The organism is Streptomyces ficellus (genome assembly GCF_030406405.1).
GTDB lineage: Bacteria > Actinomycetota > Actinomycetes > Streptomycetales > Streptomycetaceae > Streptomyces > Streptomyces ficellus_B.
The window spans coordinates 173,015-223,011 of record NZ_JAUEPL010000006.1; the positions used below are offsets into that span (position 1 = coordinate 173,015).

Consider the following 49,997-nt stretch of genomic DNA (forward strand, 5'->3'; position numbering starts at 1 on the left):
GCATCGACTTCTACCGCTCGCCGCAGGTGGACTGGCGTACGGAGTAGGAGGGAGCCGACGCCCGGAGGACCGTACTCCGGGCGTCGGCCGGTCTTACGCGAACCGTGCGATCGGGTTCTTCAGCGTGCCGACGAACTGCAGCGCGGCCGACGGGTCCGCCAGGTCCACCATCTGCTTGTTGTTGCGCAGCTGGAGCCGGTTGAGGCAGGACAGCGTGAACTCGTCGGCGAACATGTCGTACTGCGCGAACTTGTCCGCCAGCTCCGGCTTGGACTCCTGGTACGCGCGCACGCACTCGGCGACCGTCCGCCAGAAGTCGTCCTCGCCGAGCACGCCCTCGGCGGCGAGCGTCGCGCCCAGGAAGCGGAAGAAGCAGTCGAAGACGTCCGTGAAGACCGACAGCAGCTTGGTGTCCTCGGGCACGTCGACCCTGATCCGCTCGACGGCCGGCGGCAGAACCGCGTCCGGGTCCATCACCACGATCTCCTCGGCGATGTCCTTGAAGATCGCGCGCTGGACCGTGCCGCCCTCGATCACCAGGATGACGTTCTCGCCGTGCGGCATCCACGCCAGGTCGTACGCGTAGAAGGTGTGCAGGATCGGCAGCAGGTACGCGTCCAGGTAGCGGCGCAGCCACGCGGTGGGCGCGAGGCCCGACTCGGCGATCAGGGCGCCCGCGAACGACGCGCCCTCGTGGTCGGTGTGCAGCAGGGACGCCATGGTGGCGAGCCGCTGCCCGGACCGGATCGTCGGCACCGGGCTCTCGCGCCACAGGGCGGCGAGCATCTTGCGGTACGGGGAGTAGCGGTCGGTCGCGGCCTCGTACTCCAGGTGCCGGTAGCCGACCGCCGCGCGCTCGCGGATGATCGAAAAGCGGGCCGCCCGCAGAACGTCGTCGCCGTCGATCAGGTTGGCCAGCCAGTCGTTGATGGCCGGGGTGGCCTCCATGTACGCGGCGGACAGGCCGCGCATGAACCCCATGTTGAGGACGGAGATCGCCGTCTTCACATAGTGCTTGGCCGGGTCGGTGGTGTTGAAGAAGGTGCGGATCGACTGCTGTGCCAGGTAGCGGTCCTCGCCCTCGCCGAGGAAGACCAGGCGCCGCTGGGCGATCTCGGCGGCGAAGGTGACGGACAGCTTGTTCCACCACTGCCAGGGGTGGACCGGCACCAGCAGGTAGTCGGCGAGGTCCAGGCCCAGGTCGGCCAGGGTCTTGGCGAAGCCGTCCACGGTCGCGTCGCCCAGCTCCGCGCGGATGAACGTCTCGTAGTCGATGCCCGCGCCCGCCGTGAAGGTGGTGCGGTCGCGGCGCGCGGCCAGCCAGATCAGCTGGAGCGGGGTCGCCGCCTCGGGCGCGTACGCGTGGTATTCGTCGATGCCGAAACCGAGCCGCCCGTTGTTGGCGACGAAACAGGGGTGGCCCTCGGTCATGCCCGTCTCGACGGCCTGGAAGTCCGCCTTCGCGAGCTCGACGGCCGAGATTCGCGGCTTGGCCGACTTGTACGCCGTACCGGAGAGCGTGGAGGAGATCTCCTCCAGGTAGACCGGGAGGATCTCGTCGCTCAGGCCCAGTGAGCCGCGCAGCTCGATGATGAACCGCAGCGCGTCCAGCGGCAGTTCCTCGCCGCCCTGGTGGCGGCTGATCGAGTCGGCGTACACCTGCCAGTGGTCGAGGGCGAACCGGTCGGCGGTGAAGCGGTACTCGGTGGCGCCGTCGTCGCTCACCACGCGGTAGCGGCCCTCGCCCAGGGGCTCGGGCGCGAGCAGGCGCTCGTGGGCGAACTCGGCCAGGCCCTTGCGGATCAGCAGCCGGTTGGCGTGCGCCCAGCGGTCGGGGGTGAGGTGTGCGACGGGGTTCACCGGGCGGCCCCGATCGCCGCGAGGAACTGTTCCCGGGTGCAGAAGCTCAGGTAGGCGTCCTTCTCCGGCTTGGCTATCTTCTCGGCTATCTCGAAGCCGACGGCCGCGTTGAGCGCGTGGACGGCCTTGTTGCGTACGTCGGGCTCGACGACCACCCGCTCGGTCGCCGGATCACGGAACAGCTCCTCCATGACGGCCGTGATGACCGCGCGGGTGAAGCCGTGGACGGGGGTGTCGGCCGGGGCGACCAGGAAGTGCATGCCGACGTCACCGGGCCGGGCCTCGTACAGCCCCACCAGCTCGACCTTCGACGGGTCGTACCGCTCCATCAGGAAGCACGGCGTGCCGTCGAGCATGCCGATGAAGGCGTCGTGGTGCTCGTTGGCGGCGATGGCCATGTACTCGCGCTCGACGTCCTGGAGCCGGTGGTCCCCCATCAGCCAGAAGGCGGCCTTGGGGTGGGTGACCCAGGAGTGGACCAGCTCGCTGTCGGCGAGGGGGTCCAGAGGCCGGAAGGTGAAGGTCCCGAGGGACAGGGTGGTGCTCATACGGCGAACTCCTGGAACGCGATGGACTTCTCGACCGGGTAGTGCTCGTAGCCCAGCAGCTCGCCGATGATGTACGCGTTGCGGTAGGCGCCCATGCCCAGGTCGGGGCTGGTGATCGAGTGGGTGTGCACGCCGGCGTTCTGGAGGAAGACGCCGCGTCCGGTGGTGTCGATGGAGTAGTTGCGGGCCACGTCGAAGCGGCCCTGCCCGTCCCAGCGGATGCGGTCCTCCACGGGCTTGAGGAACTCCGGCGTGACGTACTTGTAGCCGGTGGCGAGGATCAGGCCCTCGGTCTCGATCTCGAAGTCCTTGCCCTGCTCCTCCTGGCGCAGGCCCAGGGTGTACGTCCCGTTCTCGTACGCCGCGGTGTTGAGCGACGTATTGGTGATCAGGCGGGTGGGGACCGGGCCGCGCAGGTTCTTCTGGTACAGCAGGTCGAAGATCGCGTCGATCAGATCGCCGTCGATGCCCTTGAACAGGCCCTTCTGCTGCGACTCCAGCCGGTAGCGGGTCGCCTCGGGCAGGGCGTGGAAGTAGTCGATGTACTCCGGGGACGTCATCTCAAGCGTGAGTTTGGTGTACTCCAGCGGGAAGAAGCGCGGGGAGCGGGTGACCCAGTTCAGCCGGTAGCCGTGGACGTCGATCTCGCTCAGCAGGTCGTAGTAGATCTCGGCGGCGCTCTGCCCGCTGCCGACGAGCGTGAGGGACTTCTTCTTCTGGAGCGCTTCCTTGTGGGGGAGGTAGCGCGAGTTGTGGATGGCGTCGCCCTCCAGGCCCTGGCAGGCCTCCGGGACGTACGGCGGGGTGCCGGTGCCCAGGACGAGGCGGCGGGCGCGGAACGTTTCGCCACCGGCCGTGCGGACCGCGTACAGCTCGTCCTCGGCGTCGTACTCGACCGTCGTGACCGTCGTGTTGAAGCGGATGCTGCTCAGCTTGGCTGCGGCCCAGCGGCAGTAGTCGTTGTACTCGGTCCGCAGCGGATAGAAGTTCTCGCGGATGTAGAACGAGTACAGCCGGCCGGACTCCTTCAGGTACTGGAGGAAGGAGTACGGAGAGGTGGGGTCGGCGAGCGTGACCAGGTCGGACAGGAACGGCGTCTGGAGGTGGGCGCCTTCGAGGAACATCCCCGAGTGCCACTCGAAGTCGGGCTTCGCCTCCAGGAAGACGCCGTTCAGCTCGTCGATCGGCTCGGTCAGGCAGGCCAGGCCGAGGTTGAACGGACCCAGTCCGATACCGATGAAATCGTGAAGGTCACGAGGCGTGGACAAGGTTCTCTCCAAGGTACTGCTCGGCGTGGCCGGCGATCAGGTCGAGGACGGCGGTGATGTCGTGCACGGTCGTCTCGGGGTTGAGCAGGGTGAACTTGAGGTACTGGCGGCCGTCGACCTTCGTACCGGCGACGACGGCCTCGCCCGACGCGAACAGCGCCTTGCGGGCGTGGAGGTTGGCGCGGTCGATCTCCGTGGGGGAGGTGACGGCGGCCGGGATGTAGCGGAAGACGAGGGTGGACAGGGAGGGCTGGACGACGACGTCGTAGCGCGGGTCGGCGGCGAGCAGGTCCCAGCCGGCGGCGGCCAGGTCGCACACCTCGTCGAAGAGCTGCCCGATCCCCTCGGCGCCCATGACGCGCAGTGTCATCCACAGCTTGAGCGCGTCGAAGCGGCGGGTGGTCTGGAGGGACTTGTCGACCTGGTTGGGAATGCGCTCCTCCACCGTACGGCGGGGGTTGAGGTAGTCCGCGTGGTACGTGGCGTGGCGCAGCGTCGCCCCGTCGCGGACCAGTACGGCGGAGGAGCTGACCGGCTGGAAGAACGACTTGTGGTAGTCGACCGTGACGGAGTCGGCGCGCTCGATGCCGTCGAGGAGGTGGCGGCGGGTGGGGGAGGCGAGCAGGCCACAGCCGTAGGCGGCGTCGACGTGCATCCAGGAGCCGTACTGGGCGGCCAGTTCGGCGATTTCCGGGAGCGGGTCGATGGAGCCGAAGTCGGTGGTGCCGGCGGTGGCGACGATCGCCATGGGGACCAGGCCCTGGGCGGCGCACAGTTCCAGCTCGGCGGCGAGGGCGACGGACTGCATGCGCTTGTCGCGGTCGGTGGGGATCGCGATGACGGCCTGGGGGGACAGGCCGAGGAGCTTGGCCGACTTCTGGACGCTGAAGTGGCTGCACTCGGAGGAGAAGACGCGCAGTTTCGCCAGGTCGTCCGTCTTGGCCTCCTCGCGGGCGAGCAGCAGGGCCTGGAGGTTGGACTGCGTACCGCCGCTGGTGAACACCCCGTCGGCGGCCGGGCCGAGGCCGATGCGGCCGGCCGTCCAGTCGATCAGGCGGCGCTCGATGAGGGTGCCGCCGGCGCTCTGGTCCCAGGTGTCGAGGGAGGAGTTGACGGCTGAGAGCACGGCCTCGCCGAGGACGGCGGGGATGACGACCGGGCAGTTGAGGTGGCCCAGGTAGCGGGGGTGGTGGAAGTAGACGGCGTCGCGCAGGTACACCTGCTCCAGCTCGTCGAGGGCGGCGGAGGTGTCGCCGAGCGGCCGGTCGAGGTCCACCGAGGAGATGAGCGGGGCCAGTTCGTCGGGGGTGACGCCGGTGAACGGCTGTCGGGTGGAGGCGAGCCGGTTCGCCACCCGCTCGACTCCTTCGGTGACGGCACGGCGGTACTGCTCGGCCGTCGCGTCATTGAGCAGGTGCGAGCGCATGCGCGATGTCCTTCCGGGGACGGGAGACGTGGTCGGCCCTCAAGGAGAGGGGGAGGGCGACGCGAAGTAAGGTTAGCCTAACCTAATTTGGAGGCGCAACGGCCCCTGGGGTCCCAGGGGGCACGGGCGTTACGGTGCCGTGCCGTGGCTCGGCCGGGATGGGTGCCGGCTCGGGCTCGCGCCCGTGGGTGTGCGGCGCCGCCCCGGGTACACCCGGTGCGGCGCCGCACACGGCAGTGGTGGGCGGACCGGCGTTACGCCGCGTCCTCGGCCGCCTCCGGGGCCTCCCGGAGGGCGTCCTCGCTCAGGCCCTTGCGCCAGTACCCGACGAACGTCACACGCCGCCGGTCGAGCTGACGCTCATTGACCAGGTGACGGCGGAGCGCCTTGACCGACCCCGACTCGCCCGCGATCCAGGCGTACGGGGCCGAGCCGGTCAGCTCGGCGGCGCGCACGGCCTCGACGGCACAGGGCGCGCCCTCCTCGCGGACCAGCCAGGTGACGGTCGCGTCCGCCTCCGTCCGCAGCTCCAGCCGGTCGGCGGCGTACGGCACTTCCAGCCACACCCGCGCCCTGGTCCCGGCGGGCAGCCACTCCAGGATCGACGCGGCGGCGGGCAGCGCCGTCTCGTCCCCCCAGATCAGCACCTCGTCCGCGTCCTCGGGCAGATGGAAGCGCACACCGGTGTTGTCGGCCACCGCCGGGCCGAGCACCACGACCCGGTCGCCCTCGGACGCCTGTTGTGCCCAGCGGCACGCGGGCCCGCCATCCTCATGGAGCGCGAAGTCGATGTCGACCTCGTCGGGATCGTGCCGCTGCTCGCGCACGGTGTACGAACGCATCACCGCCCGTACGTCCTCCGGCATGGCCCGCCACGCGCCGAGCGCCGCGTACAGGTCGCCACCGTCGAGCGGCGGCATGACCGGCTCGCTCTGCCCCGGGTGCGGCAGGAACAGCGACAGGCTCTGGTCACGGCCACCGGAGGCGAACCCCTTCAGCTCCTCACCGGTCGCCCCCGCGAACGTGACACGGACCATCGACGGCCCCAGCCGCCGCGTCCGTACCACCCGCAGGGAGAAGAAACCGAACGCAGCGGTCTCGGCTGTCGTCATCCGGCTCAGGCCACCTTCTTGGCGTTCTCGATCGCCTCGGCGAGGTTCTCCAGCAGCGGGGCACACTTGTCGTACGAGTAGACCGGCTCGGTGAAACGCGGGACGACCTGGCCGGCCTTCACGGCGGGCAGCTGGGCCCAGGTCGGCTTGGACTTCAGGTCGGCGGGCTGAATGGCCTGGCTGCGGTTGTCCATCATGATGATGTCGGCCGGGTACGTGTCGAGGTTCTCCCAGCTGAGCTCCTCGAAGTAGCCCTGCGCGTTCACCTTCGGCTTGACGAACTTCACGCCCAGTTCCTCGAAGTACAGCGTGTCCGCCGACATCTTGGCGAGCGAGACGTAGAACAGCTCCGCGCTGGCCGAGCCGATCATGACGCGGATCTCGGGCCGCGCCTTGGCGGCGGCGCGCAGCCGGGCGGCGGCCTTCTCGAAGCGGGCCTTGGCCTCGACCGTCTTCTTGTCCTTCAGGTCGGCGCCCAGGGACTCGGCGAGCTGGGCGTGGCGCTCCAGGGCCTTGGGCATGGTGGTGTTGGCGGCCCACAGGGCGACGCTCGGCGCCAGCTTGAGGATCTTGTCGTGGGACTGCGGCGGCAGGTACCACAGGACGTCCTTGTCCCACATCGCCGAGACCAGCAGCTCGGGTTCGAGCTTCAGGTACTCCTCGATGTTGAACTGGCCCCACACGTTGCCGATGTTCTTCACCTTGGTGACGTCGAGGTCACCGGCCTGGATGTCCGCCGTCTCCTTGCCCGTCTTCGGGTCCTTGACGGTGGTGGGGCCGAAGACGCCCTTGACCTCGATGCCGTAGTCGTGCAGCGCGGCGGCGGTGCCGATGAAGGCGACGATGTTCTTCGGGACGGACTTCAGCTCGACGGCCTTGCCGCGGTCGTCCGTGAACTTCCACGGGCCGGACTTCTCGCCGGCCGGGGCGGAGTCCTTGGCGTCCTTGCCGCCACAGGCCACGAGCGCGGCGCCGAGCCCGAGGGCGCCGCCCGCGGCGAGCAGGCCGCGACGGGTGAGATGGGAGGCTCGGGCGTTGCTGGGCATGGCGGAGTCGCTTTCGTACGGCCGGTTTCGGCCACTGGGCAAAGTCGAAGGTAGGTTAGCCTAACCTCACGACTTGTCCAGAGGGTGCCCCCGTGTGGGATGGAGCACTCGCCACCCGCGGCCCATGGCCCCCGGCGGTCCGGGGGCCGGCCGTGCGTCAGGCCGACAGCCCCAACTCGCGGGCGATCAGCATGCGCTGGACCTCACTGGTGCCCTCGCCGATCTCCAGGATCTTGGAGTCCCGCCACATCCGGGCCACCGGATACTCGTTCATGAAGCCGTACCCGCCGTGGATCTGGGTGGCCTCGCGGGCGTTGTCGACGGCGACCGTCGACGAGTACAGCTTCGCCAGCGCCGCCTCCTTCTTGAACGGCTCGCCGCGCACCAGCCGGGACGCCGCGTCGCGCCAGCCGATCCGGGCCATGTGCGCCCGCATCTCCATGTCGGCGAGCTTGAACTGAATGGCCTGGTTGTCGCCGATGGGCCGGCCGAACGCGTGCCGCTCCTTGGCGTACTTCAGCGACTCGTCCACACATCCCTGCGCCAGCCCCGTCGCGAGGGCCGAGATGGCGATACGGCCCTCGTCGAGGATGCGCAGGAACTGGGCGTACCCGCGGCCCTCCTCGCCGAGCAGGTTCGCGGCCGGGACGCGGACGTCGTCGAAGGACAGCTCACGGGTGTCCGAGGCGTTCCAGCCGACCTTGGAGTACGGGGCGGCGACCGTGAAGCCGGGCGTGCCGGACGGCACGATGATCGAGGAGATCAGCGGCTTCCCCTCGGGGGTGCGGCCGGTGACGGCGGTGACCGTGACCAGGCCCGTGATGTCCGTACCCGAGTTGGTGATGAAGCACTTGGTGCCGTTGATGACCCACTCGTCGCCGTCCCGGCGGGCCGTCGTCTTCGTACCGCCCGCGTCCGAACCGCACTCGGGCTCCGTCAGCCCGAACGCGCCGAGGATCTCACCGCCGCACATCCGGGGCAGCCACTGCCGCTTCTGCTCCTCGGTGCCGAAGCGGTAGACCGGCATCGCGCCGAGCGAGACGCCCGCCTCCAGCGTGATGGCCACCGACGAGTCGACACGCGCGAGCTCTTCGAGCGCGATGCCGAGCGCGAGGTAGTCGCCGCCCATGCCGCCGTACTCCTCCGGGAACGGCAGGCCGAACAGGCCCATGCGGCCCATCTCGCGGACGATCTCGTACGGGAACTCGTGCCGCTCGTAGAAGTCCCCGATCTTCGGGGCGACGACCTCGTGCGCGAACTCCTCGACGGTACGGCGCAGTTCCTCGTGCTCCGGTGAGAGCCGGTGGTCCAGGGACATGACTCAGGACTCCTTGTGGGAGGCCGCGCCGCCAAGGGCGCGGACGGTGCGGGACGGGCTGGGACGGCCCAGGCGTCCGGCCAGCCACTCGCTGGTGGCGGTGAGCCGGCCGAGGTCGACCCCGGTCTCGATGCCGAGGCCGTGGAGCATCCACACGAGGTCTTCGGTGGCGAGGTTGCCGGTGGCGGACTTGGCGTACGGGCAGCCGCCGAGCCCGCCGGCGGAGGCGTCGACGGTGGTCACGCCGTGCTGGAGGGCCGCCAGGGTGTTGGCCAGCGCCTGGCCGTATGTGTCGTGGAAGTGCACGGCGAGGGCGTCCGTCGGGATGCCGGCGTCGTTCAGCGCGGTCAGCAGGGCCTGGACGTGGCCGGGGGTGGCCACGCCGATCGTGTCGCCGAGGCTCAGCTCGTCACAGCCCATGTCCCGCAGCCGGCGCGAGACGCGGACCACCTGCTCGACGGGGACGGGGCCTTCCCAGGGGTCGCCGAAGCACATGGACAGATAGCCGCGCACCGACAGGCCCGCCTCTATGGCGCGGGTGACGACCGGGGCGAACATGGCGAGCGCCTCATCCACCGTGCGGTTGAGGTTGGCCTTGGCGAACGACTCGGTGGCGCTGGCGAACACGGCGACCTCGCGCGCGCCGAGCGTGAGCGCCCGGTCGAGGCCGCGGTCGTTCGGCACGAGGACCGGCAGCCTGGCCGGCACGTCGCGCACCATCGGGAACAGCTGCTCGGCGTCGGCCAGTTGGGGCACCCACCTGGGGTGGACGAAGCTGGTCGCCTCGATGGTGGTCAGCCCGGCGTCGGCCAGGCGCCGGATGAACTCGGCCTTCACCTCGGTCGGAACGGTGCCCTGCTCGTTCTGCAGGCCGTCGCGCGCGCCCACCTCGTGGATCCGCACGCGCGCGGGGAGCCCCGGCGCGGGCACGGTCATGGGCAGTGCGGTGGTCATTCCTCCTCCTTCGGCACGACCACGGCCAGCACCTGGTCCATGGCGACGGTGGAGCCGGGCGAGACGTCCAGCTCGGCGACGGTGCCGTCGTGCGGGGCGGAGATGACGTGCTCCATCTTCATCGCCTCGACCACGACCAGGCCCTGCCCGGCCGTCACCTCGTCCCCGACGGCCACCTTCACGACGGTGACGGTCCCGGGCATGGGCGCGGTCAGCGCATCGGCGCCCGAGTGCGCGGCGCGGTTCAAGGACGCCTCGACGGGGTCGTGGTCCAGGACGTTCCAGCTGTCCCCGTCCCGGCCGAGCCACGTGCCGGCACGGTGGAAGGTGTGGGTGACGCCGTCCACGGTGACCGTGACCCGGTCGTCCGTGACGTGTGCCTGCCCCCGGGTCCGGTGAGCGACGGGTTCCGAGCCCGCTACGCGCAGCCAGTGCGTGAGCGGTACGGGCTCCCCGCCGAGCCGCCAGCCGCTGGGCACCGCGAAGGGGTCCACCCAGCCGTTGGCCTGCGGCTGCGGGCGCAGCCGGGCCTCCCGTACCGCCGCCGCCGCTTCGTACACCTCCTCGGGGACACCTGCCGGAACCAGGGCGTCCACGTCCCGCTCCACCAGACCCGTGTCGATGTCGCCCGTGACGACGTCCGGGTGGGCCAGCAGGCGGCGCAGGAAACCGGCGTTCGTCGGCACGCCCAGGGTCACCGTCCCGGCGAGGGCGGCGCGCAGTTTGCGCAGCGCGGTGGGGCGGTCCTCGGCGTGGACGATGACCTTCGCGAGCATCGGGTCGTACAGGCTGGAGACCTCCGTGCCCTCGCTCAGGCCCGAGTCGGTGCGCACCCCCTCGCCCTGGGGCTCGTTCAGCGCGAGCACCGTGCCGCCGGAGGGCAGGAAGCCGCGCGCGGGGTCCTCGGCGCAGAGGCGGGCCTCGACGGAGTGCCCGGTGAGGATGATGGCGTCCTGGGTGAAGGCCAGCGGCTCCCCGGCGGCGATCCGCAGCTGCCACTCCACCAGGTCCAGCCCGGTGATCAGCTCGGTGACCGGGTGCTCGACCTGGAGGCGGGTGTTCATCTCCATGAAGTAGTACGAGGAAGGGTCGCTGCCCGGGACGATGAACTCCACCGTGCCCGCGCCCCGGTAGCCGCAGGAGCGGGCGGCCTGCACCGCCGCCTCACCCATGGCCGCCCGGGTCCTGTCGTCCAGCAGGACGCTCGGCGCCTCCTCGATGATCTTCTGGTGGCGGCGCTGGAGCGAGCACTCGCGCTCGCCGAGGTGCACCACGTTCCCGTGCGCGTCCGCCAGCACCTGGATCTCGATGTGCCGGGGCCGGTCGATCCACCGCTCGACCAGGAGCGTGTCATCGCCGAAGGACGCCCGCGCCTCGCGCCGCGCCGCCGCGATCTCCTCCCGCAGGGCCGACTCGACGCGGGTGAGCCGCATGCCCTTGCCGCCGCCGCCCGCCGAGGGCTTGAGCAGCACCGGCATACCGATCTCGCGGGCGGCCGCCGCCAGTTCCTCGTCGCTCAGCCCGCTCCCGGACGAGCCGGGCACCACGGGGACGCCGGCGGCCTTCACGGTCTCCTTGGCGCGGATCTTGTCGCCCATCAGGGCGATGGCGGAGGCGGGCGGCCCGATGAAGACCAGCCCCGCGTCCTCGCAGGCCCGCGCGAACGCCGCGTTCTCCGCCAGGAAGCCGTACCCCGGGTGGACCGCCTGCGCGCCCGTCCGCGCCGCCGCCTCCAGCAGCCGGTCCACGCGCAGGTAGCTCTCGGCGGCGGGCGGCGGCCCGATCCGTACCGCCGTGTCCGCCTCCCGTACGTGCCGGGCGCCGGCGTCCGCGTCGCTGAAGACGGCGACCGACCGGATGCCGAGGGCCCGCAGCGTACGGATGACGCGGACCGCGATCTCGCCTCGGTTGGCCACCAGGACGGTGTCGAACATCGTCATCTCGTAAGGTCCCCTCACATCCGGAAGACGCCGAAGCCGCGGTCGCCCAGCGGGGCGTTGGCACAGGCGGTCAGGGCCAGACCCAGCACCTGCCGGGTCTCCAGCGGGTCGATCACGCCGTCGTCCCACAGCCGGGCCGTGGCGTAGTAGGCGTTCCCCTGCTGCTCGTACTGCGCGCGGATCGGGTCCTTGAACGCTTCCTCGTCCTCGGCGGACCAGGACTCCCCGCGCGCCTCCAGCTGGTCGCGCTTGACCGTGGCGAGGACGGAGGCGGCCTGCTCGCCGCCCATGACCGAGATCTTGGCGTTGGGCCACATCCACAGGAAGCGCGGCGAGTACGCCCGCCCGCACATGGAGTAGTTCCCCGCTCCGTACGACCCGCCGATGACGACCGTCAGCTTCGGCACGCGCGTGCAGGCGACGGCGGTGACCATCTTGGCGCCGTGCTTGGCGATGCCGCCCGCCTCGTAGTCACGGCCGACCATGAAGCCGGAGATGTTCTGGAGGAACAGCAGCGGGATACCGCGCTGGTCGCACAGCTCGATGAAGTGCGCGCCCTTCTGGGCGGATTCGGAGAACAGGATGCCGTTGTTCGCGACGATCCCGACCGGATGGCCGTGGATGCGGGCGAAGCCGGTGACCAGGGTCTGGCCGAATTCCGCCTTGAACTCCGCGAACCGGGAGGCGTCGACGATCCGCGCGATCACTTCCCGTACGTCGTACGGCGTACGGGAGTCGACCGGCACCGCGCCGTACAGCCCCGCCGGGTCGACCTTCGGCTCCTCGGCGGGCTCCACGGACCAGGGCAGCGGGCCGCGCGGGGGGAGGGTGGAGACGATATTGCGGACGATCCGCAGCGCGTGCGCGTCGTCCTCGGCGAGGTGGTCGGTCACCCCGGACGTACGGGAGTGGACCTCGCCGCCGCCCAGCTCCTCCGCGGTGACGACCTCCCCGGTCGCGGCCTTCACCAGCGGCGGGCCACCCAGGAAGATCGTGCCCTGGTTCCGTACGATCACGGCCTCGTCGCTCATCGCCGGGACGTACGCCCCACCGGCCGTGCACGAGCCGAGGACGGCGGCGATCTGCGGAATCCCGGCGCCGGACATACGGGCCTGGTTGTAGAAGATCCGCCCGAAGTGCTCCCGGTCGGGGAAGACCTCGTCCTGCTTGGGCAGGAACGCGCCACCCGAGTCGACGAGGTAGACGCACGGCAGCCGGTTCTCCAGAGCCACCTCCTGTGCGCGCAGGTGCTTCTTCACGGTCATCGGGTAGTACGTGCCGCCCTTGACCGTGGCGTCGTTGGCGACGACCACGACCTCACGGCCGCTGACGCGCCCGATCCCGGCGATGACGCCGGCGGCCGGGGCCTGGTCGTCGTACATCCCGTTCGCCGCCAGGGGCGCCAGCTCCAGGAACGGCGAACCGGGGTCGAGGAGTGTGTCGACCCGGTCGCGCGGCAGCAGCTTCCCCCGGGCGGTGTGCCGGGCGCGGGCCGTCTCGCCGCCCCCCAGCCGCACGGCGGCCAGCCGGGCGCGCAGCCCGTCGGCCAGCTCCTGGTGCGCCGCCTCGTTGGCCTGCCAGGCCGCGGACGCGGGATCCGCCGCGCTCACCAGCACAGGTGCCTGCTGCATCGTGTCGAGCCCCCTTGCCCGTACGCCTGCTCATAGGATCTACGTTAATGAGCGTTAACGCATGTCCTCAGGTTAACGACCGCTAACCGCCTTGTCTAGAATCAATCCATGAGCACCAGGACCGACGCCCCGACGCGCCGTGAGCAGATCCTCAAGGAGGCCGCCCGCCTCTTCGCCGAGCGCGGCTTCCATGGCGTCGGCGTCGACGAGATAGGAGCCGCGGTCGGCATCAGCGGCCCCGGCCTCTACCGCCACTTCCCCGGCAAGGACGCGATGCTCGCCGAGCTGCTGGTCGGCATCAGCGAACGCCTCCTCGCCGGCGGCCGCCGCCGCGTGGAGGAGGCCCACGGCGACGCGAAGGCGCTGCTCGCCGCCCTGATCGACGGCCACATCGACTTCGCGCTCGACGACCGCCCCCTGATCACCCTGCACGACCGGGAGCTGGACCGCCTGCGGGACGAGGACCGCAAGCGGGTGCGGCAGCTCCAGCGGCAGTACGTCGAGCTGTGGGTCTCCGTGGTGCGCGAGCTGTACCCGGCGCCCCCGGAGGCGGAGGCGCGGGCCACCGTCCACGCCGTGTTCGGCCTGCTCAACTCCACCCCGCACATCGGCCTGCTCGGCCGCACGGCCATGGAATCCCTGCTGCGCCGCCTGGCCCACGGAGCCTTCGGCTCCCTGGCGGCGTGAGCGTTCCGGTTCTCGGCGCCCGTCTTCCTACGGGGCCGGGTGGTCGTGTCGGCCGGTGGCGAGGAGGTCCAGGGCGCCTGGCGGCCTCGGGATGTGCGGGGCGCAGTCCGTGCAGGCGTAGACGTTGAACCCGGGACCCGATCCGGCGTGGACCTCGGCGACCAGCACGGGCGTCTCGGTGAGCCTGTCGCACCGGACGCACATCCGCACCGGACGGCGCGCCGGGGCGGTCACCCGGTCAGCCCGAGCAGGTAGGGGCGCACCAGGGCCGTCTCGGTGCCGTCCAGGGGCTCGTCGAGCCCGTACGGCGAGCGCAGCGGCGGAAGGCTGGGCGGCGGGGGCTGGACGGTCGGGCGGGTGGGGGGTGCCTCGGGGGCGCGCGGGGGTACGAACAAGGCCCTCGCCCATCGGGGGAGGACACGGATAAGGTTGGTCATGTCGGTCTGCTTTCTCCAGATCGGCCACGCCCCGGGACGGTTGCAGCCGTCGCCGGGGCTCTCTGCGTCACCAGGATAGGGGAGGTGTACTACCCCCGTCTACCCTCTGGGGTGGCTATGGCAGGTCCATGCTGGGCGCCTAGGGTCCGACTCCATGAGCATTGACCGGGAAGGGCCCGTTCCGCCGTACCGCCAGATCGCGACGATCCTGCGCGCACGCATTGAGGACGGAAGCATCCCGCCCGGACGTCGCATCCCCAGCCTGGTGGCGCTGGAGGGAGAGTTCGGCGTGGCGCGGGACACTCTGCGTAAGGCCGTGCAGGTTCTGAAGAACGAAGGCTTGGTGCATACGGTCCCGGGCATGGGCGTCTACGTCATCGACGGCCCCGCGGAAGGCGACACGGGCGCCCGGTAACCGTCCACCCCCCGAAACAGCCCAACCACTCCGCGTGGCGGGGCGGCACAATGGGGCCATGCCGATACCCAGCCGTGCCGCCCTCGTCGAGCACCTCGTCCGTACCCGGATCGCCGGAGACGTCGCCACGCCCCGCGACAACAACCTCTCCCACTACCGCAAGCTGGCGAACGGTGACCGTCACTACTGGCTCGGTCTGGAGCTGGGTGACCGGTGGACGGACGAGCAGGACGTGCTCGCCGTGATGGCCGAGCGGTGCGGAGTGAACGACGACCCGGCGCACCGGGCCGGGCAGGACACCATCGACCCGGAGCTCACCGTCGACGCCCTGGACCGGGCCGCCGCGCGCCTGCGCAAGGCCGCGGCCGGCAAGCAGCGGGTGCTGTTCGCGACCGGACACCCCGGCGCGCTGCTCGACGTGCACAGCAGAACCGCCGCCGCGCTGCGCGGCGCCGGGTGCGACATCGTGCGCATCCCCGGCGGGCTCACCGCCGACGAGGGGTACGTCGTGCAGTTCGCGGACGTGGCCGTCTTCGAGCGCGGAGCCACCCTGTGGCACACCCATTCGCCGGAGCCGATGAACGCCATCCTGGACCGGCTGGACGTACAGCCCGATCTAGTGGTCGCCGACCACGGCTGGGCGGGCCGGGCGGGCCAGCGCGGGATCGACTCCATCGGGTACGCCGACTGCAACGACCCCGCCCTGTTCATCGGCGAGGCCGAGGGGACCATGCAGGTCACGATCCCGCTCGACGACCACGTCCTGGACCCGCGCTTCTACGAGCCGATGACGGAGTACCTGCTGGACGCGGCCGGGCTGCTCTGACGGGCGGGCCCTCAGCGGGCTCCTCAGCGGGCGCCCCCGCTGCCCAGCTCGCCCCGTGCGGCCTCCATGAACGCGTGCCGCCGTTCACGTTTGGCGGGCGGCGCCGCGCCCGTCGTGCCCTTGCGCACGCGCGCGTGCAGCGCTTCGGCGTAATCCTGGGCGGCCTGCGCCGTCTCGCGCGCGCAGAGCAGTTCCACGGCCTTCGTCGCCAGCCACAGCTCGTGCAGCGCCTCCTCGTCGGTGCCGCACGGATCCGACAGGCCGAGGTTCCTGCTGTCGAGCACCAGCTCGATCCGTTGCGCGGAGCCGAGGAACTCCATGATGGCTGCCTTCCGCTCCGCGCGTTCCGTGGCGGACCGCTCCCATTGATGGCGCCGGTTGTCGACCCGGGTCGCGAGGTGCTGGCCTATGAGCGTGCCCAGCGTTCCCAGCACAACTCCCGCGAGGGCCAGGGCAGTTCCACCCGTCAACGTGTCCATGGCGCCAAGGAAATCATCCTCGCGGGACGCGGACCACGCCCTCCTGGATGACGGAGATCGCGAGGCGGCCGTCCTGGGTGTAGATGCGGGCCTGGCCCAGGCCCCGGCCGCCCGAGGACGACGGTGACTCCTGGTCGTACAGGAGCCACTCGTCGGCGCGGAAGGGGCGGTGGAACCACATCGCGTGGTCCAGTGACGCGCCCACCACGTCCCCGACCGCCCAGCCGCCGCGCCCGTGGGCGAGCAGCACCGAGTCGAGGAGCGTCATGTCGGAGACGTACGTCGCCAGGCACACGTGCAGCAGGGGATCGTCCGCCAGCTTGCCGTTCGTGCGGAACCAGACCTGGGAGCGGGGTGCACGGGGTTGTCCGGCGCCGGCCCAGGGCGGGGCGTCGGCGTAGCGCAGGTCGACCGCCGCCCGGGCTTCGATCAGTCGCTCGGCGACCGGGGCCGGGAGGTGGCGCGGCAGGATCTCGCCGGCCGTGGGGAGCGTCTCGGGCGCCGGGGCGGGCGGCATGGCCGCCTGGTGCTCCAAGCCCTCCTCGTACGTCTGGAACGACGCCGACAGGTGGAAGATCGGCTGGCCGTGCTGGACGGCGACGACCCGGCGCGTGGTGAACGAGCGGCCGTCGCGGATGCGGTCCACGGTGTAGACGATCGGCGCGCCCGGGTCCCCGGGGCGCAGGAAGTACGCGTGGAGGGAGTGGGCGTGGCGGTCATCGAGGACGGTGCGTCCGGCGGCGACCAGGGCCTGGGCGGCGACCTGGCCGCCGAAGACGCGGGGGACCAGGGCCGAACGCGACTGTCCCCGGAAGATGTCCTGCTCGATCCGCTCCAGGTCGAGCAGATCGAGCAGGTCGTCAAGCGCCTCGGTCACCTGGCTTACAGGCCCATCGACTTGGCGATGATGGACTTCATGACCTCGCTGGTGCCGCCGTAGATGCGGTTGACGCGGTTGTCCGCGTACAGGCGGGCGATCGGGTACTCGTTCATGTAGCCGTAGCCGCCGTGCAGCTGGAGGCAGCGGTCGATGACGCGGTGGGCGACCTCGGTGCAGAACAGCTTCGCGGAGGCGGCCTCGGCGGGCGTCAGCTCGCCGGCGTCCAGGGCCTCCAGGGCGCGGTCGGCGACGGCCTCGGCGGCGTCCACCTCGGCCTGGCAGGCGGCCAGTTCGAACTTGGTGTTCTGGAAGTGGGCGACCGGCTTGCCGAAGACGGTGCGCTCCTGCACGTACTGCTGCGCGAACCGCACCGCGGCCTTGGCCTGCGCGTACGCGCCGAAGGCGATGCCCCAGCGCTCGGAGGGCAGGTTCTGGCCGAGGTAGTGGAAGCCCTTGTTCTCCTCGCCGAGCAGGTCCTCGACCGGGACCTTGACGTCGACGAAGGCCAGCTCGGCCGTGTCGGAGGTCCGCAGGCCCAGCTTGTCCAGCTTGCGGCCGATGGAGTAGCCCTCGGACGTGGTGTCCACCGCGAAGAGCGAGATGCCGAAGCGGCGGTCCTCGGCGGTGGGGGCCGAGGTGCGGGCGCAGACGATGACGCGGTCGGCGTGCACACCGCCGGTGATGAAGGTCTTGGCGCCGTTGAGGACGTAGTGCGTGCCGTCCTCGGAGAGCTTGGCGGTGGTCTTCATGCCCGCGACGTCGGAGCCGGTGCCCGGCTCGGTCATCGCCAGCGCCCACATCTCCTCGCCGGAGACGAACTTCGGCAGGTAGCGCTTCTTCTGCTCGTCGGTGGCGAGCATCTTGATGTACGGCAGGGCCAGCAGGACGTGCACGCCGGAGCCGCCGAACTGGACGCCCGCGCGCGCGGTCTCCTCGTAGAGCACGGCCTCGAACTTGTGCGTGTCCAGGCCGGCCCCGCCGAACTCCTCGGGGACGTTGATGCCGAAGATGCCCAGCTCGCCGAGCTTGTAGTAGAAGTCGCGAGGCGCCTGGCCGGCCGCGAACCACTCGTCGTAGACGGGGACGACCTCCGCCTCGATGAAGGCGCGGATGGTCTCCCGGAACGCCTCGTGGTCCTCGTTGAATACGGTACGGCGCACGACAACGCCTCCTCTGGGGCCTTGGGGTACGTGATACGGGGCTGGCTAAGCGCTTGCTCAGAGTAAGTTACCCGGGGGTCACCGGGGCTGTCCAGGGTCGTTCACATCACAACCACCGCAGCGCGAACCACAGCTCCATCCGGACCTCCGGGTCGTCCGGATCCACCGACAGCAGCGCCGCGCACCGGGCGATGCGCTGGCGGACCGTGTTGCGGTGGACCCCGAGCGCCGTGGCCGTCCGGTCCCAGCTGCCGTGCAGGGACAGCCAGGTGCGCAGCGTCTCCCGCAAGGGCTCGGTGAGCGGCCCGAGCAGGGTGCGGGCGTACGCGGCGGCCTCCTCCGGGTCGACCAGCCCGCCGAAGCCGGCGGGGCGGTGCCGGACCAGGGGCGCGCCGGTCGCCCAGGCGCGGCGCAGCGCGCGGGCCGCCTGGAGATCGGCGGCGCCCCACTGCGAAGGGTCCGCCGGGGCACTGACCCCGAGGGTCCAGCCGGGGTGCGGGGACGGCTCGCGGCCGGCGGGCAGCAGCGCCCGTACGGCGCCCTCGTGGGCGTCCACCAGAGGTGTGCCCAGCGGTGGCGGGGGGCCCTCACCGCGCGCGTGGACCACGGTCCACGGGGCCTCGCCCAGCAGCGGGGCCACCTCGGCGGGGGCGGCGCCCAGCAGGAGGCGGACCAGGGCGGCGGAACGCGCGGCCTCGTCCGCGCCCTGGTGCGGGGCGGTGAGCAGCGACAGGAGGACCACGGCGACGCCCGCGATCGTGTGGTCGCCCGGCTCGCGGCGCCCCGAGGCGAGGCCCAGGGTGAGGCCCCGGGCGCCCCCGAGGGCGTACGCGGCGAGGTGGGTGCCGGCCACGGTGTCGGCCGCCGAGGCGGGGCGCGAGCCCGAGTGCGGCACCTGGGCCAGGCGCGCCAGGGCCGCCGCGACGTCGGGCTCCACGTCTCGGCCCGCCGCCGCGTACTCCGTGCCGTCCGGCGCGTACAGCGCGGCCCGCCCCGCCAGCCGGGACGCCAGCGCGCGCAGCACGGCCGGCACCGGATCGGGGCGCGCCGCCGCGGTGGCCAGTGACTGCTGCGCCTGCGTCACCCGGCGCAGCTCATGGTGGCGCGCCTCCGCCATGAGCCGCCACACCGCGCGCCCCACCGCCGTGAACGGCGTCCTCGGCGGCACCTCCAGCAGCGGCAGCCCGTGCCGGGCGCAGGCCGCGACCAGCTCGTCCGGCACCGTGTCGTGCACCGGCGCCACCCCGAAGCCCAGCGCCGCCGCGCCCGCCTCGACCACCCGTGAGACGTACCGCTCGGGGTCGGTGAGCTGGACGCCCGCCGTCATCAGCAGCTCGCCGCCCAGCAGGTACGGATAGGGGTCGGCCATCTCGGAGGTGTGCACCCAGTGGATGACCACATCCGAAGGCTCGGACGGCCCCGCGATCAGCCGCAGCCCCAGGTCCTCGCGGGCGAGGAGGGCGGTGAGCGGGATGGCGGGCCCGGGAGGGGTGGGCGTCGCCTCGGACGGGACCGGCATGGACGCTTCCTCCACCTGGCGCGTGAACAGTGGATGAAACGTACACTTCTGCCGTGCCTTCGGGCCACCTACTGTCGTCCCGACCGGCGGCCGCGCGCCGGCCATGCACACTCGAAGCAGTGCGCATCACCGCACAGCAGTACGAAGCGACCGAAAGAAGGCACCCGAACATGAGCAGCAGCACCCCCGGCACGCCGCGCGGCCCCATCGACTCGTCCCGCGTCCCGCGGTACGCCGGTCCGGCGACGTTCGCGCGGCTGCCGCGCCTCGACGAGGTCGGCACCGCCGATGTCGCCGTCATCGGCGTGCCCTTCGACTCCGGGGTCTCCTACCGCCCCGGCGCCCGCTTCGGCGGCAACGCGATCCGTGAGGCGTCGCGGCTGCTGCGCCCGTACAACCCGGCGCAGGACGCCTCCCCCTTCGCGCTCGCGCAGGTCGCGGACGGCGGCGACATCGCCGTGAACCCGTTCAACATCAACGAGGCCGTGGAGACCGTCGAGGCCGCCGCCGACGACCTGCTGGGCACCGGCGCCCGCCTGATGACCCTCGGCGGCGACCACACCATCGCGCTGCCGCTGCTGCGCTCGGTCGCCAAGAAGCACGGCCCGGTCGCCCTGCTCCACTTCGACGCCCACCTCGACACCTGGGACACCTACTTCGGCGCCGAGTACACGCACGGCACCCCGTTCCGCCGGGCCGTCGAGGAAGGCATCCTCGACACCGAGGCGCTCTCCCACGTCGGTACGCGCGGCCCGCTGTACGGCAAGCAGGACCTGACCGACGACGAGAAGATGGGCTTCGGCATCGTGACGTCGGCCGACGTCTACCGGCGCGGCGCCGACGAGATCGCCGACCAGCTGCGCCAGCGCATCGGCGACCGCCCGCTGTACATCTCCATCGACATCGACTGCCTCGACCCGGCCCACGCCCCCGGCACCGGCACCCCCGAGGCGGGCGGCATGACCTCCCGCGAGCTGCTGGAGATCCTGCGCGGCCTGGCCTCCTGCAACCTGGTGTCGGCGGACGTGGTCGAGGTCGCCCCCGCGTACGACCACGCCGAGATCACCTCGGTCGCCGCCTCCCACACGGCGTACGAGCTGACGACGATCATGTCCCGCCAGATCGCCGCGGGCCGCGCCTCGGGCGCCGAGTAAGCCCGCCGGGCCGGCCCCGGAATCCGGCCGCCGGGGCCCGCGGGTACGGTTCCCGTGGGCCCAGCGGCTGCGGCACGGAGCACCGAGGGCCCACCCCGCAGGACCGAACGGCGAGTGAGCCGAAGGGGCGCGCGGGTGTCGAAAGGGAGAACGCGCGGAGGTTCCGAGGAACGAGGAACCGAGCACGATCGACCGTCGACACACGCTCAAGCGCCCCGGAGGCGAACCGAGCCCTCCCAAAAAAGGTGAGAAGCGTGACCCACGACCACGACCTGGTGCTGCGGCCCACCGCGGCTCAGACCGAGGCCGCGCTCAACCCCCCGCCCGGCCGCAACGGCGGCGACCTCGTCGTCGAGACGCTGGCCGGGCTCGGGGCCACCACGGTCTTCGGCCTGCCCGGGCAGCACGCGCTCGGGATGTTCGACGCGCTGCGCCGCTCCGGTCTGACCTACGTCGGGCTGCGGGCGGAGAACAACGCGGGCTTCGCCGCCGACGCGTACGGCCGGATCACCGGCGAGGCCGCCCCGCTCCTGCTGTCCACCGGGCCCGGCGCGCTGATGTCGCTCGCCGCGCTCCAGGAGGCCGCCGCCGCGAGCGCGCCCGTCCTCGCCATCGGCAGCCAGGTCCCGGCGGCCGGGCTCGGCGGCGGGCGCCACGGCTACCTGCACGAACTGCGCGACCAGCAGGCCTCGTTCCGCGACATCGTCAAGTCCGTGCACACCGTGCGTACGCCGTCGCAGATCCCGTCCGCGATCGCCGCCGCCTGGGAGTCCGCGCTGACGGCGCCGCACGGGCCGGTCTGGGTGGAGATCCCGCAGGACGTGCTGCTGGCCGGGACCACCCTGCCGGTGGTCACCGCCATGGACGCCGCCCCGCACGACCTGCCGCCCCGCCCCGAGCTGACGGCCCTGGCCGCGCATCTGCTGGCGAACGCCGAGCGCCCCGCGATCATCGCGGGCGGCGGCGTCGTACGCTCCGACGCGTCCGGCAAGCTGAAGGCGCTCGCCGAGCGGATCGAGGCCCCGGTGGTCACCACCTTCGGCGGCAAGGGCGCGTTCCCGTGGGAGCATCCGCTGTCGCTCCAGTCGTGGCTGGAGGACCGGCACACGACGGACTTCCTCCAGGACGCGGACGTCCTGCTGGTCGTGGGCTCCGGGCTCGGCGAACTGTCCTCGAACTACCACACGTTCGCCCCGCGCGGCCGGGTGATCCAGATCGAGGCCGACCTCGGCAAGCTGGAGTCCAACCACCCGGCCCTCGGCATCCACGCCGACGCGCGGCTCGCCCTGACGGCCCTGCTGGAGACGGTCGGCGAACGCCGGGACCCGGGCGCCGCCGAGCGCGTCCGCACGGTGCTGGCGAAGGTGCGCGAGCGGATCGTCGCCCAGGGCCTCACCCTGGAGCAGCACGTCCTGGCCTCCGTACGCGACGCCCTGCCGGACGAGGCCCCCAGCTTCTGGGACATGACGATCCTCGCCTACTGGGCCTGGTCCGCCTTCGACGCCCGGCGCCCCAACACCATGCACTCCGCGCAGGGGGCGGGCGGCCTCGGCTACGGCTTCCCGGCGGCGCTCGGCGCGGCGGTCGCCGATCCCACGACGCCTGTGCTGGCCGTCTCCGGCGACGGCGGCGCCATGTACTCGATCGCGGAGCTCGCCACGGCGAAGCAGTACGGGCTGAACGTCACCTGGCTGATCGTCGACGACGGCGGCTACGGCATCCTTCGCGAGTACATGACGGACGCCTTCGGCCAGGCCACCGGCACCGAGCTGGCCCGCCCGGACTTCGTCGCGCTCGCCGAGTCCTTCGGCGTCCCGGCCCTGCGTACGACCCCGGAGGCCCTGCGCGCGGACCTCGCCAAGTCCCTTGCCGAGCAGGGGCCTTCGGTCGTCGTCCTGCCCGCCGTGCTGAAGATGTTCGCGCCCACGCATCGGTGAGCGGGCCGTGAGCGGGTGACGCGTGGGGTGTGTCGAACCGGTGTGCCCTGCGCGTACAACTTTTCGGCCGCGTGTGAGTCATCTGATGCGTGAACCCACTCTCCATATCCCGCCACCCGCGCAGCTCGCGCGGAGCGCTGTGCGCCGCGGTCGCCCTCGGAGTGCTCCTGCCGACCGCCGCCACCGCCACCCCGGCCGCCGCCGTGACCCCGGCCGTGGCGTGCACGTCCCAGAAGGCGGGCCTCGCCGCCAAGCTGGTCACGGACATCAACGCCGCCCTCAAGGGCCGCAAGTCCACCACCGCGATCCTCGTCAACGACCGCGTCACCAAAACCAGCTGCGTCCTCCGCCCCGACCAGCAGTTCGACTCCGCCAGCGTGGTCAAGGTCACCGTGCTCGCCACGCTGCTGTGGGACGCGCAGAAGACCGGCCGCCAGCTGACCGCGACCGAGAAGTCCCGCGCCACCGCCATGATCACCAAGTCGGACAACGACGCGACCAGCGCGCTGTGGAAGCAGCTGGGCGTCACCAAGGTCAAGGGCTTCCTCACCGCGGCCGGCATGACCAGGACCGTCCCGGGCTCCGGCGGTTACTGGGGACTCACCCAGATCACCGCCCGGGACCAGCAGCGGCTGCTGGGCCTGCTCACCGCCAGGAACACGGTCCTGACCGACGCCTCGCGCGGCTACGTCCTCCAGCTGATGAACAGCGTCGTCACCTCGCAGCGCTGGGGCACACCGGCCGGAGCCCCCTCCACCGCCAAGATCCATGTGAAGAACGGCTGGCTGCCGCGCGCCACGCACGGCTGGCGGGTGCACTCCATCGGCGCCTTCACCGGCACGGCGCACAACTACCAGATCACCGTGCTCACCCACGACAACGCGGCGATGAACGACGGCGTCGACACCATCCAGGCCGTCGCCCGCGTCATCCACGCCGACCTCAACCCCACCGCCTCCTCGCGCCTGGGCTACGTACCGCCCGCCGCCCCGCAGGAAGCCCTCCCCGCCGTGCCCGGACGCGCCGCCCAGGACACGGTGACCGCGAACCCGCGCTGACCCGGGCCAGGGGTGACCGGGCCCAAGACCGGCCCGGCCCAAGACCGGCCCGGCCCAAGACCGGCCCGGCCCAAGACCGGCCCGGCCCAAGACCGGCCCGGCCCGAGGCCGGCCCGGCCCAAGACCGGCGCGGCCCGAGGCCGGCCCGGCCCGAGGCCGGCGCGGCCCAAGACCGGCCCGGCCCGAAGCCGGCCGGGACCACGGTCCTAGGACCAAAGCCCGTCGTGGCGGAGGGATGAAATCCGTTCGCGCCCGCGTTGGTGCCTTCCGGTAGATCAGAGGTTCGACGGGGAGGCACCAGTGGCGGACGCGGAGCAAGGGTGGGCACGACGGCTGTCCGGGTACGCCTGGCGGTACCGGCGCAATGTGGTGCTCGCGCTCGGCTCGTCCCTCGCGGGCATGGCCGTCATGGCGCTCGTCCCACTGATCACCAAGGTCGTCATCGATGACGTCATCGGCGAGGGCACGAGATCGCTCGCCGTCTGGACCGGGCTGCTCATCGCCGCCGCGGTCGCCGTCTACGTACTGACGTACATCCGCCGCTACTACGGCGGGCGGCTCGCGCTCGACGTCCAGCACGACCTGCGCACCGAGATGTACGGCACGATCACGCGGCTCGACGGGCGGCGGCAGGACGAGCTGTCCACCGGGCAGGTCGTCGGGCGTGCCACCAGCGACCTCCAGCTGATCCAGGGCCTGCTGTTCATGCTCCCGATGACCATCGGGAACATCCTGCTCTTCCTCATCTCCCTGGTCGTCATGGCCTGGCTGTCGCTGCCGCTCACCCTGGTCGCGCTCGCCGTCGCCCCCGCCCTGTGGTTCATCGCCAGGCGCAGCCGCACCCGCCTGCACCCCGCCACCTGGTACGCCCAGGCCCAGGCCGGGCACGTCGCGGGCGTCGTGGACGGCGCCGTGTCCGGCGTACGCGTGGTCAAGGGCTTCGGGCAGGAGGACCAGGAGACGCGCAAGCTGCGCGACGCCGGCCGTGAGCTGTTCGCCGGCCGGCTCCGCACGATCCGGATGAACGCCCGCTACACCCCCGCCCTCCAGTCCGTGCCCGCGCTCGGACAGGTCGCCATGCTGGCGCTCGGCGGCTGGCTGGCCACCCGCGGCCAGATCACCCTGGGCACGTTCGTCGCCTTCTCCACCTACCTCGCCCAGCTCGTCGGACCGGTCCGGATGCTGGCCATGGTCCTGACCGTGGGCCAGCAGGCCCGCGCGGGCGTGGAGCGGGTCCTGGAGCTCATCGACACCGAACCGGTCGTCAAGGACGGCACCAAGGAGCTGCCCGCCGACGCCCCGGCGAGCGTCGAGTTCGAGGAGGTGAGCTTCGCGTACGAGGACGGGCCGCCCGTCCTGGACGGCTTCTCGCTGGAGATCCGGCCCGGCGAGACCGTCGCCGTCGTCGGCGCCTCCGGCAGCGGCAAGTCCACCGTCTCGCTGCTCCTGCCGCGCTTCTACGACGTCACGCACGGCGCGGTCCTGGTCGGCGGGTACGACGTGCGCGAGCTGACCCTCGCGTCCCTGCGGGACGCCATCGGCCTCGTACCGGAGGACAGCTTCCTGTTCTCCGACACCGTCCGCGCCAACATCGCGTACGGCAAGCCCGACGCGACGGACGAGGAGATCCGCGCGGCGGCGCGGGCGGCGCAGGCCGACGGCTTCATCACCGCCCTGCCCGAGGGGTACGACACCACGGTCGGCGAGCACGGCCTGTCCCTGTCCGGCGGCCAGCGCCAGCGCGTCGCGCTCGCCCGCGCGATCCTCACCGACCCGCGGCTGCTGCTCCTGGACGACGCCACCTCGGCGGTCGACGCGCGCGTGGAGCACGAGATCCACGAGGCGCTGCGCTCGGTGATGGCCGGGCGCACCACGCTGCTGATCGCCCACCGCCGCTCCACGCTGAACCTCGCCGACCGGATCGCCGTCCTCGACGGCGGGCGGCTGTCCGACATCGGCACCCACGAGGAGCTCCAGGAGCGCTCCGCGCTCTACCGGCGGCTGCTGACCGACCCCGACGAGCTGGGCGGTGTCTCGCCCGGCCACGCCCTGCCCGTGGAGGTGCCCGAGGACCACACGGTACGGGAGGAGCTGGACGCCGAGTTCGACGCGGAGCGCGGCATCACGCCGGCCCTGTGGGAGCGGGACGCCGACGCGGCCGGCCGGTCGGTGGCGCCCGGCGCGACGCCCGAGCTGCTGGCCCAGGTCGAGGCGCTGCCGCCGGCGACCGACACCCCTCAGGTGGACGAGGCGCGGGCGGTGGCGCCCGAGGAGTCGTACGGGCTGCGCCGGCTGCTGCGCGGCTTCGGCGCGGCCCTGCTGGTCAGCCTGGGGCTCGTCGCGGTCGACGCGGGCATGGGCCTGCTGCTGCCGGTGCTGATCCGGCACGGCATCGACGAGGGCGTCGAGCAGGCGTCGCTGGGCGCGGTGTGGGCGGCGTCCGCTCTGGCGCTGGTGACCGTGCTGGTGCAGTGGGTGGCGCAGACCGGCGAGATCCGGATGACCGGCCGGACCGGCGAGCGGGTGCTGTACGCGCTGCGCCTGAAGATCTTCGCGCAGCTCCAGCGGCTCGGGCTCGACTACTACGAGCGGGAGCTGACCGGCCGGATCATGACCCGGATGACGACGGACGTGGACGCCCTGTCGACGTTCCTCCAGACCGGCGTCGTGACGGCCTTCGTATCCCTGGTGACGTTCTTCGGCATCATGGTCGCGCTCGTCGTGATCGACGCGCAGCTCGCGCTGGTGGTCTTCGCGACGCTGCCGGTCCTGATCATCGGTACGTACTTCTTCCGCCGCTCCAGCGTCAAGGCGTACGAGCTGGCGCGTGAGCGGATCAGCGTCGTCAACGGCGACCTCCAGGAGTCGGTGTCCGGGCTGCGGATCGTGCAGGCGTTCCGGCGGGAGCGGTCGGGCGAGCAGCGGTTCGCCGAGCTCAGCGACGCCTACCGCCGGGCGCGGGTGCGCGGGCAGTGGCTGATCTCGATCTACTTCCCGTTCGTCCAGTTCCTGTCGTCGGTCGCCGCGGCGGCGGTGCTGATCGTGGGCGCGGGCCGGGTGCAGGCCGGGACGCTGACGACCGGTGCGCTCGTCGCGTACCTGCTCTACATCGACCTGTTCTTCGCGCCCGTACAGCAGCTGTCGCAGGTCTTCGACGGCTACCAGCAGGCGTCGGTCTCGCTGGGCCGCATCCAGGAGCTGCTGCGCGAGCGGACGTCCACGGCCCCGCCGGACAAGCCGGTGGAGGTCCCCTCCCTGCGGGGCGAGATCGCCTTCGAGGACGTCTCCTTCTCGTACGGGAATGACGTCGGCGACGGGGAAGGCGCGGCCCTGAGCGGGGTGTCCTTGCGCATCCCGGCCGGGCAGACCGTCGCGTTCGTCGGCGAGACGGGCGCCGGCAAGTCGACGCTGGTCAAACTGGTCGCCCGGTTCTACGACCCGACGTCCGGGCGCGTCACCGTCGACGGCACCGACCTGCGCGACCTGGACCTCACCGCGTACCGGCACCGGCTCGGGGTCGTCCCCCAGGAGGCGTACCTCTTCGCGGGCACGGTCCGGGACGCGATCGCGTACGGGCGGCCCGAGGCGAGTGACGCGGAGGTGGAGGCGGCGGCGCGCGCGGTGGGCGCCCACGACATGATCGCCACGCTGGAGGGCGGGTACCTCCACGAGGTCGCCGAGCGCGGCCGCAACCTGTCGGCGGGCCAGCGGCAGCTGATCGCCCTGGCGCGGGCGGAGCTGGTCGACCCCGACGTCCTGCTGCTCGACGAGGCGACCGCCGCGCTGGACCTGGCCACGGAGGCGCAGGTCAACGCCGCCACCGACCGCCTGGCCGGCCGCCGTACGACCCTGGTGGTCGCCCACCGCCTGACCACGGCGGCTCGGGCGGACCGGGTCGTCGTCATGGACCACGGCCGCGTCGCCGAGGACGGCACCCACGACGAACTCCTGGCCCGCGGCGGGCGGTACGCCCAGCTGTGGCGCACGTTCATCGGCGAGGAGGAACCGGCGGCGGCCTGAGGCACCGCGCCCCGGCGACCGCGTAAGGCACTGGCCCCACAGCGCCCACCGCACGGTGCCCACCGTGCCCGACCGGCGGAAGGCAACCGTCCGGCTCCGCCCCGCGTCGTACGCACGTACGTTCATCAGACACAAGGGGAGCAAGCGTGCTCGATGGGGTGGCTGTGGCCAGGACAGGACGACCGCTCGTGCGCACACTCGCGGTGCTCGTCGCCGTGGGCGCCTTCGTCATCGGCGGGCCCGGCGTCCCACGTGCCGACGCCGCGGGCACCGCCTGCTCCGGACGCCTGGTCAAGACGGTGAAGTTCGCGACCGGCGAGCTGCGGGTCTACAAGAACCGCCAGTACGCCTGCGCCGTCACCCTCGCCACGGCCCCCGGCCCCCGCCGCGCCATGTCCGTCTCCGTCCAGGCGCGCGGCGGACGCGCCGCCGTCGACAGGGGCGCGTTCACCCGGCAGGCCGGGCCCGTGACCGTACACGCCCTCCACCGCTACGTCCGCGCCTCCGGAGCGGTCGCGGGCCGCGGCGTCTCCACGGGCTGGTTCCTCTGCTGAGCCCAACCGGGTCTGGCGGCGCGGGGGTTGAGCCCGTTAGGTTCACGGCGACCATCGTGAACCAAGTGGAGGGTGAATGCGCAAGGCGCTCAGATGGCTGCTGTCGCTCGTGGTGCTCATAGGCACCGTGAGCGCGGCCGGCACGGCCACCGCCGCCGGTACCGCCGACAGCACCACGGAAAGCACCACCCGGAACGACACCACCCCGTCCGACACCACGCAGGACATCAAGGACCGCGTCCTGGCGATCCCCGGGATGAGCCTGATCGAGGAGAAGCCCTACCCCGGTTACCGCTTCTTCGTCCTGAACTACACCCAGCCGGTCGACCACCGGGACCGCTCCAAGGGCACCTTCCAGCAGCGCCTGACCCTGCTGCACAAGGACACCGGCCGCCCCACCGTCTTCCACACCAGCGGATACTCGGTCAGCACCAACCCCGGGCGCGCCGAGCCGACGCGGATCGTCGACGGCAACCAGGTCTCCATGGAGTACCGCTTCTTCACCCCGTCCCGCCCCCAGCCCGCCGACTGGTCGAAGCTGGACATCTGGCAGGCGGCCTCCGACCAGCACCGGATCTTCACCGCGCTGAAGAAGATCTACGACCGCAAGTGGCTCGCCACCGGCGCCTCCAAGGGCGGCATGACCGCCACGTATTACGAGCGCTTCTACCCCCGCGACATGGACGGCGTCGTGGCGTACGTCGCCCCCAACGACGTGGTGGAGAAGGAGGACGCGGCCTACGACCGGTTCTTCGCGACCGTCTCCACCCAGGAGTGCCGTGACCGGCTCAACGCCATGCAGCGCGAGGCGCTGCTCCGCCGCGAGCCGCTCCAGGAGAAGTACCGGGCGTGGGCGCGGGCCGAGGGCGCCACCTTCACCACCGTCGGCTCGCTCGACAAGGCGTACGAAGCGGTCGTCCTGGACTTCGTCTGGGCGTTCTGGCAGTACCACACCGAGGCCCAGTGCGCCGACATCCCCGACGCCGCCTCCGCCACCGACCAGGTCATCTACGACACCATCGACACGTACTCCGGCTGGTCCTTCTACACCGACCAGGGCCTGGAGCCGTACACCCCGTACTACTACCAGGCCGCCACCGAACTGGGCGCGCCCAGCATGAGGATGGAGCACCTGAAGGACCTGAGCCGGTACGGCTACCAGCCCGCGCGCGCCTTCGTGCCGGGTGACATCCCGGTGCGGTTCAAGCCGTGGGTGATGCGTGACGTCGACACCTGGGTGCGCACCCAGGCGCGCGGGATGCTGTTCGTGTACGGCGGGAACGACCCGTGGGGCGCCGAGCGCTTCCGCGTCGACAAGGGCGCCCGCGACGCGTACGTGTACGCCGCGCCGGGCGCCAACCACGGCGCGAACGTCTCCCGGCTCGTCGAGGCCGAGCGCACCAAGGCCACGGCCCGCATCCTGTCCTGGGCGGGCGTCGCACCGGCCGACCCGCGGCGCGCGGCGCCGCTGGCGACGTACGACCCGCGCCTGGACAAGCGGACGATCGAGCGCTCGCAGACGCTGCGCCCGTAAGGCGTCGCGCCGGTAAGGCACCGCAGGACAGGGCTGCGCGCGCCGCGTTCACTCGTACGATTCGTATGATTCATACGAATCGGTACGACTCATACGCGGCGCGCGCAGTGCTACGGCCTGTCGTCTACGCGTACGACAGGCCGTAGCCCATCGGGTACAGCACCTGCGCCGGGTCGTCCGCCCGCTGTACGGGCACCGGGAGCCGGCCCTCCGGCCGCGCCCGCCCGGCGATGACCCGGGCGGCGGCGCGCACTTCGACGTCGGTCCAGGAGTACGTGGCCAGCGTGGCGCGCTGGCCGCTGAGCCGGGCGATGTCGTACGGGTTGCGCAGGGAGACCGTGACGACCGGGACGCCGGTCGCCGCCAGCCGGGACACCAGGGTGCGCTGGCTGCTGGTCGCCGTCACGTTGTACGTGCCGACGATCACGGCGTCCTTGCCGGCCGCCGCCGCCACCGCCTCGTCGATCTTCGCCGCGGACGGTGCCGTTCCGGTCGGCAACAGCCTGGTGGTGAAGCCGAGTTCGGTGAGGGCGGCGGCGAGGGTGGCGGTGGGCGGGCCGGTCGTTCCCGAGGGGGACGCCACGTCGGCGCCCACGACGAGGAGGTTCGGCCGCTCCTGGGGGCTGAGCGGCAGCAGGCCGCCCGAGTTGAGCAGCAGCGTGGTCGTCCGCTCGGCGATGCGGTCGGCGGTGGCGAGGTGCGGATCGGTGCCGACCGTGCGGTCCACACCCCGGTCGGTGACGTACGGCTCGTGCAGCAGGCCCCGTTTCGCCTTGAGCCGCAGGATGCGGAGAATCGATTCCTCGATACGGGATTCGGCGATCTCACCGCTCCGTACGGCCTTGAGCACGGCGTTCCACGCCACGGCCAGGTTCGGCGGGTTGAGCAGTTGGTCGCAGCCGGCCTTCAGCGCGAGGACGGGCACGCGGTCGTCGCCGTACTTGGTGCGTACGCCCTGCATGCCGAGCGAGTCGGTCACCACGACCCCGTCGTAGCCCAGTTGCTCACGGAGGATGCCGGTGAGGATGGGGCGGGAGAGGGTGGCGGGGTCCTCGGCGGGGTCGAGGGCCGGTACGACGATGTGCGCCGTCATGATCGAGTCGATGCCGGCGGCGATGGCGGCCCGGAACGGCGGCGCGTCGAGCGTCTGCCACTGCTCGCGCGTGTGGAGGATCGTGGGCAGCCCGTAGTGGCTGTCGGTCTCGGTGTCGCCGTGGCCGGGGAAGTGCTTGGCCGTGGCCGCCACGCCCGCCCGCTGATAGCCGTTGACCTGGGCGGCTACCAGGGCGGCGACGGCCTGCGGGTCGGCGCCGAAGGACCGTACGCCGATGACGGGGTTGGCCGGGTTGACGTTCACGTCGGCGACGGGCGCGTAGTTCTGGCGGATGCCCATCGCGGCCAGCTCGCGGCCGGCGATCTGGGCGGCGCGGCGGGCGTCGGAGCGCGAGCCGCCCGCGCCGAGTGCCATCGCGCCCGGCATCAGGGTGGCCGGTTCCCCTATCCGGGCGACGATGCCGTGCTCCTGGTCGATGGAGATCAGGACCGGGACGGGAGCCGGCTGCGCCAGCGCGGCGCGCTGGATGCCGTTGGACAGGTCCGCGATCTGGTGCGGGTCGCGGGTGTTGTGGGCCCAGGAGAAGTAGATGATGCCGCCGACGTGGTACGTGGCGATCAGCTCGGCGGCGGTGCGGACGCCGATCTCCTTGAGGTTGGCGTCGATGTCGGCCTGGTCGGGGGCGGTGGCGGAGTGCCCGAACACCCGCATGACGAAGAGCTGGCCGACCTTCTCTTCGAGGCTCATACGGGAGATGAGCCGCTTGAGGCGGCGGTCGTCGCCCGCCGCCACGGCGGGGGTGGTGACCCCGGTGACGGCGGCGGCCGCCGCGGCGGCGGTGACGGCGAGAACGGTACGTCTGGAGGGGGTGTGGGGTGTGGCTCGGTGGTGCATGGTGCTCCTTCCGGCCATCCGGATGAAGGAAACTTCCAAGGAGTCACGCATAGCCGGAAAGTAACTGCCAGGTCAAGGACCTGAGCGCACCACGCCGGGCAAGGCGCCCATCCTCGCCGCCTCGTCGATGAGCGCCCGCGCCTTGGCCTCGGCCTGGTCGTACCGCTCGGGAAACGCCGAACGCTGCACGCCCTGCGCGACCTGGCCGGCGGTCCACTCGGGGTGGGCGCGCTCGGTCTCGACGGCCCGGACGAAGAACGCGTTGGACGCGTACGCCACGTCCATGCACTGTTCGCGCGTGCCCCAGCCCTGGCTGGGGCGCTGCTGGAAGACGCCGACGGAGTCGAGGTGACCGCAGGGCAGGTTGTTCATGTGCGACTCGACCCACCCGGCCTCGAAGCCGGCGAGCATGACCTTGTCGTTGACGCCCAGTTCGCCGCCGACCCGGTAGACGATCCTGATCACCTCCGGATCGTGGTCGGGAGGCACCGTACAAGCCGCCGTGTCCCCCAGTTCGGTGGCCGGAATATGGTCCCCGACAGGAGGGGGTTCGCTCGCCCCCGCCCAGGCGACCCGCTGCGGGCCGCCCAGTACCCACGCGGCGGCGGTCAGACCGCCGGCTTGTACCAGGCTGCGTCTGGACACCATAGGGGGAACTCCCTTTTCGGCTGTCGGGCTGTCGGGCTGTCGGGCTGTCGGGCTTGTGGGCTTGCGGACTTCCGGGCTCGTCGGCGCGGTCCGTCGAAGCACAGGTTCACACCGGCTCGCCGATTCCCGGGCCAGGGTGACGACGTGTCGCCCGGAGCCCGCCCGAAAAGCACACTTACGCCGGACCGGGCGCGGCCCCGGAGCCTCACGCGGCCCGCAGCCTCACGCGGCCCCCGGAGCTCCATACGCGGGGGTCCCGGCCCTCACGCGGGCCCCGGAGCTCCATGCGCGGGTCCCGGCCCTCACGCGTGGGCCACGGATGGCCACAGCTCCCGGAGCGTGCGTACCGTCTCGTCCCCGGGCTCCTCGCATCGCGCCGCGCCGGGCCGGGCCCGGCCGGAGGGCGGGGGAGGGGTCAGGCCAGGCCCCGCAGGTGCTCAAGGCCCGATGCCAGCAGCGGCGGCAGGTCGGCCGCCTGCGGATACCACCGCTTCTCGTACTCCCAGCAGGCCCAGCCCTGACCGCGCAGCAGGGACAGGCACTCGGCGAGCGGCAGCACCCCGGCGCCGAGCGCGACCGGCGTGGTGTCCTGCGTCGAGGCGATGTCCTTGACCTGGACGTACCCCAGGTACGGCGCCAGCACGGCGTGGGTCGCCACCGGGTCCTCGCCGGCCAGCCACGGGTGCATCACGTCCCACAGCGCGCCCACGTTCTTGTGGCCGACCGCGCCCACGATCCGGGCCACGTCCGCGCCCGTGCGGTGCGAGTCGTGCGTCTCCACCAGGATGCGTACGTCCAGATCCGCCGCGATCTCGGCCGCCACGCCGAGGCGCCGGGCCGCCGTCGCGTCCGTCTCCGCCGGGTCCTGTTCGCCGCCGCCCGGGAAGACGCGGACGTACGACGCGCCCAGGTCCGCCGCGAGGTACAGCAGCCCGTGCAGCTCCTCGTACACGCCCTCGTCGTCACCGGCCTCGGCGACCCGCGCGTACCCGGCGACGGTCAGGATCTCGACCCCCGCCCGGGCGAACTCCTCGACCACCGCCCGCCGTTCATGGGCCACGAGCCCGGGGTGCACCGGCTCCTCGGGGTGGGCGCGCAGTTCCACGCCGTGGTAGCCGGTCTCGGCGGCGAGGCGGACGACGTCGGGGATCGGCATCCCGGGGACACCGAGAGTGGAGAAGGCGTACTTCACGGTCGGGAGCTCCTTCAGGCCTGGCCTTCGGATCGTACGGATCGTGCGGAACCTACCCCGAGGACCCGGCCTACACGTGCCCACGTGTCCGTGCCCACGTGTCCGTGCTCACGCGTCCGTGCTCACGCGTCCCTGCCCGCGTGCCCGTGCTGACGTGTCCGTGCCCTGCCCGCGTGCCCGTGCCCGGTGGCGCGTCACCGCTGCCGCGGCCGCCCCGTGGACGAGCGGACCATCAGCTCGCCCCCGATCGTCGCGATCCCGCGCGGCGGCGGCACCTCCGTGCCCATCGCCAGCCGCCCGGCCCGCGCCCCCGCCTCGTACAGCGGCAGCCTTACGGTGGTGAGCGCGGGCACCACGTCCACCGAGAACGGCAGGTCGTCGAAGCCCGCCACCGAGATGTCCTGCGGGATGCGCAGGCCCCGCTCCCGCAGCGCGGCGCAGGCGCCCAGCGCGACCGTGTCGTTGGCTGCGACGATCGCGGTCAGGTCCGGCTCGCGGCGCAGCAGTTCCAGCGTCGCGTCGTAGCCGGAGCGCCGGTCGTAGGTGCCGTGCGCGGTGAGCCGCTCCACGTCGCCGCCCAGCCCGGCCGCGGTCATGGCCGCGCGGTGGCCCTCCAGTCGGTGGCGGGTGGTGGTGCGCTCGGCCGGACCGGCCACGTACCCGATCCGCCGGTGGCCGAGCGTCAGCAGGTGCTCGGTCAGTCTCCGTCCGCCGCCCCGGTTGTCGAAGGTCAGCGCGGCCGTGATCGCGTCGCCCGGCACGGGGGGCCGCCCGCACAGCACGATGCGGGTGCCGGCGTTCGCGAGCTTGGCCAGCTTGGCGGCCATCGCCGCGGTGTGTCCGGGGTCCTCCACCGCGCCGCCGGTCAGGACGACCGCCGCGGCGCGCTGGCGCTGGAGGAGGGTCAGGTAGGTCAGCTCGCGCTCGGGGGAGCCGCCGGTGTTGCAGACGACGGCCAGCTTCTCTCCGCCCGCGCGCCCGGCCGCGCCCTCACCGATCGCGTGCTGCGCGGCACCGGCCATGATCCCGAAGAAGGGGTCGGCGATGTCGTTGACGAGGATGCCGACCAGGTCGGAGGTGGCGGCGGCGAGCGCGCTCGCGGGGCCGTTCAGTACGTAGTCCAGCTCGTCGACCGCGCGCAGCACCCGCTCCCGGGTCGAGGCCGCGACCGGGTAGTTGCCGTTGAGGACGCGGGAGACGGTGGCCGGGGACACCCGGGCGCGCGCCGCCACATCGGCCAGGGTGACTGTCATCGCGTTCCTCCGAGGAGAGTCGGGCCAGGCCCTTGTACGGGCTGCTGTCGGCAGGCTAGCGTCATCAGCGATAGAAAGCGCTTGCTACGGCGATGCCGGGGCAAGACACCGGCAGGTCCCAGCACGGCAGAGGCGCGGATACCACACCAGCGCACCCGCCACACGCACCGCAGAGCCCCACCACCCACAGAGCCACTCCGCACCACAGACCCAGACGACCCACAGAGCAACACCACCCACAGAGCAACACCACCGCAGAGCACCGTCGAGCACAGATGGAGGACCTTCGTGACACGCAGGACAGTCCGGATCGCCATGAACGGCGTCACCGGGCGGATGGGCTACCGGCAGCACCTGGTCCGCTCCATCCTGGCCATCCGCGAACAGGGCGGCCTCGACCTCGGTGACGGCGACGTCCTGTGGCCCGAGCCGGTCCTCGTCGGCCGCCGCGAGCACGCGCTGCGCGAACTCGCCGACCGCCACGGGCTGACCGAATGGTCCACCGACCTGGACGCCGTCCTCGCCGACGAGGCAACGGACGTCTACTTCGACGCGCAGGTCACCTCCGCCCGCGTCGCCGCGATCACCAAGGCGATCGCGGCGGGCAAGCACGTCTACACCGAGAAGCCCACCGCCACGGACGTGGCCGGCGCCCTGGAACTGGCCCGGCTGGCGAAGAGCGCTGGCGTCAAGCACGGCGTCGTCCAGGACAAGATCTTCCTGCCGGGCCTGCTCAAGCTGAAGCGCCTCATCGACGGCGGCTTCTTCGGTGAGATCCTCTCCGTACGCGGCGAGTTCGGGTACTGGGTCTTCGAGGGCGACTGGCAGGAGGCCCAGCGCCCCTCCTGGAACTACCGCGCCGAGGACGGCGGCGGCATCGTCGTCGATATGTTCCCGCACTGGGAGTACGTCCTGCACGAGCTGTTCGGCCGCGTGACCGCGGTAACCGCGCACGTCACCACGCACATCCCGCAGCGCTGGGACGAGCAGGGCAAGCCGTACGCCGCCACCGCCGACGACGCCGCGTACGGCATCTTCCAGCTGGAGGGCGGAGCCGTCGCGCAGATCAACTCCTCGTGGGCGGTACGGGTCAACCGCGACGAACTGGTCGAGTTCCAGGTCGACGGCACCCACGGCTCGGCCGTGGCCGGACTGCGCAACTGCCGCGTCCAGCACCGCTCCGCGACCCCCAAGCCCGTCTGGAACCCGGACCTGCCCGTCACGCACTCCTTCCGCGACCAGTGGCAGGAGGTCCCGGACAACACGGACTTCGACAACGGTTTCAAGGCCCAGTGGGCGCTGTTCCTCCGCCACATCGCGCTGGACGAGCCGTACCACTGGGACCTGCTCGCGGGCGCGCGGGGCGTCCAGCTCGCGGAGCTGGGGCTGAAGTCCTCGGCGGAGGGCCGCCGTTACGACGTACCGGAGCTGTCACTGTGACGATCAGACTTCCGCACGGCACGTACGAACCGCGTACCGAGGCCGTCTCCTTCACGACCGGTGGCACCACCGGTGGCGCGGCCTTGGCCTCCCGTACGGTGTTCTCCGCCGCCCACGTCGTCGCGGACCCTTCCGCGGACGTCTCGCCCGACGACCCGGCGGCCGTCGACTGGGACACCACCCTCGCCTTCCGCCGCCACCTGTGGGCGCACGGGCTCGGCGTCGCCGAGGCCATGGACACCGCCCAGCGTGGCATGGGCCTGGACTGGGCGGGCGCGGCCGAGCTGATCCGCCGCTCGGCGGCCGAGGCGAAGGCGGTCGGTGGCCGGATCGCGGCGGGCGTCGGCACCGACCAGCTGACGGGCGGCCCGGCGGACCTGGCCACCGTCCGGGCCGCGTACGAGGAACAGCTCTCCCTGGTCGAGGACGCGGGCGCCCAGCCCATCCTCATGGCCTCCCGAGCGCTCGCGGCCACCGCCCGGACCCCCGACGACTATCTGACCCTCTACACCCACCTCCTCCGCCAGGCGAGCGAGCCGGTGATCCTGCACTGGCTGGGCCCCATGTTCGATCCGGCCCTGGAGGGCTACTGGGGCTCGCCGGACCTGGACACGGCCACCGACACCTTCCTGAAGGTCATCGCCGAGCACCCGGACAAGGTCGACGGCATCAAGGTCTCCCTGCTCGACGCGGAGCGCGAGGTCGCCCTGCGCCGCCGCCTCCCGCACGGCGTGCGCTGCTACACGGGCGACGACTTCCACTACCCCGAGCTGATCGCGGGTGACGACCAGGGCTTCAGCCACGCGCTGCTCGGCATCTTCGACCCGCTGGCCCCGCTGGCGGCGGAGGCGGTCCGCCGTCTCGACACCGGCGACACGGCGGCCTTCCGCGCCCTCCTTAACCCGAGCGTCCCCCTCTCCCGCCACCTCTTCCAGACCCCGACCCGCTTCTACAAGACGGGCGTAGTCTTTCTCGCCTGGCTGGCGGGCCACCAGGACCACTTCACGATGGTCGGCGGCCTGCAATCGGCACGCTCACTGCCGCATCTGGCGCGGGCGTACCAACTGGCCGATGAACTGGGCCTGTTTCCGGACCCGGGCCTGGCCGAGTCCCGTATGAGATCCCTTCTCAAGGTCTACGGAGTCACCCAGTGACCGACCTCGCCCGCTTCAGCATCAACCAGATGACGGTCAAGCAGCTGGCCCTGCCGGAGCTGACGGAGGCCTGCGTACGCCTCGGCATCCCCGGCATCGGCCTGTGGCGCGAGCCTGTCCAGTCGTACGGAGTCGAGGCCACGGCCAAGCTGGTGCGCGACGCCGGCCTGACCGTCACCACGCTGTGCCGGGGCGGCTTCTTCACCACCGTGACCGACCTGGACGACAACAGGGCGGCCATCGACGAGGCGGCCACCCTGGGCACGGACACCCTGGTCCTGGTCTCCGGCGGCCTGCCGCCCGGCAGCAAGGACCTGCCGGCCGCCCGCCACGTCATCGCCGAGGCCCTGACCGAACTGGCCCCCTACGCGGCCGCTCGCGGCGTACGCCTCGCCATCGAACCCCTGCACCCCATGTACGCGGCCGACCGCTGCGCGGTCTCCACCCTCGACCAGGCCCTCGCCCTCGCGGAGCCCTTCCCGGCCTCCCAGGTCGGCGTGGTCGTCGACACCTACCACATCTGGTGGGACGACCGCGCCCCGGCAGCCGTCGCCCGCGCCGGCGCCCAGGGCCGCATCCACGCCTTCCAACTCGCCGACTGGACCACCCCGCTACCCGCCGGCGTCCTCACCGGCCGCGGCCAACTCGGCGACGGCACGATCGACCTGCGCGCCTGGCGCCAACTGGTCGACGCCGCGGGCTACACCGGCCCCATCGAAGTGGAGCTCTTCAACGACACCCTGTGGGCCCGGGACGGCGTCGAGGCCCTGGCGGAGACGACCCGCCGCTACATCCGCCACGCGCTCTAGGCCGCCCACCGCCCGCGCCCGGACGACAAAAAAATTACTCGCCGCATCCGTGCAACCGTTCCACAGTGACGAGTGTCGTACATGTCGGCAGGGCTTCGGGGAGGGATCTGGGGGGATCAGGAAGCCCTGCCGGGAGGGAAGCACGCGGGGCCCGGTCCACGGACCGGGCCTCTTGATGCACCTCCAGAGCGATTTCGGCGTACGGCAGCAGGCGGCCGCGTACGGGTCGAACAGTAAGTCCTGCTGATCTGTGGCCTCCGGCGAAATGGCGCTTAACGGACTGCAGGCTCACTCGCTGCCGATACGGTCGCGAACATGGTCGGGGAGCGGATACTCACGTTCACGCGGAATCATGCCCTCGACCGCCTTGTGATGCCCTGCTGTGACAGCCCGGTGGATCTCTCTCACCGTCTGGGTGACATCCTTGATGTCGACAATCCAGTCATCCACATAGCGCGTAACAGCCTCTCCAGAGAGCCCAATCTGGATGGCGCGACCAGGCAAGGGATTGAGATTCAAATCCCTGTCGGGGTCCCACTGGATGCGAACCGGGCTGGAGCGAAGCTGCGCTCGCCAGTCCTCTTCCGATGTGAAGTGATTCCGGTCATAGTGGCTGAGGCATGAATGAGAAAGGGCCCACTCGAAGCCCTCTCGAGTGATATCAATGGCAAGAACCCGATCTTGGTCGGTCTTTGTTGCCCAGCCCGATCGGTACATCATCCACAGGAACGAGGGTTTGATCCAGGTCATGCGCGTGACTTTGAAGGGCGCGACAAAGGTGCCGGCCGATAGAGCCGGAATGGCGATTCTGTCCGCGTACGCCTGGTACACCGTGATGGTCTCAGGAGTAAAAGCAGCACGGACGTGACGAGTCATGCGGAAGGCTCCTGTGCCCATACCTCGGGCCCTCTCAGAACTGGGCCATCAATCGTCCGTGCACCACAGGTGTACAGGAGCCAGCGCAGATCTTCCCAAGCGAAAAATGGCTCGCCCCACGTGTCGGTCCAAACCCTCAACCGACCGTCCGGCAGTGAAGTGAGGTCCCACCAGCTCCAACCCCTGACCTCGAGCTCCGGATCGAAACGATACAGCCAATTCTGCAGTTCCCACGGAGCGCTACCGGTTTCTTCGGAGTAGCGTCGGCTCCCAGCCTGTGCGAATGGCTCTGCGGGCCCTTCGGCGCCCCGACATGCGTTAATAAACCACTCCGGCAGACTGTGGACCGGAATGTCCTCGTCGGCGAACTCCTGGGACATTGCCAGAGTCAGCACGGATCGCATAACATTGCGCAGGCGATCCGCGTAGGCAGTGGCGCTGCCATCCAGTGTCAGGTCGAAATGCGCAAGGAGTGGCGGCGCTGAACCGAAATCTGGACGCTCAGAGGTTCGCGACCGTTCCATTTTTATATCTTCGATCTCGTGCAACATGCGAGCATCCCCTATTTCTGCGTTCAGGGAGTTCACTCTGATCTTGACCGCGTCCTTGACGTACTGTTCCCGCTCGGCGTACGACCCCGCCGACAGGCCGACCCCCTGCGCGAAGGCGTTCCCGCGCAGGGTCAGCGCGCGGACCCCCCACTCCCAGCGGTCGCAGAACGTCTGGAACTCCGCCGTCAGACCCCCGTGGCCCAGCTCCATCCCCGACAACGCAAGATCCGAAAACCCCCGCCCCGCCGACGCCTCGCCGATCATGCCGAGGTCCTTGAGCTCGGCATGCGCCAGGTTGATGCCGTTCGTGATGTCCACAAGCGCCTGTTTCGGCGCCTCAAGATCCCCGCCCATTACGCATCTCCCCCGAGATCGACCGCCACCGCGTCGGGCACGATGCCCTCCGCCGGCGGGAACAACATCCCCTCGTCGCTGCCCGCGTCCAGCGCCACACCCGCCGGCCCCGGAAGCATCGGCACCATCACATCCAGCAGCCGCGCACCCAGAATCGTCCGGTACGTCCACTCCCGCTGCGCTTCACCCCGCGCGCGGGCGAACCGGGCGAGCGTCTCCTCGTCCGAGAACGCACAGATCCACCGCACCCCGTTCTGCTCGGCGGTCCACAGGCTGCCGTACTCATCGAACGGGACGAGCACCGCCGTACGCCGGAATTCGCCGAGCAGCATCGCAAACTGCCGCCGTGCGGCGGCAAGCTCATGCCCATGCTCAACCTCAGGTGCGGGCGCTGTTTGTGGTGCGGTCCAGTCGGCCAGCTCGGTCAGTTTCGAGCGCCGCTCAGGCCCCGGTATGTCATCCCCGTTGTCCATCACGCGCCGCATGGTGTCATGAGCGTCTTCTCGCGAGCAACGGAGGAAAGAGGGCCCTGGCCTGGCCTGTCAACTGCGCCGTGGGGACACCCGGACAGCGGGTGCTGGTGCCTCAGCCGGCGAGTTCACCGTTTCTCAGGGCGCTGACGAACGCCGACCAGCCGCGCGCCGAGAAGACCAGGGCCGGTCCGTGCACGTCCTTGCTGTCCCGTACGGGAACACCCGCGTGGCCACGCGCGACCTCAAGGCACTCGCCCTGACCGCCGCCACTATGGCTGGACTTGTACCACCCCGTGAGGGAGGACGAGTCGGGGACGGTGTGCTCACTGCTGACCATGTTCGTGTTCCTCCGCTGCCGCCCGGACGAGGGCCAGTGACTCCTGCTGCGACAACGCGTCGCTCAGCGCAAGAGCGTAGGCCGTCTGGCTGGCCCTCACCAGGGCGGGATCGTCCATCAAATGCCCGGTGAGTAGCCCTTCTACGTAAGCCACCGGGGCAGAGTCCTCAAAGCTCATGAGAGTGAGCAGGCTTTCCAGCAGAGCATGCGCGCCGACCCCGAACGGCAGTACGTGCAGGCGCAACCGGCCGCCCTCCGCCATGTTCGCGATTTTTCGAAGCTGGTCGGCCATGACCTGCGGTCCGCCGATCCGACGCCGGAGCACCGCCTCGTCCAGCAGGGTCCACACGACCGGTCGCAACGGTCCGTCGAGAACTCGGGAACGCCCTGTTCGAATGACAACCTCTCTGTCAAGTTCTTCGGGCGTGTGGTTGGGCCGGTACGCATGAAACAACGCACGTGCGTAGCCGTCTGTCTGCAGCAGGCCCGGCACCAGGGAGAGCGCGAACTGCTGGATCAGCGTGGCCTGTTGCTCCAGGTCCGCCACGGCCGCGAAGTAACGGGCGTACTCGGCCTCCAAGTCCTCCAGCCAGCGGGCGAAGAACCCGTCCGTCCCCAGCGCCTGGTCGATCCGTTTCGCGTCGTCCGGCTTGGGCAGCCGTCGCCCGGCCTCGAAATGGCTGATGAGCGAGGGCGAGCACACGACCTGCTCAGCCAGGCCCTCCTGAGTCAGACCCGCCGCCAAACGCCGCAGCCGCAGTTCCTCCCCGTACTTCTCCCGCGGCGTACGCGGCGTGCGGCTCGTGTCCATGAGACCAACTCCCCAACCTGACGGGCGTGCTGTCAAGCGTCCAGGTCTAGAAGCCTAGCGATCGATGACCGCACCCTGTGAAGGGTTCGCCACTGAATGCAATGACGCAATGAGGAAAGCAGGCTGACATGGCAGACGTTCTCGCTCGGCTCTTCAAGCCGCTGTGGCGGTCCTTCTTCACCGGCAGGAGGGAGGAACATCCGGCGGGCCCACCCCGGTACCCGTACCCGTATCCGTACCCGTACTCCTGCGACTACGTCGGAGGCCCGACCACGTACCGCACCGGGGAGCGGCCGCCGTGGGGGGATGACAGTCCGCTGGTCCGGCCGTATCTCATCGCGCACGAGAGGCGGGTCGCGGCCGAGGCGCGACCGCGCACTCTGTGGATCGCCGGGCACGGGGTGGACGTGGGGCCACACCTGGTTCGTGGGGTCGAGGTGGACGTATGAGGGGGGAGCGGTACGAGGGGTGCGCGGCGCGGCTGTTGCCCTGGACCGGGTCGGAGGGCAAGCCGTGTTACGTCCTGGGCGACGGCAGCGGTTATGTGTCGCGGCTCGCGGACGGCATCGAGGGCGTCCAGCTCGACATGGCGGACGAGCTCCTGGAGCACGCGGCCGACCTTCTCGGCGAGCCGCGGGTGACCAGGAGCGAGCTGCACTTCCTTGCCAGTCGTCTGAGCGAGTCCCTGCGGGACGTCAAGCGCGTCGCGGAAAGCCGGGGAGCACGGCTGGAAGGACGCGCGTGAGGCGGGCTTGGGGCGCGGGTTATCCACAGGGGCACCGCGCTGTCGGACCTGCCGGGTAGCGTCGGAGCATGTCCAATCTGGCAGTGGTCGAAGGGGTCCTGGAGCGGATCACGTACGCCAATGAGGAGAACGGCTACACGGTGGCCCGGGTCGACACCGGGCGCGGTGGCGGGGATCTTCTCACGGTGGTCGGCTCGCTGCTCGGCGCGCAGCCGGGGGAGTCGCTGCGCATGGAGGGGCGCTGGGGGTCGCATCCGCAGTACGGCAAGCAGTTCACCGTGGAGAACTACACCACCGTCCTGCCGGCCACCGTCCAGGGCATCCGCCGTTATCTCGGCTCCGGCCTGATCAAGGGCATCGGTCCGCGTATCGCCGACCGGATCGTCGAGCACTTCGGCATCGAGACGCTCGACGTCATCGAGAACGAGCCGAAGCGGCTCATCGAGGTGCCGGGACTCGGGCCGAAGCGGACCAAGCTGATCGGTGCCGCGTGGGAGGAGCAGAAGGCGATCAAGGAGGTGATGGTCTTCCTCCAGGGCGTCGGGGTCTCCACCTCCATCGCGGTCAGGATCTACAAGAAGTACGGGGACGCCTCGATCTCCGTGGTGAAGAACCAGCCCTACCGGCTGGCCGCCGACGTCTGGGGCATCGGGTTCCTCACCGCGGACAAGATCGCGCAGGCCGTCGGCATCCCGCACGACAGCCCGGAGCGGGTCAAGGCGGGGCTGCGGTACGCCCTTTCGCAGTCCACCGACCAGGGGCACTGCTTCCTGCCCGAGGAGCAGCTGATCGCCGACGCGGTGAAGTTGCTCCAGGTCGATACGGGACTGGTCATCGAGTGCCTGGCCGAGCTGGCGGCCGACGAGGAGGAAGGGGGCGTCGTACGGGAGCGGGTGCCCGGCCCGGAGGGGCAGCCGCTGACCGCGGTCTACCTGCTTCCGTTCCACCGGGCCGAGATCTCGCTGGCCGCCCAGTTGCTGCGGCTGCTGCGCGCCGAGGAGGACCGGATGCCGGCCTTCCGGGACGTGGCCTGGGACAAGGCCCTGGCGTGGCTCGCGGACCGTACGGGGGCCGAGCTGGCGCCCGAGCAGGAGGAGGCCGTGCGGCTCGCCCTGACCAAGAAGGTCGCCGTGCTCACGGGCGGGCCGGGGTGCGGCAAGTCCTTCACGGTCCGGTCCATCGTGGAGCTGGCCCGGGCCAAGAAGGCCAAGGTGGTCCTCGCCGCGCCCACCGGGCGCGCGGCCAAGCGCCTGGCCGAGCTGACCGGCGCGGACGCGTCCACCGTGCACCGTCTGCTGGAGCTGAAGCCGGGCGGCGACGCGGCCTACGACCGGGACCGGCCGCTCGACGCCGACCTGGTCGTCGTGGACGAGGCCTCCATGCTGGACCTGCTGCTGGCCAACAAGCTGGTCAAGGCGGTTGCTCCGGGTGCTCATCTGCTTCTGGTCGGTGATGTGGACCAGCTGCCGAGCGTCGGCGCCGGCGAGGTGCTGAGCGACCTGCTGGCCCCGGACGGTCCCGTCCCGTCCGTGCGGCTGACGCGGATCTTCCGGCAGGCCCAGCAGTCCGGTGTCGTCACCAACGCCCACCGCATCAACTCCGGGCAGCAACCGATCACTTCCGGGCTCGCGGACTTCTTCCTCTTCGTCACGGAGGACACCGAGGAGGCCGGCCGGCTCACCGTCGATGTGGCGGCCCGCCGGGTGCCGGCGAAATTCGGCCTTGATCCACGCCGGGACGTCCAGGTCCTGGCGCCCATGCACCGTGGCCCGGCCGGCGCCGGCACGCTCAATGGGCTGCTCCAGCAGGCCATCACCCCGGCCAGGCCCGACCTCCCCGAGAAGAGATTCGGGGGCCGGGTCTTCCGCGTCGGCGACAAAGTCACCCAGATTCGCAACAATTACGAGAAGGGGGCGAACGGAATCTTCAACGGCACGGTCGGCGTGGTCACCTCCCTCAGCGTGGACGACCAGCGCCTGACGGTACTGACGGACGAGGACGAGGAGGTGCCGTACGACTTCGACGAGCTGGACGAGCTGGCACACGCGTACGCCGTCACGATCCACCGCTCCCAGGGCAGCGAATACCCGGCCGTGGTGATCCCGGTCACCACCGGCGCGTGGATGATGCTCCAGCGGAACCTGCTCTACACGGCCGTCACGCGCGCCAAGAAGCTCGTCGTCCTGGTCGGCTCACGCAAGGCGATCGGGCAGACCGTCCGCACCGTTTCGGCCGGTCGGCGCTTTACCTCACTGCGCCATCGGCTGACAGGTGAGGTACGGGTGGGAAACATCACCTAGATCTTTCCCGGACTTTCGTCACCGGGAGGAAGCGGGCAGGATGAGCAGGTTGACGGCACTGAGTGCCGCCAATTGGCCGAATGGTCGACCCCGAGTGCACTCTGCTGAGCCAAGTGGGGGATGGTAGAGACAGTCAGGGCACCTCGAAGAAGAGGCACTACGTCGGTGAGGGATGACGTGAGCGACAACTCTGTAGTACTGCGGTACGCGGACGGTGAATACACCTACCCGGTGGTCGAGAGCACCGTCGGTGACAAGGGCTTCGACATCGGGAAGCTCCGAGCCCAGACCGGTCTGGTGACCCTGGACAGCGGCTACGGCAACACCGCCGCCTATAAATCCGCGATCACCTACCTCGACGGCGAGCAGGGCATCCTGCGGTACCGCGGCTACCCCATCGAGCAGCTGGCGGAGCGCTCCACCTTCCTCGAGGTGGCCTACCTGCTGATCAACGGCGAGCTTCCCAAGGTCGACGAGCTGGCGGCGTTCCGGAACGAGATCACGCAGCACACGCTGCTGCATGAGGACGTCAAGCGGTTCTTCGACGGCTTCCCGCGCGACGCCCACCCCATGGCGATGCTGTCCTCGGTCGTCAGCGCGCTGTCCACCTTCTACCAGGACAGCCACAACCCCTTCGACGAGAAGCAGCGCCACCTCTCCACGATCCGGCTGCTGGCCAAGCTGCCGACCATCGCGGCGTACGCGTACAAGAAGTCGATCGGCCACCCGTTCGTCTACCCGCGCAATGACCTCTCGTACGTCGAGAACTTCCTGCGCATGACCTTCTCGGTGCCCGCCCAGGAGTACGAGCTCGACCCCGTCGTGGTCTCCGCGCTCGACAAGCTGCTGATCCTGCACGCGGACCACGAGCAGAACTGCTCGACCTCCACCGTCCGCCTGGTCGGCTCCTCACAGGCGAACATGTTCGCCTCGATCTCCGCCGGTATCTCGGCGCTGTGGGGCCCCCTGCACGGTGGCGCCAACCAGTCCGTGCTGGAGATGCTCCAGGGCATCCAGGCCACCGGCGGCGACGTGGACTCCTTCATCCGCAAGGTGAAGAACAAGGAGGACGGCGTCCGCCTGATGGGCTTCGGCCACCGCGTCTACAAGAACTTCGACCCCCGGGCGAAGATCATCAAGGCGGCGGCGCACGATGTCCTCTCGGCGCTCGGCAAGTCCGACGAGCTGCTGGACATCGCGCTGAAGCTGGAGGAGCACGCGCTCGCCGACGACTACTTCGTCTCGCGCAACCTCTACCCGAACGTGGACTTCTACACGGGTCTGATCTACCGCGCGATGGGCTTCCCGACCGAGATGTTCACCGTGCTCTTCGCGCTGGGCCGGCTGCCGGGCTGGATCGCCCAGTGGCACGAGATGATCAAGGAGCCGGGCTCCCGCATCGGCCGCCCGCGCCAGATTTACACGGGCGAGGTCCTGCGCGACTTCGTCCCGGTCGAAAGCCGCTGACGGCTCACCGGCCTGGCGCCTGGTGTCCGGCGTCGGCGCCGGGCGCCCGGGCGCCGGACGTGAAAGCGCCCCGCCGCCGATCCCCCCACGGGTCGGCGAGCGGGGCGCTTCCCATATCCCCGGAGCGGATTCCCCCCACGGGATCCGGGTCCGGGCGTCTGCCGGGTATCAGCAGAAGCTCGCGATGCGATCTGCCGGGGTACGTACGTACGGGAGGGCCGCTCAAAGCTTCCCGGTGTACGTGCCCCGGCCCACGCTTGCCTGGGACGTCCCCCAAGACATCCCATGAACGTCCCCCAAGACGTTCGTGGCATCGCCCATTCAGACTCGCGAGCCGCCCAAATGGTTACCCCCAAATATCTGTGATCTAGATCTCCTTGTGAAGGTCTTGTGAGTCACGTGAAGGTGAAATCACGTGAAGGTGATCGGACAAAGACGTTGAGTCACCACACATGGGGCGAAACGAAAAGCACCAGGCTGGGCCCCGCCGTCGTCACGGTGGGGACCGGCCTGGTGTGGCGGCGTGGACGTCGCCCGTGGAGGGCGGCCCGCTCAGGCCTGGCCGACGAGCTCGTAGCCCGCCTCGTCGACCGCTTCGCGTACCGCGTTCTCGTCCAGCGGGCTGTCGGAGACCACGGTCACCAGGCCCGTCGAGGCGACAGCCTGCACGGAGGTGACGCCGGCGATCGCGGAGACCTCCTTGGAGACGGCGCCCTCGCAGTGGCCGCACGTCATGCCCTCGACCCTGTAGACGGTGGTGACGCCGCCGGGCTGGGCGTCGGCCGCGCCGCTGTCGTGGCAGGAGCCGGTGGGCGAGCAGCAGGAGCCGGCGGCCTGGGGGAGCCCGGTGTTCGTCTCGGCGGTCATGACGTTCTCCTCTTGGTTCTTCGGTTCTTCGAATCTTCGATTCGTCGGTCGAGCATGTGACGCGGCGTATGCGGTCATGATGCGCCAGGGGCTCCTGGGAGCGCCGTGGCGGGCTGAACACTCTCCACTATACCCCTAGGGGGTATAGATGCCATCGAGGCGCGCCGTGGATGAGGGAGGGGAACCCGGGTACCCCCGGTGGGCGGCCCACGCGGGCCAGCCCCGCACCGGCTCAACGGTGCGGGGCCGGGATGCCGGGACGTCAGTTCCTTCGCGTCCGGTTTCCGGGGCGGTTGGCCACCCAGACGCGGATCGTCTCCGCGTACCAGTAGGGTTTGCCGTCCTCCACGTGGTCGGGCTGCGGGAGCAGGCCGTGCTTACGGTAGGACCGGACCGTGTCCGGCTGTACCCGGATGTGCGCGGCAATCTCCTTGTAGGACCAGAGCCTTCTGTCCGTCATCTTTGGCACCTCCCTGCGTGCGCCGCGACGGCGGCCCGGGAGGGCCGTCGGGGGAGCCGCGGCGTTGACGCTGGCGATCACTGAGCCTGCGACCGATGAACGACGCACAGTGACGAGCGGGTAGGGGCTGTTGAAGGCCTGTGACGGAAGGCCTGCGTAATGGGGACATGTGTGACAGGGGAGGGATGTCTGTTACAGGCGTGACGGCCTGTCACCTGCCGGGTCACCATGTACGCACCTGCGTAAGTGCGTAAGCGCGTAAGCGCGAATGTACGTATCTATGTACGTGTGTACGTGTGTACGTCATGCGCCGCAGGAGCGGAGGAAGCGGCGGGTCCGTTCGGCGATGGGGTACGGCTTGTCCGGCGGACACGGGTACATGTCCTGCTCGACGATGGCGAAGAGGTCGACGCCCAGGGCCTGGGCCGCGGCCAGTACGGGTTCGAGCGCGGGCACCCCGGCCGGCGGTTCGCACATCACTCCGCGCGCGACGGCCGGGCCGAAGGGGGTCCCCTCCGCGACGACCTCGGCCAGGATCTCCGGGTCGACCTGCTTGAGGTGCAGATAGCCGATCCTCTCCCCGTACGTTTCGATCAGCTTGACGCTGTCGCCGCCGCAGTACGCGTAGTGCCCGGTGTCCAGGCAGAGCGCGACCAGGTCGGGGTCCGTGGCGTCGAGGAAGCGGGCGACGTTCTCCTCGGTGTCGATGTGCGTGTCCGCGTGCGGGTGGACGACGATGCGCAGGCCGAAGCGGTCCTGGACCTCCAGGCCCAGGCGCTCCGTCAGGCGGGTCAGGTCGCGCCACTGACCCACCGTCAGGGTGCGGTCCTCCAGCACCTCGCCGGTCTTGTCGTCCCGCCAGAAGGACGGGATGACGACGAGGTGGTCGGCGCCCATGGCGTGGGCGAGAGCGGCGTTGTCCGCGACGTGCGCCCAGGTCTTGTCCCACACGGCTTCGCCATGATGCAGCCCGGTGAACACGGTGCCGGCCGACACCTTGAGGCCGCGGCGGGTGGTCTCCTCGGTCAGCCGGGCCGGGTCGGTGGGGAGATAGCCGTACGGGCCGAGCTCGATCCACTCGTAGCCGGCCCGGGCGACCTCGTCGAGGAAGCGCTGCCAGGGGACTTGCCGCGGATCGTCGGGGAACCACACGCCCCATGAGTCGGGGGCGGAACCGATCCGGATACGGGACAACGGCGGCGGAGACAGCGGCGTCATGGAGGTCAGCTTGGTGGCGCCCGGAGGGAGCGTCAAGGGTTGGTCAGAATGTCAGGACAAAATGTTGACAGGCCCTCGGGGTACGGCTAGACCTGACCACGGCGCCGACGCGAAGGGGACTTGGATGGCGACCGATGCGCACACCCCGTACGACCTGATCACCATGGGTCGCATCGGGGTGGACCTCTACCCGCTCCACACAGGCGTCCCGCTCGCCCACGTGGACGCCTTCGGCAAGTTCCTCGGCGGCTCCGCCGCGAATGTCGCCGTGGCCGCCGCCCGGCTGGGGCGGCGCACCGCCCTGATCACCCGCACGGGGGCCGACCCGTTCGGCGAGTATCTGCACCAGGAGCTGCGGGCGTTCGGCGTGGACGACCGCTGGGTGACGCCGGTCGCGGCGTACCCGACGCCGCTCACCTTCTGCGAGATCTTCCCGCCCGACGACTTCCCGCTCTACTTCTACCGGCAGCCCAAGGCCCCGGACCTGGAGATCCACGAGCACGAGCTGGACCTCGCGGCCATCGCCGCGGCGCGGGTCTTCTGGGTGACCGGCACGGGCCTGTCCGCCGAGCCCAGCCGCACGGCGACGCTCGCGGCGCTCGCCGGCCGTTCCGGTGCGGCGCACGGCGAGGAACGGACGGTGGCCGCGTACGCCGCGGGCGCGGACGGGCGGGTCACCGTCTTCGACCTCGACTGGCGCCCGATGCTCTGGGAGAGCGCGGCCGGGGACGTGGACGCCGAGTCCGCCCGCCCGCACTACGCCGCGGCGCTGCCGCACGCCACCGTCGCCATCGGCAACCTGGACGAGTGCGAGGTCGCCACCGGCGAGCGCGAACCGTACGCCGCGGCCCTCGCCCTCCTGGACGCGGGCGTCCGCCTCGCCGTCGTCAAGCAGGGCCCCAAGGGCGTCCTCGCCATGACGGCGGACGGCGAGACGGTCGACGTACCGCCCGTCCCGGTCGAGGTCGTCAACGGCCTCGGCGCGGGCGACGCGTTCGGCGGCGCCCTGTGTCACGGGCTGCTGGCCGGCTGGGACCTGGAGCGGACCCTGCGGTACGCCAACGCCGCCGGCGCCATCGTCGCCTCCCGCCTCGCCTGCTCCTCCGCGATGCCGTTCCCGGAGGAGGTGGCCGCAGCCCTGTCCGGCTCACCGCTGAAGGCCACCCCCGCCGCGGACGCCGACCCGCACCGGCCGGACGCCGACCCGCACCGGCCGGACGCCGACCCGCACCGGCCGGACGCCGAACCGCACGGGCCGGACGGCCCCGCCGCCCGTGCCAGGGAACAGTCGTCCCGTACAACGGCGTACGGAACACAGCAGCGCCTGCCGC

45 protein-coding genes and 1 pseudogene (1 of these 46 cut by a window edge) are annotated in these 49,997 nt (G+C 71.0%); 18 read left to right on the forward strand and 28 right to left on the reverse strand.

What is annotated here, in order from left to right; genetic code table 11:
• A protein-coding gene (locus QWM81_RS06965; protein ID WP_290110719.1) for a beta-N-acetylhexosaminidase crosses the window boundary here: on the forward strand, positions 1-47 show its 3' portion. Its footprint begins 1,522 nt before the window's first position; only the last 47 of its 1,569 coding nucleotides appear in the window; its start codon lies off the left edge, out of view; its stop codon occupies positions 45-47.
• Between the two features lie 46 nt (positions 48-93).
• Here the strand turns inward: QWM81_RS06965 and QWM81_RS06970 are convergent, their stop codons facing one another.
• The 10 genes from QWM81_RS06970 to QWM81_RS07015 all read right to left on the reverse strand — a co-directional run bounded on the left by QWM81_RS06970 (position 94) and on the right by QWM81_RS07015 (position 13,103).
• Positions 94-1,860 (reverse strand): IucA/IucC family protein, encoded by a 1,767-nt coding sequence (locus tag QWM81_RS06970; protein ID WP_290110720.1) that lies wholly within the window; start codon positions 1,858-1,860, stop codon positions 94-96.
• Positions 1,857-2,408 (reverse strand): GNAT family N-acetyltransferase, encoded by a 552-nt coding sequence (locus QWM81_RS06975; RefSeq protein WP_290110721.1) that lies wholly within the window; start codon positions 2,406-2,408, stop codon positions 1,857-1,859. The genes QWM81_RS06970 and QWM81_RS06975 overlap by 4 nt, the downstream gene beginning before the upstream one ends.
• On the reverse strand, positions 2,405-3,676 hold the full coding sequence (locus QWM81_RS06980) for a lysine N(6)-hydroxylase/L-ornithine N(5)-oxygenase family protein (protein ID WP_290110722.1): 1,272 nt from the start codon (positions 3,674-3,676) through the stop codon (positions 2,405-2,407). Before QWM81_RS06980 ends, QWM81_RS06975 begins: the two co-directional genes overlap by 4 nt.
• Entirely contained in the window at positions 3,660-5,102 is a 1,443-nt protein-coding gene (locus tag QWM81_RS06985) for a pyridoxal phosphate-dependent decarboxylase family protein (protein WP_290110723.1), read from the reverse strand. Before QWM81_RS06985 ends, QWM81_RS06980 begins: the two co-directional genes overlap by 17 nt.
• 254 nt (positions 5,103-5,356) lie before the next feature.
• The gene (locus QWM81_RS06990; RefSeq protein WP_290110724.1) at positions 5,357-6,214 is read right to left on the reverse strand and encodes a siderophore-interacting protein; all 858 of its coding nucleotides are present in this window, start codon (positions 6,212-6,214) and stop codon (positions 5,357-5,359) included.
• A gap of 5 nt (positions 6,215-6,219) precedes the next feature.
• The gene (locus tag QWM81_RS06995; RefSeq protein WP_290110726.1) at positions 6,220-7,260 is read right to left on the reverse strand and encodes an ABC transporter substrate-binding protein; all 1,041 of its coding nucleotides are present in this window, start codon (positions 7,258-7,260) and stop codon (positions 6,220-6,222) included.
• 157 nt (positions 7,261-7,417) lie between these two features.
• On the reverse strand, positions 7,418-8,578 hold the full coding sequence (locus QWM81_RS07000) for an acyl-CoA dehydrogenase family protein (RefSeq protein ID WP_290110727.1): 1,161 nt from the start codon (positions 8,576-8,578) through the stop codon (positions 7,418-7,420).
• 3 nt (positions 8,579-8,581) lie between these two features.
• Positions 8,582-9,532, reverse strand: a complete 951-nt coding sequence (locus tag QWM81_RS07005; protein ID WP_290110728.1) for a hydroxymethylglutaryl-CoA lyase — start codon at positions 9,530-9,532, stop codon at positions 8,582-8,584.
• Positions 9,529-11,466 (reverse strand): acetyl-CoA carboxylase biotin carboxylase subunit, encoded by a 1,938-nt coding sequence (locus tag QWM81_RS07010; protein WP_290110781.1) that lies wholly within the window; start codon positions 11,464-11,466, stop codon positions 9,529-9,531. The genes QWM81_RS07005 and QWM81_RS07010 overlap by 4 nt, the downstream gene beginning before the upstream one ends.
• Before the next feature lie 20 nt (positions 11,467-11,486).
• Entirely contained in the window at positions 11,487-13,103 is a 1,617-nt protein-coding gene (locus QWM81_RS07015) for a carboxyl transferase domain-containing protein (RefSeq protein WP_290110729.1), read from the reverse strand.
• Positions 13,104-13,211: 108 nt separating this feature from the next.
• Here QWM81_RS07015 and QWM81_RS07020 point away from each other — a divergent pair, with 108 nt between their 5' ends.
• The gene (locus QWM81_RS07020; protein ID WP_290110731.1) at positions 13,212-13,790 is read left to right on the forward strand and encodes an SACE_7040 family transcriptional regulator; all 579 of its coding nucleotides are present in this window, start codon (positions 13,212-13,214) and stop codon (positions 13,788-13,790) included.
• A 27-nt stretch (positions 13,791-13,817) separates the two neighbouring features.
• On the opposite strand, the gene QWM81_RS07025 is transcribed toward QWM81_RS07020, so the two are convergent.
• Both QWM81_RS07025 and QWM81_RS07030 read right to left on the reverse strand, forming a co-directional pair.
• Positions 13,818-14,024 (reverse strand): hypothetical protein, encoded by a 207-nt coding sequence (locus QWM81_RS07025; protein WP_290110732.1) that lies wholly within the window; start codon positions 14,022-14,024, stop codon positions 13,818-13,820.
• A complete protein-coding gene (locus QWM81_RS07030) occupies positions 14,021-14,227 on the reverse strand; it encodes a hypothetical protein (protein WP_290110733.1) in 207 nt (68 codons plus the stop codon). The genes QWM81_RS07025 and QWM81_RS07030 overlap by 4 nt, the downstream gene beginning before the upstream one ends.
• Positions 14,228-14,381: 154 nt before the next feature.
• Between QWM81_RS07030 and QWM81_RS07035 the strand changes: the two genes are divergently transcribed.
• Entirely contained in the window at positions 14,382-14,642 is a 261-nt protein-coding gene (locus tag QWM81_RS07035) for a GntR family transcriptional regulator (RefSeq protein ID WP_290110734.1), read from the forward strand.
• Between the two features lie 58 nt (positions 14,643-14,700).
• The gene (locus tag QWM81_RS07040) at positions 14,701-15,468 is read left to right on the forward strand and encodes a phosphatase (RefSeq protein WP_290110736.1); all 768 of its coding nucleotides are present in this window, start codon (positions 14,701-14,703) and stop codon (positions 15,466-15,468) included.
• Between the two features lie 23 nt (positions 15,469-15,491).
• On the opposite strand, the gene QWM81_RS07045 is transcribed toward QWM81_RS07040, so the two are convergent.
• The 4 genes from QWM81_RS07045 to QWM81_RS07060 form a co-directional block, all read right to left on the reverse strand.
• Positions 15,492-15,947 carry a hypothetical protein gene (locus tag QWM81_RS07045; protein ID WP_290110738.1) on the reverse strand — a complete coding sequence of 152 codons (456 nt, stop codon included), beginning with the start codon at positions 15,945-15,947 and terminating at the stop codon, positions 15,492-15,494.
• Between the two features lie 13 nt (positions 15,948-15,960).
• Complete coding sequence (locus tag QWM81_RS07050; RefSeq protein ID WP_290110740.1) at positions 15,961-16,824, reverse strand: acyl-CoA thioesterase; 864 nt, start codon at positions 16,822-16,824, stop codon at positions 15,961-15,963.
• A 5-nt stretch (positions 16,825-16,829) separates the two neighbouring features.
• Positions 16,830-17,987, reverse strand: a complete 1,158-nt coding sequence (locus tag QWM81_RS07055; RefSeq protein WP_290110742.1) for an acyl-CoA dehydrogenase family protein — start codon at positions 17,985-17,987, stop codon at positions 16,830-16,832.
• 106 nt (positions 17,988-18,093) lie between these two features.
• Positions 18,094-19,506, reverse strand: coding sequence for a PucR family transcriptional regulator (locus tag QWM81_RS07060; RefSeq protein WP_290110744.1), 1,413 nt, complete (start codon positions 19,504-19,506; stop codon positions 18,094-18,096).
• Positions 19,507-19,676: 170 nt separating this feature from the next.
• On the opposite strand from QWM81_RS07060, the gene speB reads away from it, so the two are divergent.
• From speB to QWM81_RS07090, 6 genes are all read left to right on the forward strand, one after another.
• Positions 19,677-20,660 carry an agmatinase gene (speB, locus tag QWM81_RS07065; RefSeq protein WP_290110745.1) on the forward strand — a complete coding sequence of 328 codons (984 nt, stop codon included), beginning with the start codon at positions 19,677-19,679 and terminating at the stop codon, positions 20,658-20,660.
• Between the two features lie 254 nt (positions 20,661-20,914).
• Positions 20,915-22,597 carry a thiamine pyrophosphate-binding protein gene (locus tag QWM81_RS07070; RefSeq protein ID WP_290110746.1) on the forward strand — a complete coding sequence of 561 codons (1,683 nt, stop codon included), beginning with the start codon at positions 20,915-20,917 and terminating at the stop codon, positions 22,595-22,597.
• Between the two features lie 161 nt (positions 22,598-22,758).
• Entirely contained in the window at positions 22,759-23,655 is an 897-nt protein-coding gene (locus tag QWM81_RS07075) for a serine hydrolase (RefSeq protein ID WP_290110782.1), read from the forward strand.
• 300 nt (positions 23,656-23,955) lie between these two features.
• On the forward strand, positions 23,956-27,675 hold the full coding sequence (locus QWM81_RS07080; protein WP_290110747.1) for an ABC transporter ATP-binding protein: 3,720 nt from the start codon (positions 23,956-23,958) through the stop codon (positions 27,673-27,675).
• A gap of 164 nt (positions 27,676-27,839) precedes the next feature.
• Positions 27,840-28,229, forward strand: a complete 390-nt coding sequence (locus QWM81_RS07085) for a hypothetical protein (protein WP_435372334.1) — start codon at positions 27,840-27,842, stop codon at positions 28,227-28,229.
• Between the two features lie 76 nt (positions 28,230-28,305).
• A complete protein-coding gene (locus tag QWM81_RS07090; protein WP_290110748.1) occupies positions 28,306-29,763 on the forward strand; it encodes a S28 family serine protease in 1,458 nt (485 codons plus the stop codon).
• Positions 29,764-29,887: 124 nt separating this feature from the next.
• On the opposite strand, the gene QWM81_RS07095 is transcribed toward QWM81_RS07090, so the two are convergent.
• The 4 genes from QWM81_RS07095 to QWM81_RS07110 all read right to left on the reverse strand — a co-directional run bounded on the left by QWM81_RS07095 (position 29,888) and on the right by QWM81_RS07110 (position 34,804).
• The gene (locus tag QWM81_RS07095; protein ID WP_290110749.1) at positions 29,888-31,711 is read right to left on the reverse strand and encodes a glycoside hydrolase family 3 protein; all 1,824 of its coding nucleotides are present in this window, start codon (positions 31,709-31,711) and stop codon (positions 29,888-29,890) included.
• A gap of 72 nt (positions 31,712-31,783) precedes the next feature.
• Positions 31,784-32,359, reverse strand: coding sequence for a hypothetical protein (locus QWM81_RS07100; RefSeq protein WP_290110750.1), 576 nt, complete (start codon positions 32,357-32,359; stop codon positions 31,784-31,786).
• A 415-nt stretch (positions 32,360-32,774) separates the two neighbouring features.
• Complete coding sequence (locus QWM81_RS07105; protein WP_290110752.1) at positions 32,775-33,551, reverse strand: sugar phosphate isomerase/epimerase family protein; 777 nt, start codon at positions 33,549-33,551, stop codon at positions 32,775-32,777.
• Positions 33,552-33,745: 194 nt separating this feature from the next.
• On the reverse strand, positions 33,746-34,804 hold the full coding sequence (locus QWM81_RS07110) for a LacI family DNA-binding transcriptional regulator (protein WP_290110753.1): 1,059 nt from the start codon (positions 34,802-34,804) through the stop codon (positions 33,746-33,748).
• A 288-nt stretch (positions 34,805-35,092) separates the two neighbouring features.
• Between QWM81_RS07110 and QWM81_RS07115 the strand changes: the two genes are divergently transcribed.
• The 3 genes from QWM81_RS07115 to QWM81_RS07125 are packed head-to-tail and all read left to right on the forward strand — an operon-like array spanning position 35,093 to position 38,207.
• Entirely contained in the window at positions 35,093-36,244 is a 1,152-nt protein-coding gene (locus QWM81_RS07115; protein ID WP_290110754.1) for a Gfo/Idh/MocA family protein, read from the forward strand.
• A complete protein-coding gene (locus QWM81_RS07120) occupies positions 36,241-37,398 on the forward strand; it encodes a dihydrodipicolinate synthase family protein (RefSeq protein ID WP_290110755.1) in 1,158 nt (385 codons plus the stop codon). Before QWM81_RS07115 ends, QWM81_RS07120 begins: the two co-directional genes overlap by 4 nt.
• 29 nt (positions 37,399-37,427) lie before the next feature.
• Positions 37,428-38,207 (forward strand): sugar phosphate isomerase/epimerase family protein, encoded by a 780-nt coding sequence (locus tag QWM81_RS07125; protein WP_290110785.1) that lies wholly within the window; start codon positions 37,428-37,430, stop codon positions 38,205-38,207.
• 288 nt (positions 38,208-38,495) lie between these two features.
• Here the strand turns inward: QWM81_RS07125 and QWM81_RS07130 are convergent, their stop codons facing one another.
• From QWM81_RS07130 to QWM81_RS07150, 5 genes and pseudogenes are all read right to left on the reverse strand, one after another.
• A complete protein-coding gene (locus tag QWM81_RS07130; protein ID WP_290110757.1) occupies positions 38,496-39,083 on the reverse strand; it encodes a DUF4291 domain-containing protein in 588 nt (195 codons plus the stop codon).
• 572 nt (positions 39,084-39,655) lie between these two features.
• Positions 39,656-39,988 (reverse strand): annotated as a pseudogene (locus QWM81_RS07135) (hypothetical protein); the annotation flags it as partial.
• The gene (locus QWM81_RS07140) at positions 39,988-40,464 is read right to left on the reverse strand and encodes an SseB family protein (RefSeq protein ID WP_290110758.1); all 477 of its coding nucleotides are present in this window, start codon (positions 40,462-40,464) and stop codon (positions 39,988-39,990) included. The pseudogene QWM81_RS07135 and the gene QWM81_RS07140, both read right to left, overlap by 1 nt.
• Positions 40,465-40,573: 109 nt before the next feature.
• On the reverse strand, positions 40,574-40,798 hold the full coding sequence (locus QWM81_RS07145) for a DUF397 domain-containing protein (protein ID WP_290110759.1): 225 nt from the start codon (positions 40,796-40,798) through the stop codon (positions 40,574-40,576).
• On the reverse strand, positions 40,785-41,609 hold the full coding sequence (locus QWM81_RS07150) for a helix-turn-helix domain-containing protein (protein WP_290110761.1): 825 nt from the start codon (positions 41,607-41,609) through the stop codon (positions 40,785-40,787). Before QWM81_RS07150 ends, QWM81_RS07145 begins: the two co-directional genes overlap by 14 nt.
• A 128-nt stretch (positions 41,610-41,737) precedes the next feature.
• Between QWM81_RS07150 and QWM81_RS07155 the strand changes: the two genes are divergently transcribed.
• The 4 genes from QWM81_RS07155 (at position 41,738) to QWM81_RS07170 (ending at position 46,121) form a co-directional block, all read left to right on the forward strand.
• On the forward strand, positions 41,738-42,058 hold the full coding sequence (locus tag QWM81_RS07155) for a hypothetical protein (protein ID WP_290110762.1): 321 nt from the start codon (positions 41,738-41,740) through the stop codon (positions 42,056-42,058).
• Complete coding sequence (locus tag QWM81_RS07160) at positions 42,055-42,354, forward strand: hypothetical protein (protein ID WP_290110763.1); 300 nt, start codon at positions 42,055-42,057, stop codon at positions 42,352-42,354. The genes QWM81_RS07155 and QWM81_RS07160 overlap by 4 nt, the downstream gene beginning before the upstream one ends.
• Positions 42,355-42,422: 68 nt before the next feature.
• Entirely contained in the window at positions 42,423-44,654 is a 2,232-nt protein-coding gene (gene recD2, locus QWM81_RS07165) for an SF1B family DNA helicase RecD2 (protein WP_290110764.1), read from the forward strand.
• Between the two features lie 177 nt (positions 44,655-44,831).
• Entirely contained in the window at positions 44,832-46,121 is a 1,290-nt protein-coding gene (locus tag QWM81_RS07170) for a citrate synthase (protein WP_126886268.1), read from the forward strand.
• 552 nt (positions 46,122-46,673) lie between these two features.
• On the opposite strand, the gene QWM81_RS07175 is transcribed toward QWM81_RS07170, so the two are convergent.
• The 3 genes from QWM81_RS07175 to QWM81_RS07185 all read right to left on the reverse strand — a co-directional run bounded on the left by QWM81_RS07175 (position 46,674) and on the right by QWM81_RS07185 (position 48,666).
• Positions 46,674-46,988: a heavy-metal-associated domain-containing protein gene (locus QWM81_RS07175; RefSeq protein ID WP_290110765.1), complete on the reverse strand. Its 315-nt coding sequence runs from the start codon at positions 46,986-46,988 to the stop codon at positions 46,674-46,676.
• Positions 46,989-47,250: 262 nt separating this feature from the next.
• Entirely contained in the window at positions 47,251-47,448 is a 198-nt protein-coding gene (locus QWM81_RS07180; protein WP_290110766.1) for a helix-turn-helix transcriptional regulator, read from the reverse strand.
• A 303-nt stretch (positions 47,449-47,751) separates the two neighbouring features.
• Entirely contained in the window at positions 47,752-48,666 is a 915-nt protein-coding gene (locus QWM81_RS07185; RefSeq protein ID WP_290110767.1) for a sugar phosphate isomerase/epimerase family protein, read from the reverse strand.
• Positions 48,667-48,790: 124 nt separating this feature from the next.
• Here QWM81_RS07185 and iolC point away from each other — a divergent pair.
• A partial coding sequence (gene iolC / locus QWM81_RS07190; protein ID WP_290110769.1) for a 5-dehydro-2-deoxygluconokinase occupies positions 48,791-49,997 on the forward strand: 1,207 nt, incomplete at its 3' end.

Excerpts from the sequence above, each read along its gene's own strand:
- QWM81_RS07040 (WP_290110736.1), top strand. The coding sequence starts at position 14,701 with ATGCCGATACCCAGCCGTGCCGCCCTCGTCGAGCACCTCGTCCGTACC.
- QWM81_RS07100 (WP_290110750.1), bottom strand. The coding sequence starts at position 32,359 with ATGGTGTCCAGACGCAGCCTGGTACAAGCCGGCGGTCTGACCGCCGCC.
- QWM81_RS07110 (WP_290110753.1), bottom strand. The coding sequence starts at position 34,804 with ATGACAGTCACCCTGGCCGATGTGGCGGCGCGCGCCCGGGTGTCCCCG.
- QWM81_RS06975 (WP_290110721.1), bottom strand. The coding sequence starts at position 2,408 with ATGAGCACCACCCTGTCCCTCGGGACCTTCACCTTCCGGCCTCTGGAC.
- QWM81_RS07015 (WP_290110729.1), bottom strand. The coding sequence starts at position 13,103 with ATGCAGCAGGCACCTGTGCTGGTGAGCGCGGCGGATCCCGCGTCCGCG.
- QWM81_RS07185 (WP_290110767.1), bottom strand. The coding sequence starts at position 48,666 with ATGACGCCGCTGTCTCCGCCGCCGTTGTCCCGTATCCGGATCGGTTCC.
- QWM81_RS07145 (WP_290110759.1), bottom strand. The coding sequence starts at position 40,798 with ATGGTCAGCAGTGAGCACACCGTCCCCGACTCGTCCTCCCTCACGGGG.
- QWM81_RS07005 (WP_290110728.1), bottom strand. The coding sequence starts at position 9,532 with ATGACCACCGCACTGCCCATGACCGTGCCCGCGCCGGGGCTCCCCGCG.
- QWM81_RS06985 (WP_290110723.1), bottom strand. The coding sequence starts at position 5,102 with ATGCGCTCGCACCTGCTCAATGACGCGACGGCCGAGCAGTACCGCCGT.
- QWM81_RS07090 (WP_290110748.1), top strand. The coding sequence starts at position 28,306 with ATGCGCAAGGCGCTCAGATGGCTGCTGTCGCTCGTGGTGCTCATAGGC.
- QWM81_RS07010 (WP_290110781.1), bottom strand. The coding sequence starts at position 11,466 with ATGTTCGACACCGTCCTGGTGGCCAACCGAGGCGAGATCGCGGTCCGC.
- speB (WP_290110745.1), top strand. The coding sequence starts at position 19,677 with ATGAGCAGCAGCACCCCCGGCACGCCGCGCGGCCCCATCGACTCGTCC.
- QWM81_RS07175 (WP_290110765.1), bottom strand. The coding sequence starts at position 46,988 with ATGACCGCCGAGACGAACACCGGGCTCCCCCAGGCCGCCGGCTCCTGC.
- QWM81_RS07035 (WP_290110734.1), top strand. The coding sequence starts at position 14,382 with ATGAGCATTGACCGGGAAGGGCCCGTTCCGCCGTACCGCCAGATCGCG.
- QWM81_RS06995 (WP_290110726.1), bottom strand. The coding sequence starts at position 7,260 with ATGCCCAGCAACGCCCGAGCCTCCCATCTCACCCGTCGCGGCCTGCTC.
- QWM81_RS07045 (WP_290110738.1), bottom strand. The coding sequence starts at position 15,947 with ATGGACACGTTGACGGGTGGAACTGCCCTGGCCCTCGCGGGAGTTGTG.
- QWM81_RS07030 (WP_290110733.1), bottom strand. The coding sequence starts at position 14,227 with ATGACCAACCTTATCCGTGTCCTCCCCCGATGGGCGAGGGCCTTGTTC.
- recD2 (WP_290110764.1), top strand. The coding sequence starts at position 42,423 with ATGTCCAATCTGGCAGTGGTCGAAGGGGTCCTGGAGCGGATCACGTAC.
- QWM81_RS07000 (WP_290110727.1), bottom strand. The coding sequence starts at position 8,578 with ATGTCCCTGGACCACCGGCTCTCACCGGAGCACGAGGAACTGCGCCGT.
- QWM81_RS07125 (WP_290110785.1), top strand. The coding sequence starts at position 37,428 with ATGACGGTCAAGCAGCTGGCCCTGCCGGAGCTGACGGAGGCCTGCGTA.
- QWM81_RS07130 (WP_290110757.1), bottom strand. The coding sequence starts at position 39,083 with ATGACTCGTCACGTCCGTGCTGCTTTTACTCCTGAGACCATCACGGTG.
- QWM81_RS07155 (WP_290110762.1), top strand. The coding sequence starts at position 41,738 with ATGGCAGACGTTCTCGCTCGGCTCTTCAAGCCGCTGTGGCGGTCCTTC.
- QWM81_RS07060 (WP_290110744.1), bottom strand. The coding sequence starts at position 19,506 with ATGCCGGTCCCGTCCGAGGCGACGCCCACCCCTCCCGGGCCCGCCATC.
- QWM81_RS07160 (WP_290110763.1), top strand. The coding sequence starts at position 42,055 with ATGAGGGGGGAGCGGTACGAGGGGTGCGCGGCGCGGCTGTTGCCCTGG.
- QWM81_RS07095 (WP_290110749.1), bottom strand. The coding sequence starts at position 31,711 with ATGCACCACCGAGCCACACCCCACACCCCCTCCAGACGTACCGTTCTC.
- QWM81_RS07180 (WP_290110766.1), bottom strand. The coding sequence starts at position 47,448 with ATGACGGACAGAAGGCTCTGGTCCTACAAGGAGATTGCCGCGCACATC.
- QWM81_RS07150 (WP_290110761.1), bottom strand. The coding sequence starts at position 41,609 with ATGGACACGAGCCGCACGCCGCGTACGCCGCGGGAGAAGTACGGGGAG.
- QWM81_RS07020 (WP_290110731.1), top strand. The coding sequence starts at position 13,212 with ATGAGCACCAGGACCGACGCCCCGACGCGCCGTGAGCAGATCCTCAAG.
- QWM81_RS06990 (WP_290110724.1), bottom strand. The coding sequence starts at position 6,214 with ATGACGACAGCCGAGACCGCTGCGTTCGGTTTCTTCTCCCTGCGGGTG.